General features: G+C 70.4%; 56 protein-coding genes and 1 tRNA gene (2 of these 57 running past the window's edge). 39 read left to right on the top strand and 18 right to left on the bottom strand.

Annotation, left to right across the window (positions count from 1 at the left end; all coding sequences use genetic code 11):
* Positions 1-291 carry the end of an MIP/aquaporin family protein gene (locus KVS71_RS03350; protein ID WP_144881757.1) on the top strand. 363 nt of this gene lie to the left of the window's left edge, so the window shows 291 of its 654 coding nt (coding positions 364-654); the start codon falls outside the window, past its left edge; its stop codon occupies positions 289-291.
* A 56-nt stretch (positions 292-347) separates the two neighbouring features.
* Here KVS71_RS03350 and KVS71_RS03355 read toward each other — a convergent pair whose 3' ends face one another.
* Positions 348-1,373 carry an FUSC family protein gene (locus KVS71_RS03355; protein ID WP_217583785.1) on the bottom strand — a complete coding sequence of 342 codons (1,026 nt, stop codon included), beginning with the start codon at positions 1,371-1,373 and terminating at the stop codon, positions 348-350.
* Positions 1,374-1,423: 50 nt separating this feature from the next.
* Between KVS71_RS03355 and KVS71_RS03360 the strand changes: the two genes are divergently transcribed.
* The 3 genes from KVS71_RS03360 to KVS71_RS03370 are packed head-to-tail and all read left to right on the top strand — an operon-like array spanning position 1,424 to position 3,445.
* A complete protein-coding gene (locus KVS71_RS03360) occupies positions 1,424-2,233 on the top strand; it encodes a sugar nucleotide-binding protein (protein WP_144881759.1) in 810 nt (269 codons plus the stop codon).
* Positions 2,234-2,273: 40 nt separating this feature from the next.
* A complete protein-coding gene (locus KVS71_RS03365; protein WP_144881761.1) occupies positions 2,274-2,888 on the top strand; it encodes a DUF1684 domain-containing protein in 615 nt (204 codons plus the stop codon).
* Positions 2,885-3,445, top strand: a complete 561-nt coding sequence (locus KVS71_RS03370) for a dihydrofolate reductase family protein (RefSeq protein WP_217583787.1) — start codon at positions 2,885-2,887, stop codon at positions 3,443-3,445. The genes KVS71_RS03365 and KVS71_RS03370 overlap by 4 nt, the downstream gene beginning before the upstream one ends.
* Positions 3,446-3,469: 24 nt before the next feature.
* Here KVS71_RS03370 and KVS71_RS03375 read toward each other — a convergent pair whose 3' ends face one another.
* The gene (locus KVS71_RS03375) at positions 3,470-5,449 is read right to left on the bottom strand and encodes an MMPL family transporter (protein WP_234024171.1); all 1,980 of its coding nucleotides are present in this window, start codon (positions 5,447-5,449) and stop codon (positions 3,470-3,472) included.
* A 225-nt stretch (positions 5,450-5,674) separates the two neighbouring features.
* Positions 5,675-5,748: transfer RNA gene (locus KVS71_RS03380), tRNA-Gly, on the bottom strand.
* Positions 5,749-5,834: 86 nt separating this feature from the next.
* On the opposite strand from KVS71_RS03380, the gene dcd reads away from it, so the two are divergent.
* On the top strand, positions 5,835-6,440 hold the full coding sequence (gene dcd / locus KVS71_RS03385) for a dCTP deaminase (protein ID WP_025102697.1): 606 nt from the start codon (positions 5,835-5,837) through the stop codon (positions 6,438-6,440).
* A 1-nt stretch (position 6,441) separates the two neighbouring features.
* Complete coding sequence (locus tag KVS71_RS03390; RefSeq protein ID WP_105950623.1) at positions 6,442-6,915, top strand: hypothetical protein; 474 nt, start codon at positions 6,442-6,444, stop codon at positions 6,913-6,915.
* Here the strand turns inward: KVS71_RS03390 and KVS71_RS03395 are convergent.
* Positions 6,848-7,849 (bottom strand): alpha/beta fold hydrolase, encoded by a 1,002-nt coding sequence (locus KVS71_RS03395; protein WP_217583789.1) that lies wholly within the window; start codon positions 7,847-7,849, stop codon positions 6,848-6,850. The two genes, KVS71_RS03390 and KVS71_RS03395, sit on opposite strands and share 68 nt — an antisense overlap.
* A gap of 72 nt (positions 7,850-7,921) precedes the next feature.
* On the opposite strand from KVS71_RS03395, the gene KVS71_RS03400 reads away from it, so the two are divergent.
* Positions 7,922-8,569 (top strand): TetR/AcrR family transcriptional regulator, encoded by a 648-nt coding sequence (locus KVS71_RS03400; protein WP_217583791.1) that lies wholly within the window; start codon positions 7,922-7,924, stop codon positions 8,567-8,569.
* Between the two features lie 587 nt (positions 8,570-9,156).
* Here the strand turns inward: KVS71_RS03400 and KVS71_RS03405 are convergent.
* Positions 9,157-9,924 (bottom strand): hypothetical protein, encoded by a 768-nt coding sequence (locus tag KVS71_RS03405; protein WP_217583793.1) that lies wholly within the window; start codon positions 9,922-9,924, stop codon positions 9,157-9,159.
* A gap of 125 nt (positions 9,925-10,049) precedes the next feature.
* Between KVS71_RS03405 and KVS71_RS03410 the strand changes: the two genes are divergently transcribed.
* A complete protein-coding gene (locus tag KVS71_RS03410; protein ID WP_254635357.1) occupies positions 10,050-10,607 on the top strand; it encodes a MarR family winged helix-turn-helix transcriptional regulator in 558 nt (185 codons plus the stop codon).
* 6 nt (positions 10,608-10,613) lie between these two features.
* Here KVS71_RS03410 and KVS71_RS03415 read toward each other — a convergent pair whose 3' ends face one another.
* From KVS71_RS03415 to KVS71_RS19945, 5 genes are all read right to left on the bottom strand, one after another.
* Positions 10,614-11,531: a cation diffusion facilitator family transporter gene (locus KVS71_RS03415; RefSeq protein ID WP_217583795.1), complete on the bottom strand. Its 918-nt coding sequence runs from the start codon at positions 11,529-11,531 to the stop codon at positions 10,614-10,616.
* 46 nt (positions 11,532-11,577) lie between these two features.
* The gene (locus KVS71_RS03420) at positions 11,578-12,984 is read right to left on the bottom strand and encodes an MFS transporter (protein ID WP_217583797.1); all 1,407 of its coding nucleotides are present in this window, start codon (positions 12,982-12,984) and stop codon (positions 11,578-11,580) included.
* A gap of 70 nt (positions 12,985-13,054) precedes the next feature.
* Entirely contained in the window at positions 13,055-13,543 is a 489-nt protein-coding gene (locus tag KVS71_RS03425; protein WP_254635358.1) for a DUF3253 domain-containing protein, read from the bottom strand.
* Positions 13,544-13,606: 63 nt separating this feature from the next.
* On the bottom strand, positions 13,607-14,782 hold the full coding sequence (locus KVS71_RS03430; protein WP_217583801.1) for a DUF1343 domain-containing protein: 1,176 nt from the start codon (positions 14,780-14,782) through the stop codon (positions 13,607-13,609).
* 2 nt (positions 14,783-14,784) lie between these two features.
* The gene (locus KVS71_RS19945; RefSeq protein WP_060921606.1) at positions 14,785-15,651 is read right to left on the bottom strand and encodes a MurR/RpiR family transcriptional regulator; all 867 of its coding nucleotides are present in this window, start codon (positions 15,649-15,651) and stop codon (positions 14,785-14,787) included.
* A gap of 137 nt (positions 15,652-15,788) precedes the next feature.
* Between KVS71_RS19945 and KVS71_RS03440 the strand changes: the two genes are divergently transcribed.
* From KVS71_RS03440 to KVS71_RS03455, 4 genes are read left to right on the top strand one after another with little or no spacing between them, the layout of a single operon-like run.
* On the top strand, positions 15,789-17,072 hold the full coding sequence (locus KVS71_RS03440; protein ID WP_217583803.1) for an extracellular solute-binding protein: 1,284 nt from the start codon (positions 15,789-15,791) through the stop codon (positions 17,070-17,072).
* 55 nt (positions 17,073-17,127) lie between these two features.
* Positions 17,128-18,084, top strand: a complete 957-nt coding sequence (locus KVS71_RS03445; protein ID WP_025102684.1) for a carbohydrate ABC transporter permease — start codon at positions 17,128-17,130, stop codon at positions 18,082-18,084.
* Positions 18,084-19,001 carry a carbohydrate ABC transporter permease gene (locus tag KVS71_RS03450; RefSeq protein WP_062765614.1) on the top strand — a complete coding sequence of 306 codons (918 nt, stop codon included), beginning with the start codon at positions 18,084-18,086 and terminating at the stop codon, positions 18,999-19,001. Before KVS71_RS03445 ends, KVS71_RS03450 begins: the two co-directional genes overlap by 1 nt.
* Positions 19,002-19,017: 16 nt before the next feature.
* Complete coding sequence (locus KVS71_RS03455) at positions 19,018-19,998, top strand: serine hydrolase (RefSeq protein WP_060921580.1); 981 nt, start codon at positions 19,018-19,020, stop codon at positions 19,996-19,998.
* A gap of 340 nt (positions 19,999-20,338) precedes the next feature.
* Here KVS71_RS03455 and KVS71_RS03460 read toward each other — a convergent pair whose 3' ends face one another.
* Positions 20,339-21,235 carry an Lrp/AsnC family transcriptional regulator gene (locus KVS71_RS03460; RefSeq protein ID WP_060921581.1) on the bottom strand — a complete coding sequence of 299 codons (897 nt, stop codon included), beginning with the start codon at positions 21,233-21,235 and terminating at the stop codon, positions 20,339-20,341.
* Between the two features lie 218 nt (positions 21,236-21,453).
* Between KVS71_RS03460 and KVS71_RS03465 the strand changes: the two genes are divergently transcribed.
* Genes KVS71_RS03465 through speB form a run of 4 tightly spaced genes read left to right on the top strand, consistent with a single transcriptional unit; the run spans position 21,454 to position 27,114 of the window.
* Positions 21,454-22,797 carry an MFS transporter gene (locus KVS71_RS03465; RefSeq protein WP_217583805.1) on the top strand — a complete coding sequence of 448 codons (1,344 nt, stop codon included), beginning with the start codon at positions 21,454-21,456 and terminating at the stop codon, positions 22,795-22,797.
* Between the two features lie 42 nt (positions 22,798-22,839).
* Entirely contained in the window at positions 22,840-24,507 is a 1,668-nt protein-coding gene (locus tag KVS71_RS03470; RefSeq protein WP_217583808.1) for an amidohydrolase, read from the top strand.
* A 10-nt stretch (positions 24,508-24,517) separates the two neighbouring features.
* On the top strand, positions 24,518-26,134 hold the full coding sequence (locus tag KVS71_RS03475; RefSeq protein WP_217583810.1) for a thiamine pyrophosphate-dependent enzyme: 1,617 nt from the start codon (positions 24,518-24,520) through the stop codon (positions 26,132-26,134).
* A 32-nt stretch (positions 26,135-26,166) separates the two neighbouring features.
* Positions 26,167-27,114, top strand: a complete 948-nt coding sequence (gene speB / locus KVS71_RS03480) for an agmatinase (protein ID WP_025102677.1) — start codon at positions 26,167-26,169, stop codon at positions 27,112-27,114.
* Between the two features lie 9 nt (positions 27,115-27,123).
* Here speB and KVS71_RS03485 read toward each other — a convergent pair whose 3' ends face one another.
* On the bottom strand, positions 27,124-27,828 hold the full coding sequence (locus KVS71_RS03485) for an RIO1 family regulatory kinase/ATPase (protein ID WP_368874545.1): 705 nt from the start codon (positions 27,826-27,828) through the stop codon (positions 27,124-27,126).
* Positions 27,829-28,244: 416 nt separating this feature from the next.
* Here KVS71_RS03485 and KVS71_RS03490 point away from each other — a divergent pair, with 416 nt between their 5' ends.
* A complete protein-coding gene (locus KVS71_RS03490; protein WP_217583812.1) occupies positions 28,245-29,441 on the top strand; it encodes an MFS transporter in 1,197 nt (398 codons plus the stop codon).
* A 127-nt stretch (positions 29,442-29,568) separates the two neighbouring features.
* Here KVS71_RS03490 and KVS71_RS03495 read toward each other — a convergent pair whose 3' ends face one another.
* Positions 29,569-30,483 (bottom strand): helix-turn-helix transcriptional regulator, encoded by a 915-nt coding sequence (locus tag KVS71_RS03495; protein WP_105950610.1) that lies wholly within the window; start codon positions 30,481-30,483, stop codon positions 29,569-29,571.
* A gap of 135 nt (positions 30,484-30,618) precedes the next feature.
* Between KVS71_RS03495 and KVS71_RS03500 the strand changes: the two genes are divergently transcribed.
* Entirely contained in the window at positions 30,619-31,080 is a 462-nt protein-coding gene (locus tag KVS71_RS03500) for a DUF3817 domain-containing protein (protein WP_060921588.1), read from the top strand.
* A gap of 33 nt (positions 31,081-31,113) precedes the next feature.
* Here KVS71_RS03500 and KVS71_RS03505 read toward each other — a convergent pair whose 3' ends face one another.
* Entirely contained in the window at positions 31,114-31,917 is an 804-nt protein-coding gene (locus KVS71_RS03505) for a MerR family transcriptional regulator (RefSeq protein ID WP_217583814.1), read from the bottom strand.
* A gap of 211 nt (positions 31,918-32,128) precedes the next feature.
* Here KVS71_RS03505 and dnaK point away from each other — a divergent pair, with 211 nt between their 5' ends.
* The 6 genes from dnaK (at position 32,129) to KVS71_RS03535 (ending at position 37,414) form a co-directional block, all read left to right on the top strand.
* A complete protein-coding gene (gene dnaK / locus KVS71_RS03510) occupies positions 32,129-33,991 on the top strand; it encodes a molecular chaperone DnaK (protein ID WP_060921590.1) in 1,863 nt (620 codons plus the stop codon).
* A 2-nt stretch (positions 33,992-33,993) separates the two neighbouring features.
* The gene (gene grpE / locus KVS71_RS03515; protein ID WP_060921591.1) at positions 33,994-34,638 is read left to right on the top strand and encodes a nucleotide exchange factor GrpE; all 645 of its coding nucleotides are present in this window, start codon (positions 33,994-33,996) and stop codon (positions 34,636-34,638) included.
* A gap of 7 nt (positions 34,639-34,645) precedes the next feature.
* The gene (locus KVS71_RS03520) at positions 34,646-35,629 is read left to right on the top strand and encodes a DnaJ C-terminal domain-containing protein (RefSeq protein WP_060921592.1); all 984 of its coding nucleotides are present in this window, start codon (positions 34,646-34,648) and stop codon (positions 35,627-35,629) included.
* Between the two features lie 94 nt (positions 35,630-35,723).
* Positions 35,724-36,137, top strand: coding sequence for a heat shock protein transcriptional repressor HspR (locus KVS71_RS03525; RefSeq protein ID WP_217583816.1), 414 nt, complete (start codon positions 35,724-35,726; stop codon positions 36,135-36,137).
* A 47-nt stretch (positions 36,138-36,184) separates the two neighbouring features.
* Positions 36,185-36,844, top strand: a complete 660-nt coding sequence (locus KVS71_RS03530; protein WP_025102667.1) for a GntR family transcriptional regulator — start codon at positions 36,185-36,187, stop codon at positions 36,842-36,844.
* Positions 36,845-36,970: 126 nt separating this feature from the next.
* The gene (locus tag KVS71_RS03535) at positions 36,971-37,414 is read left to right on the top strand and encodes a DoxX family protein (RefSeq protein ID WP_105950606.1); all 444 of its coding nucleotides are present in this window, start codon (positions 36,971-36,973) and stop codon (positions 37,412-37,414) included.
* A gap of 4 nt (positions 37,415-37,418) precedes the next feature.
* On the opposite strand, the gene KVS71_RS03540 is transcribed toward KVS71_RS03535, so the two are convergent.
* From KVS71_RS03540 to KVS71_RS03555, 4 genes are read right to left on the bottom strand one after another with little or no spacing between them, the layout of a single operon-like run.
* A complete protein-coding gene (locus KVS71_RS03540; RefSeq protein WP_060921595.1) occupies positions 37,419-37,850 on the bottom strand; it encodes an ATP-binding protein in 432 nt (143 codons plus the stop codon).
* A complete protein-coding gene (locus KVS71_RS03545) occupies positions 37,840-38,172 on the bottom strand; it encodes an STAS domain-containing protein (protein WP_025102664.1) in 333 nt (110 codons plus the stop codon). The genes KVS71_RS03540 and KVS71_RS03545 overlap by 11 nt, the downstream gene beginning before the upstream one ends.
* A complete protein-coding gene (locus KVS71_RS03550) occupies positions 38,156-40,120 on the bottom strand; it encodes a glycosyltransferase family 2 protein (protein ID WP_060921596.1) in 1,965 nt (654 codons plus the stop codon). The genes KVS71_RS03545 and KVS71_RS03550 overlap by 17 nt, the downstream gene beginning before the upstream one ends.
* Entirely contained in the window at positions 40,117-41,271 is a 1,155-nt protein-coding gene (locus KVS71_RS03555; RefSeq protein WP_082749981.1) for a PP2C family protein-serine/threonine phosphatase, read from the bottom strand. Before KVS71_RS03555 ends, KVS71_RS03550 begins: the two co-directional genes overlap by 4 nt.
* Before the next feature lie 199 nt (positions 41,272-41,470).
* Here KVS71_RS03555 and KVS71_RS03560 point away from each other — a divergent pair, with 199 nt between their 5' ends.
* From KVS71_RS03560 to KVS71_RS03630, 15 genes are all read left to right on the top strand, one after another.
* Positions 41,471-42,391, top strand: coding sequence for a carbohydrate ABC transporter permease (locus KVS71_RS03560; protein ID WP_085605109.1), 921 nt, complete (start codon positions 41,471-41,473; stop codon positions 42,389-42,391).
* Positions 42,391-43,344, top strand: coding sequence for a carbohydrate ABC transporter permease (locus KVS71_RS03565; protein WP_060921598.1), 954 nt, complete (start codon positions 42,391-42,393; stop codon positions 43,342-43,344). Before KVS71_RS03560 ends, KVS71_RS03565 begins: the two co-directional genes overlap by 1 nt.
* 26 nt (positions 43,345-43,370) lie before the next feature.
* Complete coding sequence (locus tag KVS71_RS03570; protein WP_217583818.1) at positions 43,371-44,735, top strand: extracellular solute-binding protein; 1,365 nt, start codon at positions 43,371-43,373, stop codon at positions 44,733-44,735.
* Between the two features lie 61 nt (positions 44,736-44,796).
* On the top strand, positions 44,797-45,582 hold the full coding sequence (locus KVS71_RS03575; protein ID WP_217583820.1) for a class I SAM-dependent methyltransferase: 786 nt from the start codon (positions 44,797-44,799) through the stop codon (positions 45,580-45,582).
* A gap of 94 nt (positions 45,583-45,676) precedes the next feature.
* A complete protein-coding gene (locus tag KVS71_RS03580) occupies positions 45,677-46,636 on the top strand; it encodes a tripartite tricarboxylate transporter substrate binding protein (protein ID WP_231729519.1) in 960 nt (319 codons plus the stop codon).
* 59 nt (positions 46,637-46,695) lie between these two features.
* Positions 46,696-47,235 carry a tripartite tricarboxylate transporter TctB family protein gene (locus KVS71_RS03585; protein ID WP_217583822.1) on the top strand — a complete coding sequence of 180 codons (540 nt, stop codon included), beginning with the start codon at positions 46,696-46,698 and terminating at the stop codon, positions 47,233-47,235.
* A complete protein-coding gene (locus tag KVS71_RS03590; RefSeq protein WP_217583824.1) occupies positions 47,232-48,902 on the top strand; it encodes a tripartite tricarboxylate transporter permease in 1,671 nt (556 codons plus the stop codon). Before KVS71_RS03585 ends, KVS71_RS03590 begins: the two co-directional genes overlap by 4 nt.
* Positions 48,899-49,768 carry a dihydrodipicolinate synthase family protein gene (locus KVS71_RS03595; protein WP_144881810.1) on the top strand — a complete coding sequence of 290 codons (870 nt, stop codon included), beginning with the start codon at positions 48,899-48,901 and terminating at the stop codon, positions 49,766-49,768. Before KVS71_RS03590 ends, KVS71_RS03595 begins: the two co-directional genes overlap by 4 nt.
* Positions 49,769-49,952: 184 nt before the next feature.
* Positions 49,953-50,669 carry a FadR/GntR family transcriptional regulator gene (locus KVS71_RS03600; RefSeq protein WP_186326365.1) on the top strand — a complete coding sequence of 239 codons (717 nt, stop codon included), beginning with the start codon at positions 49,953-49,955 and terminating at the stop codon, positions 50,667-50,669.
* Between the two features lie 86 nt (positions 50,670-50,755).
* Positions 50,756-52,003 (top strand): sugar ABC transporter substrate-binding protein, encoded by a 1,248-nt coding sequence (locus tag KVS71_RS03605; protein ID WP_144881814.1) that lies wholly within the window; start codon positions 50,756-50,758, stop codon positions 52,001-52,003.
* Positions 52,004-52,011: 8 nt separating this feature from the next.
* Positions 52,012-52,965: a carbohydrate ABC transporter permease gene (locus KVS71_RS03610; protein ID WP_217583826.1), complete on the top strand. Its 954-nt coding sequence runs from the start codon at positions 52,012-52,014 to the stop codon at positions 52,963-52,965.
* The gene (locus tag KVS71_RS03615) at positions 52,962-53,816 is read left to right on the top strand and encodes a carbohydrate ABC transporter permease (protein ID WP_217583828.1); all 855 of its coding nucleotides are present in this window, start codon (positions 52,962-52,964) and stop codon (positions 53,814-53,816) included. Before KVS71_RS03610 ends, KVS71_RS03615 begins: the two co-directional genes overlap by 4 nt.
* 39 nt (positions 53,817-53,855) lie before the next feature.
* Positions 53,856-54,941 (top strand): mandelate racemase/muconate lactonizing enzyme family protein, encoded by a 1,086-nt coding sequence (locus KVS71_RS03620; protein WP_105950595.1) that lies wholly within the window; start codon positions 53,856-53,858, stop codon positions 54,939-54,941.
* 14 nt (positions 54,942-54,955) lie between these two features.
* Positions 54,956-55,783 carry an SDR family oxidoreductase gene (locus KVS71_RS03625; RefSeq protein ID WP_217583830.1) on the top strand — a complete coding sequence of 276 codons (828 nt, stop codon included), beginning with the start codon at positions 54,956-54,958 and terminating at the stop codon, positions 55,781-55,783.
* Positions 55,777-55,833: the start of a dihydrodipicolinate synthase family protein gene (locus KVS71_RS03630; protein WP_105950854.1), read on the top strand. The gene runs 855 nt beyond the window's last position; the window shows 57 of its 912 coding nt (coding positions 1-57); the start codon lies at positions 55,777-55,779; its stop codon lies beyond the right edge, outside the window. Before KVS71_RS03625 ends, KVS71_RS03630 begins: the two co-directional genes overlap by 7 nt.

Here is a 55,833-nt window from a genome sequence, read left to right on the forward strand (position 1 = left end):
CTCGTCTGGGTCGTGCTGAACTCCGCCACCTCGAAGGACACGGCGGGCAACTCGTTCTACGGGCTCGCGATCGGTGCGACCGTCTTCGTCGGTGCGGCGACGGTCGGCTCCATCTCGGGCGGCGGATTCAACCCGGCGGTGGCCCTCGGCCTCTCGGTCAGCGGGCACTTCGCGTGGGGCTCGCTCTGGCTGTACATCGTGGCTCCCGCGGTCGGTGCCGTCATCGCCGCTTTGCTGTTCCGGGTGCTCAACACCGACGATGCGCGGAAGATCGCCGCGGACGCCGAGTAGAAGCCTCGCCTCGGAGCGCCGCATCGCTCAACGGGGTGCGGCGCTTCGTCGTCTCGTCAGCGGCGTCGGCTCCGTCGGCGCAGCGCCGCGGACGTGACAGCCACCACCGTTCCGACGACCACGCCGATGATCGTCTCCAGCACGCGGTCGGTCAGCAGGTCGGCGACCGGAGTCGGCGCGGCCAGGTGCACCATCAGGAGCGCGAGCGGGGTGACGAACACCATCGCGATGCCGTAGTTGCGGCCGATGAACAGTTCGGCCGTCCCCTGCAGGACCACCACGACGGCGATCACGGCGAGTGGCGGCATGTCGAGGGCGAGGATCCCGGCGGCGACCAGCACGCCGAGCAGCGTGCCGACGAGGCGCTGGATGCCGCGGATCACGCGGGCGTTGAGCTGCGCGCCGCTGACCGCCGCCACCGCGCCGACCGCCGCCCAGTACCAGTGGGTGCCGCCGAGGAGCAGGCCGACGACGCCCGCTCCGACGATCGCGGCGGCGACCGAGGCGGCCATCTCGGCGGCGACCGGCCCGACGGACGGGCGCGCCTTCGGCGCCGCCTCCGCCGTGGTCCGGGTGACGACGGCGACCAGGGCGGTGAGGGCGAGGCCGAAGAGCACGCTCGCCCCGCCGACGAGCAGGACCGCGCCGAAGGAGGCGCCGGTGGCGGGGATCGTCGCGCACGCCCCGGTCGCGAAGACCGTGAACAGCGGACCGGGCGGGTGCCACTGCAGGACGTAGGCCAGCAGCGTCACGGCCGCGGCGACGAGGGCGACGACGACGATGCTCAGCACGGCGGGTGCAGCGAGGACCGACAGGGCCGTGCCGACCAGCATCGCGCCGAGCAGCACGCCGCCGGCACTCGCCTGCATGCGGATCCGGTCGCGGAAGACGTCGTGCCGACCGTAGAGCGCGGCGAAGGCACCGAAGCTCGCATAGATGCTGAGGTCGAGCCGGCCGGCGGCCCACAGCACGAGGAGCGGGACGGCGACACTGACCGCGGCGCGCAGGGCGACCCGGTGATCCCCGCGGTGCGGGCCGACGCGGAGGACCCCCGTCCACACCCGTCCCTGCGATTCCGTCACCGATCAAGCCTACGTCCGTCGCCCGGCGGCGATGTGCGAGGGTGGGAGGGATGACCACTCCGCCTCCGCCGCGCCGCACCCTCCTGGTCGGCTTCGGGAAGCTCGGCACCCGGCTCGCTCCGCTGCTCCTCGCGGACGGCGGTGAGGTCCTGGCGCTCCGCCGCACGGACGGACCCGTGCCGGACGGGGTGACGGCGCTCGCGGCCGATCTGACCGTTCCGCTCACCGCGCCGCTGCCCGAGGTCGACGCCGTCGTGGTGACGCTGCCACCCGGGCCCGACGTGTCGTCCTATCGCACGGCGCTCTCGCACCTCGCGGCGGCATTGCCGGCCCCGCCGACGCGGACGGTCTTCGTCTCGTCCACCGGGGTGTTCGACGGCGCCGGGAACTCCGAGCCCGTGACCGAGCGGGTCGAGCCGGCGCCCACCACCGAGCGGGGCCGCGGTCTGCGGGACGGAGAGAAGGCGGCCGTCGAGCTCTTCGACGCGGTGGTCGTGCGCCCCGCGGGCATCTACGGTCCCGGGCGCGAGTTCCTCCTCCGGAAGGTCAGGGAGGGGGCTCCCGTCACGCATCGCCGCCGCACGAACCGGATCCACGAGACCGATCTCGTCCGCATTCTCGACCTGCTGCTACGGATGCCGGAGCCCCCGGCGCTCGTGCACGCCGTCGACCAGGCGCCCGCTCCGCTGGGAGACGTCGTGACCTTCCTCGCCGACCGTCTCGGCCTGCCCGTGCCGCAGGACGACGGCGGTGCGCCGAGCGGCTTCGTCTACGACGGCTCGCTTGCGCGTGCGGTCCTCGGCGGGCTCGACTATCCGACGTACGAAGACGGCTACGCGGACATGATCGACCGGGACTGAGGGCATTCCAGGCGTCCGTCGTCCGGCGTACCGTGGGCGCATGACGAATGCGCAGACGGCCGTCGAGGTCGTCGACTGGCGACGGCGGGTGTTCGCCCTGTACGAAGCGGTGCGACGGGCCGACTCCCCGGAGGAGGCGCACGAGCTGTGGCGGATCGAGCGCGACGAGCTGGTGCTGCGGCACCCGGCCACGCCCCTCCTTCCGGAGGACAGGGCACCGTTCGAGGGACTCCCGATCGCCTCGTACGACCCCGCCTGGCGGTTCGAGCTCCCGATCCTCGACGCGGAGCCGGCCACCTTCGAGTTCGCCACGGGGACGGACGGCATCGTGCCGTTCGAGCGCGTCGGCGTCGTGGAGATCCCTGACGTCGGGTCTCTCGACGTGTGGCGGCTCGCCTCGTACGGCGGCGGCCTGTTCGTGCCGGTGCGCGATGCCTCCGCCGGGCAGAGCGGGGGGACATACGGCGGCGGGCGGTACCTCATCGACACGATCAAGGGTGCCGACCTCGGGGCCGACCCGCGCCGCGGCACGCTCGTGCTCGACTTCAACTTCGCGTACAACCCGTCCTGCGCCTACGACCCGGCGTGGGCGTGCCCGCTGGCGCCACCCGGCAACGTGCTGACGGTGCCGATTCCGGTCGGAGAGCTCCGATGAGACCGCTGCGTTACGCGATCAACGTGACGCTCGACGGCTGCTGCCATCACGAAGCGGGACTCCCGCCCGACGAGGAGTCGATGCGCTTCTGGACCGCGGAGCTGCAGCGCGCCGACGCCCTGCTCTACGGTCGGGTGACGTACGACATGATGCGGGCCGCGTGGCGGCGTCCGGAATCCGGGGTCTGGCCGGACTGGATGGAGGAGTGGGCGACGCCCTTCGCCGAGACCATCGATCGCCTGCCGAAGCACGTGGTGTCGGCGACGCTCGATGCCGTCGACTGGAACGCGGACCTCGTGCGCGGCGATCTCTCGGAGAGGGTCCGGGGGCTGAAGGATCAGCCGGGGGAGGGCCTGTCGGTCGGCGGAGTGGCGCTGCCCGCGGCGCTCGCCGACCTCGGGTTGATCGACGAGTACCTGTTCGTCGTCCATCCGGTCGTCGCCGGGCATGGTCCCCGGCTGCTCGACGGCGTGCACGAACGTCTCCGGCTCGAACTCGTGGAGCGGCGGGAGTTCCGCTCCGGCGCCGTCGCGCAGCGGTACCGTCCGGTGGCGTGAGCGACGCACAGCGGCCCCGATGAATCAGCCGGCGTCAGCGACGCGCCGGGAGGCCGGTCGCCCCGGCCACCAGATGCGGTCGCCGACGAGAGCGAACAGCGCAGGGACGATCACGGTCCTGACCACCAGGGTGTCGACGATCACTCCGACCCCGACGATCAGCCCGAGCTGCCCGAGGGTGACCAGTGGCAGGACGCCGAGGGCCGCGAACACGGCGGCGAGGACGATCCCGGCGCTCGTGATGACCCCGCCGGTGTGGGCGACCGCTTCCACCATGCCGTCCCGAGTGCCCCGCAGCGCCGCCTCGGTCCGGGCGCGGTGGACGAGGAAGATCGTGTAGTCGATGCCGAGGGCGACCAGGAACAGGAAAGCCAGCAGCGGTACCGGGAGATCGAGCGCGTGCTGCCCGAACAGCACGCGACTGAGCCAGGCCCCGGCACCGATGGCGGCCACGGCGCTCGCCACGTTGACGGCGAGCAGCAGCAGCGGCGCGACCAGAGACCGCAGCAGGAACGCCAGTACCAGGAAGCTCACCGCCAGCACCAGCGGCACCACGACGCCGAGGTCCGCGAGGTTCCCGGCGCGGGCGTCGAGATCCGTCGCCACCGCGCCGCCGACGACCGCCCCCGCCCCCGGCACATCGTGCACGGCGTCCCGAAGCTCCGTGATCTGAGCCAGGCTCTCGTCGGTGCTGGGCGCATACTCGCTGGTCACCAGGATCTTCGTGAGCCTCTCATCGTGCGTGGTCCCGACCGGAGTGGCGCGGACGATGCCCTCCACTCCACGCGCCGCGGTGAGGACGGCGTCGGCTTCGCCGCTGTCCGTGACGATGAGGATCGGCTGCGCCTCTCCTGCCGGGAAGTGGTTCGAGAGCACCTCGAGACCCGTCGCGGACTCGGACGGGACCCGGAACTTGTCGACCTGGTCGAGCCCGACGGTCGTCCCGACGAGGCCGACCGTCATCACGGCCAGCAGAGCCGCGCCCCCGAGGAGGCTCACGACCGGCCGGCTCACGACGCGCGTCGCGATCGACCGCCACACCCCGCCGCGCCGTGCGGCAGCTCCGGGACGAGGGACGAACGGCCAGAACACCTTCCGTCCGCATACCGCCAGCAGGGGAGGCAGCAGGAAGAGGACGGATGCGAGGGCGACCAGCAGCCCGATGGCGGACGAGACGCCGAGTCCGTGCGTGCCGGGGATCACCGCCAGGGCGAGTGTCAGGAGGGCGAGGACGACCGTGAGGTTCGAGGCGAGGATCGCCGGAGCGGTCCCGCGCCAGGCCGTGCTGAGCGCGCGGCGGTGGTCCGTCGTGGTGGTAAGTTCCTCCCGATATCTCGAGATCAGGAGCAGGGCGTAGTTGGTCCCGGCGCCGAAGACGAGGACGCTGATGATCCCGGCGTCGAACTGCAGGTCCCAGGCGGAACCGGCAGCCGCGGTCAATCGTCCGGCGAGTCCGTCGGCCAGGCCGACGGCGGCGAGCGGCAGCAGCCACAGCACCGGTGACCGGTACGTGACGATGAGGAGCACGGCGACGATCAGGACGGTCACGAGGAGCAGAGTGAAGTCGGCGCCTTCGAAGGAGGCGGCGATATCGGCGCCGAAGGCCGGTCCGCCGGTCACGAGCAGGGTCATCCCGTCCGGTGCGTGCTCGTCGATGTCGGCGCGGAGCGCCGCGATCACCGCGGCGGTGTCGGTGCTCGTCTGGCCGACCGCGATCGGCGTCACCAGAACCGCGGCCTTCTCGTCCTCGCTCACGAGAGGCCCGGTCGGATCCGCGTCCGCGTGCGTGCCGAGCACCGGGAGGAGACTTTCGAGGGCGTCGACGTCCGGTGCCGAGAGCGTCGCGCCGTCGTCGCGCGACGCGACCACGATCACGGACTGCCGATCCGCGTTCGGGAACTCCGCCAACAGGGCGCTCGTGCGCGCCGACTCCGACCCCGCGGGGGCCTGCTCGTTGGCGGCGGGTGCCTTCGCCGACCCGAACAGGCCGAAGAGAGTCGTCATGATCAGGAGGACCGCGCCGAGTGTGATCCAAGCGCCGCCACGGGAGGTCATCCACTCGGGAAAGCGCCGAAGAGCGCGAGAATCTGCCATACCTGTCACTCCACCAGGAGCGTCGTGCGGCGACATCGTCAAGACGATGGAGGGAAGTCTCCCTCTTTCGATGGATCCCGGTCGGGCGGGGTCGGGCACGCCGAACCGGTCGCATCGAGGCGAGGATCAGAGAAGTGGAGGGGCTGACGGGAATCGAACCCGCGCTGTCTGCTTGGGAAGCAGAAGTTCTACCATTGAACTACAGCCCCGCACCCGCCCGAGAGCAGGTGGAGCAAGCCTACCTGTCGAGGGCCGGATGGCCAAAGCGCGGGGTGCTCATGACTAGGCTTGTGCCGTGCTTCTCAGCGATCGCGACATCAGAGCAGAACTCGCCTCCGGCCGCGTCGGCCTGGAACCGCATGCGCCGGAGATGATCCAGCCGTCGAGCATCGACGTGCGACTGGACCGCTACTTCCGCCTCTTCGACAATCACAAGTACCCGTTCATCGATCCCTCGGTCGACCAGCCCGAGCTCACGCGGCTGATCGAGGTCGACCCGGACGAGCCCTTCATCCTCCACCCCGGCGAGTTCGCGCTGGGGGCCACGTTCGAGCAGGTCACCCTGCCGGACGACATCGCCGCGCGGCTGGAGGGGAAATCGTCGCTCGGTCGCCTCGGGCTCATCACCCACTCGACCGCCGGCTTCATCGACCCGGGCTTCTCCGGGCATGTGACGCTGGAGCTCGCGAACGTGGCGACGCTGCCGATCAAGCTGTGGCCCGGCATGAAGATCGGCCAGCTCTGCTTCTTCCGGCTCACCTCGCCGGCGGAGAACCCGTACGGCTCCGGCCCCTACGGCAACCGCTACCAGGGTCAGCGGGGCCCGACGGCGTCCCGTTCGTTCCAGAACTTCCACCGCACCGACGTGGGAGTGACCGACATCGGAGCCGTCGGAGGCTGACATGAGCGACGCGAGCGGGACGGGTTCCGACGAGTCCGCGCTGCCCGGTGGGGCGGCACTGCCGGAGGATCCGGGGCTGGAGATCGCTCCCGCCGACGCGGTGATCCCGCCGGCCGACGCCGTGATCCCGCCTCCGCCGCCGGAGACGCCGATCCCGGAGGGGCTGCTGACGGCACCGGACGCCGCAGGCGATGCGCTTCCGGCACCGACCCGTCGCTCGGAGCGATCCCGTCCGACGCCCGCGATCCTCCAGGGCGAGCAGCCCGCGGCGGCTGCGGACGACTGGGCGCAGCGATCGATCGCCCCGGAGGTCGCCGACACCGGCAGCTACCGGATGCTTGCGGTGGTCGTGTTCGTCGTGCTCTTCCTCCTGCTCGCGGCGGCCGTGGTGACGCTCGTCGTGCTGATCACCACTGTCGGACTGCCGTTCGCGGCCGCCGACCCGAGCGCGGGCTTCCTGTCGACCCGGGTGTAGGGCTCCGAAGGGCCGCGGACGGGTCGGCCGGTGCGGCATCGATGGCGGCTCGTCCCGACGCGGTGCCGAGCGCATCCACGGCCTCGAGACCCCCGGTCACGAGCGCGACCACGGCATCAAGGGTCGGATCGGCCGACAGCACTCTCGTGTGACCGAGACCCACCGTACGGACGAGACGGGAGTGGCCGGGATGGGCGGCGTGCAGCCGGAGGGCGTCGTGATCGGGCATCCGGCGGTCGCCCCGGTCGTGCACGATGAGCAGCGCGGTGCCGGCGGGGAGTGGATGGGCGGCCGCGTCGTACTGTTCGGCGGCGCTTGCGGGATCGAGCCGGAGGCGGCGGTGGAAGCGGGTGCGGAGTCGGTCCGCGGTGGCGGCGTCGAGCCGGAGGTCACGGACGAACTGGGCGAGGAAGGCCTCGGGCGCGGCGGCCCCGGCGACGACGGCGACGGCGGGCACCGAGCCGGACGACCGGGCGACGGTCAGCGCCGCGAGCCCGCCGAAGGAGTGTCCGATGAGAGCGGAGAAGGGGCCGTGGGTGCGGTCCAGCTGCTCCGCGGCGTCGACCCAGTCGCGGATATCGGTGTGCCGCCCGCCGGAGGAGCCATGCGCCGGGGCATCGAAGGCGACGACGCGGAACCCCTCGGCGACGAGCTCCCGCACGAGCGGGGCGAACTGCGAGGCGCGGCCCCGCCAGCCGTGCAGGAGCAGCACGGTGCGCGGACCCGTGCCCCACGTGTAGGTCGTGACGGGGATGCCGCGCGCGAGGAGGCTCCCGCGGCGGGCGTCGTCGTGGGTGGCGGCGTCGGCGGCACGCACGGCCATCCGTGGGCGGGTGGAGAAGAACAGTCGGTAGGCGAGATCGCCGGCGAGGCGAGGGGAGAGGCGTCCCACAGTCGGGAGGGCGCGGACGAGGAGAGGGGACGCGGACGGCATGGAGGCTCCTTCACCGAACTATACGAACGATCATCCGTATACTAGGCGAACGATCGTTCGTATACTAGGGGCATGATGGATGCCGTGATGCAGGACGGCCGGCGGGCGCGCGGCGACGCCTCCCGCCGCATCGTGCTGGAGAGTGCGACCGACCTCGCCTCCGTCGAGGGTCTGGACGGCGTGACGATCGGACGCCTCGCCACCGCCTCGGGGTCGAGCAAGAGCAGCATCGCCACGCTGTTCCAGAGCAAAGAGGGCCTGCAGCTCGCGACGGTCGCCGCCGCTCGGGACATCTTCGTCGAGCGGATCATCGAGCCCGCCCGCGTCCAGCCGAGGGGAGCGCACCGCCTGGCCGCGCTCCTCCACAACGCCTTGGTCTACTCGAAGGACCGCGTCTTCACCGGCGGCTGCTTCTTCGCGGCGACCGCAGCGGACGTCGACTCCAAGCCCGGTCCCGTGAGCGATGCCGTGCGGGCAGCCCTCGTCGACTGGTACGGATACATCGAGGCCCAGCTGCGGTTCGCTGCCGCGGAGGGAGAGGTCGGCGCGGCCGACGTCGAGGTGCTGGCGTTCGAGCTCGTCGCCCTCAATGAGCAGGCCAACGCGCGGTCGCTCCTCCTGCGGAGCGACCGGCCGTATGCCCTCGCGGCGGCCGCGATGCGCTCACGCCTCCGTGACGCGGGCGCTCCCGACACCGCCCTCGCCCTCCTCGCCCTCTAGCTCCGTGCCGCGTCCCGGCCTCGCGGCCGCGTTCGCCTGCGAGCTCAGAAACGCACCGCAATCCCGCTTCGAAGGCCCGTTCCTGATCCCGCCCGGCGGTCGGTCCCTGGCCTTCTTGTGTGCGGGATGAAAGAGGGGCCGCGGGGTCCGTCGGAAGGGTCGTTTTCGATCCTGCGCGATGGAAGGGTCGTGCTTGATCCGCGCACCCGCCTTCCCGTCGCCTGCTACCTCGGGCGCTTGTGTTCCCACCGGGCGCCGCCCCCCGCCTGGATGACCGTGCGGGATCGAGAACGTGCCGCTGGGGCGCTCAGGAGGGGCGATTCTGATCCCGTTCGGAGAGTGGTGTGCGCGTCGCCGCGGTGGGGGATCGAGAACGTGCCTTGGAACGGCTGGGGAGGCGCGACTCTGATCCTGCCTCGACTCGGGACGCTTCGCCCCGACCTCACCTCGGGTCGGGCTGGGGTGCGGGTGGCGGATCGGGAATGTGCCGCGGGGGCGCTCGGGAGGTGCGGAAGTGATCCCGGCTCGGGTTTCGCGAAGAGCAAAGCGCCTCACCCGGGATTCGGGCGAGGCGCTCGAGGGGACGATCAGGCGGCGTGGCCGTGGCGGAATCCGGCGTCGAAGCCACGCTCGAATGCGCGCTCCGCCATCCGCTGCGCGCGGTGGCCGTGCCCGTGGCCGCGGTGTGCGTGACCGTGGTCGCGGTGGGGGTGGCCGTCGTGGTGACCGCGCCCGCGGTATCCGCCTTCCTCGTCTCCGTTGTGACGGTCGAAGCCGTGTCCGCGGTCGAAGCCGTGTTCGTGCCCGAAGCCGTGTCCGGGTCCGAAGCCGTGTCCGCGGTCGAAGCCGTGTCCGGGACCGAAGCCGTGTCCGGGACCGAAGCCGTGCCCGCGTCCGAAGCCGTGCCGGGGGCCGAAGCCGAACCCGGGGCGCCGCTTCCGGGGGAGAGGTGTCTCCTCGTCCCACCCGAAGGCGCGGGCGATCTTCTCGAGCGCCGCGAGGGTCGTCGCCATCTCCTCGTAGGAGACCGCGCCGGCGACCTTCGCGCGGATGCCGTCGACGGCGGCGCCGAGACGCTCCTTCGCCGCGCGGCCCTCGTCGGTCAGCGCCCATCCGTCGCCGTCCGCTTCGACCCAGCCGCGGTCGACGAGGTCGTGCAGCTTGTGCGGGTGCAGCGGGCGGCGCGCGGGGACCGTCCCGTCGACGACCTTCAGCAGCCGCCAGTCGCGGCGGGTCGCGCCCTCCGCGGCGAAAGCGGTGGCGAAGTCGTGTGCCATCAGACGGTCGACGGCCTTGAGCCAGAAACCGAACGGGCGGGAGGTGTTGTCAGAAGTGCTGTCTGCAGTGGTGTTCATGGTGATCCTTCGTGTCTGTGGTGCACCGATGACGGATGTCATCCGACATATCAATGTCACTGTGCATGTACATGCAGTGTGACATGGAAAGCAAACGCATGTCAAACTGCATGTAAAATCGGGACATGGCCACCGATCCGATCGACCCCGCGTCCCCCGACGCCGCCGAAGCGATCGCGCAGGCGCTCTCCCGGCTGCGCGGACGCCGACCCGGACCCGGCGGCCGCGAGCACGGCGGGCCACGCGGTGCGCACGGGCACGGGCCCCACGGCGACCCGCGCGAGCACTTCGCCCACCACCGCGGCCACCCGGGGATGCCGCCCTGGATGGTCGACGGCGGTCGCCTCGGCGGACCGGCCCGTCTCCGCATGCTCGAAGCCCTTGCCGCCGCGCCGGAACCCCTCAGCGTGAGTGCGCTCGGGCAGGCGATCGGCGTGGATCAGCCGCGGGCGTCCCGGCTCGTGCAGCAGGGTGTGCAGGCCGGATTCGTGCGGCGCGAGGCCGACCCGGACGACGCCCGCCGCACCCGCATCGCGCTGACCGACGAGGGTCGGCGACTGGCCCGCGGGATGCGGGGCGAACGCCGCGAGCTGCTCGGCCGCGCGCTCGAGTCGTTCACCGTGGAGGAGCGCACGGAGCTCGCGCGACTGCTCACCAAGCTCGCCGACAACTGGCGCGCCTGACCGGCCTCACACGCGGGCGAAGTCGAGCGAGGGCTCGTCGTCCACCGAGAGGGACAGCACGACGGTCTCCACCGCGTCGTGCGCCTCGATCCGCCGCTCCACCTCCCGCAGCCGCCGGGCCACGTCGTGCTCGCGCGCATCGCCCGCGAGGTCGACCTCGGCGACGAGGAACAGCCGGTTCGGCCCGACGTACTCGATGTGCAGGTAGGTGACCCGCTCGATGTCGTGCATCTCGAGGAGGGCCGTGCCGACCCGGGAGCGCAGCGCAGGGGACACCGACGTGCCGACGAGGAACGCGATGTTCCGTCCGATCAGGATCACGGCGACGACGCCCAGCAGGATCCCGACGAGGATCGACCCGATCGCATCCCACGCGGCGACACCGGTGAGCTGATGCAGGAGGATCGATCCGCCCGCCAGCACGAGCCCGATGAGGGCGGCGGAGTCCTCGAAGAACACCGCCCGGAGCGTGGTGTCGCTCGTCTCGAGCACGAAGTCCCACGTGGAGGATCCGCGCTCCCGGGCCAGCCGACGGGAGCGGACCATCGCCTGCGTGAACGACGCCCCCTCCAGGACGAAGGCGATGCCGAGCACGATGTAGGCGACGACCGGGCTCTCCACGGGGCCGGTGTCGGACAGCTCCTGAATGCCGTGCATGATCGACACGATCGAGCCGGCGGTGAAGATGCCGAACGCCGCGATGAGAGACCAGACGAACGCGTTGCGGCCGTAGCCGAGCGGATGCCGGGCGTCCTTGGTCTTCGCGCCCCGGCGGTCGGCGATGAGCAGGAAGACCTCGTTCCCCGCGTCCGCCCAGGAGTGCGCGGCCTCGGCCACCATCGACGCGGACGAGGTGATGACGGCGGCGACCGTCTTCGCGATCGCGACGAGGATGTTGGCGAGGAAGGCGAGGACGACGGTCACCGGGTCAGGCTACTCCCGCCCGATCCGTCCGGCGCCCGGAGCGGGTTCAGCGCGGCGCCTTCACCGGGAGCAGGAGGAGGAACCCGATGATGAGGACGATGACGATGCCGAGGATCCCGTAGGCGGTCTGGCTCGTCGCGACGATGAGCACGGTCCAGGCGGCCGAGGCCATCCAGCTCGCGGCCCTGCCTGTCGTGGCGTAGAGACCGAAGATCTCGCCCTCCCGGCCGACCGGGGTGACGCGGGCGAGGAAGGAGCGCGCCGCCGCCTGAGCCGGACCGACGAAGGCGCAGAGCACGAGGCCGCCGATCCAGAACACGAGCGACCCCGCATCCCGCAGCAGGAACACGGCGAGGCCGGCGACGATCATCGATCCGATCGAGCCGAGGATGATCCGCTTGGGGCCGAGGCGGTCGTCGAGGCGGCCCGCGATGATGGTCGAGACGCCGGCGACGAGGTTCGCGGCGATGCCGAAGACGATGATGTCCTGGGTGCCGAACCGGAACACCGCGGTGCCGATGATGGCGCCGAACGCGAAGACCCCGCCGAGGCCGTCGCGGAACACGGCACTGGCGAGCAGGTACCAGAACGTCGATCGGGTCTGCGGGTCGCGGTAGAGGCCGATCACGTCCTGCACGAGGAGGACGTAGGAGCGGAAGAACCGCACCTTGCGCTCCGGCCGACCGAGCGACGGCTCCGGCACGTTGAGGAAGATCGGGATGCTGAAGACGATCGCCCAGACCGCGCACCCCACGGCGATGAGCCGGTACGCGAGGCCGTTGTCGGTGGACATGCCGAACCAGTCGAAGGTGTCGAGCAGGACGACGATGACGAGGGCGATGATGCCCCCGAGGTAGCCGAAGCCCCAGCCGAGTCCGGAGATGCGGCCGACGTTCTTCGGGTTCGCGATCCCGATGAGCATGGCGTTGGAATTCACCGCGGCGATCTCGCCGAACACGGAACCGGCGGAGATCAGCGCGACGCCGAGCCAGAACAGGGCCGGCTGCGGCTCCACGAACCACAGTCCGAGCATGCAGAGGATGAGAGCGCCGGTGCCGATGCCCAGCCAGAGCTTCTGTCGTCCGGCGGCGTCGGCGCGCTGACCGAGGACGGGGGCGAGCAGCAGGATGCCCAGGGCGGCGATCGTGGAACCCAGTCCGAGACCGGAGGCGAGGTCGGCCTCGGCGGCGACGCGGACCGGGTCGCTCGGGTCGAGGGCAGCGATCTCCGGCGGCAGGAACGAGGCGCTGACGAGGTACAGCGCGGTGAAGACGAACGTGAGGATGACGGTGTTGAACGGCTGCGTCGCCCAATCCCACAGCGCCCAGGAGTACACCTGCTTCCGAGGCGCGGGGGTGTCTCCGCGCAGATCGAGGCCGACGACGGCCACGGCGCCGCTGTTCGCTGTCGCCACGGGCTCGGGGGCGCCCGCCGCGGGATCGGGTGAGGTCATGGTCGAAGTCTGGCCGCGGACGGTGAACGCCCGGTGACGGCGCGCCGTCGGTGTCGGGCGACCGAGGCGCTCAGAGGGCGGGGCCGCGGCGGATGCGGACGGGTCCGCGGGCCTCGGTGATGCTCACCTGCTCGCCCTTCTGCGTGACCACGACCACCTCGCGGGACGCCAGGTCCGCGGCGACGCGGCGCACGTCGGGCATCCGGTCGCGCCACTCCGCGCCGCCGACCGCGCGGGCGACGTCGCTCGGGCAGATCGACGAGTCCGCGCGTTTCCGGGTGAGGGCGCGCATCGTCGCAGCGATCCGCTCCTCGGCCTGCGCCGCGGAGGGCTCCTCCCACCACGGGGCACCCCGCTCGCCGAGGGCGGTCTTCGCATCCTGCACGCGACGGCGGGCGTCGGGCTCCGCCGCCTTGACCGCGCGCCGTGCGGCCATGAGCTCGTCGACGAGCTCCTGCCGCAGGTTCTCGGGGATCGACGGATCGGTGGCGCGCCACCGACGGCCGTTCACGACGATGTGGTGTCCGTCCGCGGTCTGCGCGGGGCCGTCGTCCGTCATACCGGCCATCCTGCGCGGCGGCCGCGCGCCCCGCCATCCCCTTGACGTCCGCGCGGCAGCCGGTCAGCGGTAGAGGAGGTCGGCGTCGACGAGCCCCGGCCAGTCCGGCACCGCGAGCGACTCCGGTTCGTCCCACTCGCCCGCCGTGATCCGGCGGAAGGCGCCCTCCACCCCGAACAGCTTCTCCAGAGGGGACCAGTCGGACTCCCCGGGCATCGGCACCAGCGCCCGCTCGGCCAGGGCCTCGGGGTAGAGGGTGGCGAGCAGGGACAGCAGGCGGACTCCGGTGTGCACCGGCTGGAAGGCGGCCGGGTCTGTCACGTGCAGGAGGAGCCCCTGGCAGGCCTCGCCCGCGTGATCCCGCACCAGGGGGGTGAAGCCGTAGGGGGAGGCGGTGACGCCGGGAAGGGCGAGCTCGACGAACGCGGTCGTGTACTCCTCGGCGTCGATGAACGGGGCGCCGACGACGCGGAAGGGCACGGCCGTGCTGCGCCCCTCGGAGACGTTCACGCCCTCGGCCAGACACGTGCCGGGGTACAGGAGGGTGGTCGCGGCGCTGGGAAGGTTCGGCGAGGGCGGCATCCAGGTCAGCTCCTGCCGGCCGAGGGCGGTCTGATCGCGCGTCCATCCCTGCACCTCGACGACGTGGAGCTCCACGTCGATCCCGCGCGTGCGCACCCAGTGCCGCGCGAGCTCGCCGATCGTCAGACCATGGCGGACGGGCATCGTCCACCGTCCGACGAGCGAGTTCGCCGCCTCGTCGAGCATCGGCCCCTCGGCCTGCTCCAGGCGTCCGCCGAGCGGATTCGGGCGGTCGAGCACCATCACGGCGACGCCCGCGTCGGCGCACGCCTCGAGCACATGGCTCATCGTCCAGATGTACGTGTAGAAACGCGCACCCACGTCGGGAAGGTCGACGAGCACGACGTCGAGGTCGGCGAGGTCGGCGGCCGCGGGACGCACGTCCGCGCCGTAGAGGCTGCGCACCGGGAGCCCGGTCAGCGTGTCGCGCAGATCCCCGATCAGCTTTCCCTCCCTGGCCCGGCCGTCCAGGCCGTGCTCGGGGCCGAAGAGGAGCGTGAGCGGGAAGCCGGCGTCGGCGAGGCCGGCGCGTCCACGGGCGAGGGTCGAGGTGAGGGCCAGGTCGCTCGTGACCATCCCGAGGCGGGCGCCCCGGAGGCGGTCCCGCTGCGGCTGCGTCAGGTCGTCGTGGAGGAGGCGGTCGATTCCGAGCTGCATGATCAATCGATTCTGTGAGCGGTGACGGCGTCGTGCGTGCGCTGGAGGTTCGCGGAGATCCGGTCGTAGTCGGCCTGGGCGATGCGCGTGTAGAGGAAGTCGAGGACGGCGAGCTGGGCGATGCGGCTGGCCATCGCGCCGGAGCGGAAGGTCGACTCCGACACCGCCGTGACGAGGGTGTGCGCGCACGCGCGGGCGAGCGGCGAGCGCGGGTTGTTGGTGATGGCGATGGTGGTGGCGCCGGCGGCGGCGGCCACCTCGGCCGCCTGCACGATCTCCAGGGTGCGGCCGGAGTGCGAGATGGCGATCGCGGCGTCCCGATCGTCCAGGAGCGCGGCGCCGGTGAGAGCGAGGTGGTGGTCGGTCCGCGCCTGGGCGACGAGGCCGGCGCGATGGAGCTTCTGCTCGAGGTCCTGCGCGGCGAGTCCGCTGGAGGCCGCGCCGTAGATGTCGATGCGACGCGCGCCGCGGACCGCGGCGACGCACCGCTCCAGCTCGGCGATGTCGAGCTGGCGGGCGGTGCGCTCGATGGCCTCGGCCTCCGCGAAGGCGATCTTGCGCACCGTGGTCGCGGCGTCGTCGTGACGGCTCACATCGCCCGCGGACACCTGGAAGCGCTCGCGCTCGGACGCGCTCCGCGTGAGCTCTCCGGCCAGGGCGATCCGCAGGTCGGGGTACCCGGGGAACCCCAGGCTGCGGGTGAAGCGCGCGACGCTGGCGACCGACACTCCGCACTCCTCGGCGAGGCGGGTGATGGAGTTCTCCAGGACCGCCTGCGGTTCGGCGAGCACGCGTTCGGCGATGCGGCGTTCCGTGGGGGTGAGCGCGGAGAGGCGCTGATGGATGGCTGTCACGACACTGTTCGGCACGAGCCCATGATGGCAGGTCGGGTGCACACTCGGTAGGAATTTTCAGAAACGCTTGCATTTTTGTAAGAGATTGCCCACAGTGGCAGTGTCGGCATCGTCCCCGTGCCGCGACGAAGACGTCACCCGAGAGGAACACCATGCGAAACCGCCCCGTCCGCCTCGCTCTCACCGGAGGGATCCTGGTCGCCGGACTCGCCGTCGCCGGCTGCGCGCCCGCAGCCTCGAGCGGCGATGGTCAGGATGATGTCACCCTGACCATCTGGTCCTGGCAGGCCTCCTCGTCCCCGAAGTGGGAGGCCGTGTTCGACACCTACGAAGAGTCCCACCCCGGCGTCACCATCGAGTTCGAGGGCTTCCAGCCCACCGAGTACAACCAGATCCTCGCCACCGGCCTCGAGGGCAGCGACGGTCCGGACATCGCGATGCTGCGCGCCTATGGCGGCGTGCAGTCGGCGATCCAGTCGGAGCAGATCGTGCCGATCGACGACATCGTCGACGGTCTCGACCAGTTCGACCCCACGGTCCTGCGGGCGGCCCAGGGCAAGGACGACGGCAAGACCTACGGCGTCCCCTTCGCGTACCAGACCATGCAGATGTTCTACAACAAGACCATGTTCGACGAGATGGGCCTCGAGGAGCCCACCGACTGGGACGAGTTCATCGAGTTGCAGGAGACCCTCCTCAAGGAGGGCGTCACCCCCATGGCGCTCGGCGCCCGCGAGGACTGGGTCCTGCCGATGTTCCACGACATCGTCGGTTCGGCCCACTACGGCGGTGCGGCCTTCGAGGAGAAGGTGCTCGCCGGCGACGTCGACTTCACCGACCCCGCCTACGTGTCCTCTCTGCAGATCGTGCAGGACATGCAGAAGTACCTCGACAAGAACGTCAACGCGATCGCCGTCGCCGACGCCGTCCTGCAGTTCACCTCGGGCCAGGCCGCGCAGTGGCCCGGCGGCTCGTTCGACCTGCCCACGTTCCAGAGCTCCGCGCCCGACACCGAGTGGGGCGTCTACGAGGTCCCGCCGTCCCCCGACAGCGCGCTCGACCACGCGGTCACCCCGGGCTACGCGGACGGCAGCTTCGGCATCAACGCGGCCAGCGAGAACCAGGAGGCGGCCACCGAGCTGCTCAACTGGATGACCACGAAGGAGTTCGGCCAGCTCGTCGCCGACGAGGTCGACCAGTTCTCCGCGCTCCCCGGGGTGGAGTACTCCGACCCGCTCATGCAGGAGATGAACGAGCAGTACACCGCCAACCCGGCTCCGTACCTGCTGCTCGTCGACTTCCGTTACGGCGACCCGACCGGCACCGCGGTGCTCGGCCCGGACATCCAGGCCATGTTCCTCGGTCAGAAGACCCCGGAGCAGCTGGGCGCCGACCTGCAGTCGGGCATCTCCACCTGGTTCACCCCCTCCTCCTGATCCGAGCGTGGTGGGGCGCCGCATCCGGCGCCCCACCACGAGCGAAGGACCCCCCATGGCTCTGACCCTCCCCGTGCGCCCGCCGAAGAGCCGGCGCCCCCGCACCGGCATCGCGCTGTCGACGCCGACGGCCGCGCTGTTCGTGCTCCCTGCCGCCGTGCTCTTCGCGGTGCTGATCCTCTACCCGATGCTCGCCGCGCTCAGCTACTCGTTCTTCGACTGGCAGGGCACCAAGCAGGGTGGATTCGCCGGTATCGGCAACTACCTCACGCTCCTCACCAAGGAGCCCTACGCCTCCGAGCTGTGGAACGCGTTCGGCCACAACCTGCTGCTCTTCGCCGGCGCCCTGGTCTTCCAGAACTCGCTCGGCCTCGGCATCGCCACCCTGCTGCACCGCCGCAAGCGCACCAAGCGGTTCTTCCAGACGATCTTCGCCCTGCCCTACCTCGTGAGCCCGATGGTCATCGGCTACCTGTGGTCGCTGATGCTGTCTCCGCTGTTCGGGCCGGTGAACGCGATCCTCCGCGGCGTCGGCCTCGAGAGCCTCGCGCTGCCGTGGCTCGGCGATCCGCAGCTCGCGATCTGGGTCATCGTGCTGGTCAGCGCCTGGCAGTGGATCGGATTCCCGATCCTGCTGTACGGCGCCGCCCTCGGCGGCATCCCCGAGGAGATCGAGGAGGCGGCGTCGCTCGACGGCGCCACGGCCGCGAAGCGCTTCCGCTACATCACGCTCCCCATGCTCACGCCGACGATCGGCATCATCACCGTGCTCACCTTCATCGGCAGCATGGAGGCGATGGCCATCCCGTTCGCGCTCGCCGGGTCGAACGGCGCTCCCGCCGGCTCCACCGACGTGATGATGCTGCTCTTCTACCGCACCGCGTTCGAGTCCGGGAACCCGAATTCCATCGGGGTCTCGTCGGCCCTCGCGACCGTCCTGTTCATCTTCATCATGGTCATCTCCGTCGTCATCACAACGACGATGCGCCGCGCCGAACGAAAGCTGTTCTGATGAGCACCGCCCTCGACACCCGTCAGGAACCGACCACGGAGGCGATCGTCTCCGGCCGGCCATCCGCCCCGCGGCGCCGCTCCCGTCGCACGAACGACACCCCGTTCGTGGGCCGCCTCCTCGCCAACGTGTTCCTGTGGGGATACGCGCTGGTCGCGATCGGTCCGTTGCTGCTCATGGTCAACAACTCCCTGCGCACGCAGCAGCAGATCGCCACCGAGCCGCTCGGACTCCCCGTCCCCCCGACGTTCACGAGCTTCCAGAACGCGTGGATCACCGCCTCGTTCGACACGTACTTCGTCAACTCGATCACCGTCACGGTCGGGTCGGTCATCGTCACGACTGTCGTGTCGGTGCTGGCCGCCTACGCCTTCGCGCGGGCCAGGGCGAAGTTCTTCCGCGGGATCGAGGCCGTGTTCCTCTCGGGCCTCATGCTGCCGGTGCACCTGGCGATCCTGCCGCTGTTCTATCTGCTCGACGCGCTCAAGATGACGAGCAACGTCTTCAGCCTCATCCTCGTCTACGGCGCCCTCGGCATCCCGTTCACCACGTTCGTGCTGACGGTGTTCTTCCGGGCGCTGCCGATCGAGCTGGAGGAGGCCGCGCGCATCGACGGCGCCGGACCGCTGCGCACGTTCCTGCAGATCCTGCTGCCGCTCGTGCGCCCGGCGCTCGCGACCGTGATCGTCTTCCGGTTCGTGCCGGTCTGGAACGACTTCTTCTACCCGCTGATCCTGCTGCGCGACCGCGACTCGTACACGCTCCCCGTGGGCCTGACCCGGTTCTTCGGGGAGTACTCGACCGATTGGCCGCAGCTGTTCGCCGGACTCACGATCGCCACCATCCCGCTCGTGGTGCTGTTCCTGCTGGCGACGAAGCAGATCATCAACGGCCTCACCTCCGGCATGAGTAAGTGACGGCCGCGGGCGGATCATGGTGAACGGAGCCCCGGGTTCGGCGTGGGCGTCGGTGCGGGCGGTCGCCGGGGGCGCGGAAGAGCTGCAACTCCTCGGGTCGCCGGCGCACGACGATCCCGCTCCGCTCACCGCCGCGCACCTCTTCGATCTCGCATCGCTGACGAAGGTCTTCACCGCCATCGCCGCCCTGCGGCTCGTCGACGCGGGGGTGATCGACCTCGATGAGCCCGTCGAGCGCGTCCTCACGGTGGGCAGCGGCACCGGAGCGGAGCGGATCACCCTCCGGCACCTCCTCACCCACACCTCCGGGCTGCCGGCGGAGGGGCGCGAGTGGCGGGAGGGCGTGCGCGGGGACGAACTGCGTGCCCGCGTCCAGCGTCGGGCGCTCGGTGCCGAGCCGGGCGCTCGCCATCTGTATTCCGACGTCGGGTACATCGCGGCCGGAGACTGTCTGGAACGGGTCTCCGGGCGGCCGCTCGCGGCGCTCTGGGCGGAGGTGGCCACGGGGATCGGCGCCGCGTCGCTGACCATGGCTCCGGAGCGGGAGCGTGCGGTCGCCACGGAGACGCAGCCGCACCGCGGGAACGTGCGCGGTGAGGTGCACGACGAGCTCGCCCATGCGCTCGGCCGTCCCGCCGGCCACGCGGGACTGTTCGGCACGGTGGCGGATGTCGCCGCTCTCGCCCGTCTCCTCCGCGATGAGGGCGAGGGGCCGCACGGGCGCGTGCTGTCACGGGAGTCCTTCCGCGGGATGACGACCCCCTCGATCCAGGCCGACGCCGGCTACGGCCAGGCGATCGGTCTGCGCGTGCGCGATGCCGCGTGGATGGGTGACCTCGATGCGGTCGGCCACACCGGCTTCACCGGCACGTGCTTCGCGGTCGTCCCCGAGACGGGCGCCTACGGCGTGCTGCTCCTCAACCGCGTGCACCCCACGCGCGAGGACGCCGACGTCGCCGCCATCCGCCGCGCCTTCCTCGCCCCCCTCACCCCCTGACCCCCCGCCCCTTCCCGATCCCGCCCCGATCCCGGGATCGATAAGGCCCCTCCCCGCGCCTCCCGAAGCTCCGTTTTCATCCCGCGTGGGGAACCCCTCCCGGCGGAAATGCGGAGGGCGCCGGATCAAAGAGGGTCCTCCACGCGCCTCCCGAAGCGCCGTATTCATCCCGCGTGGGGGACACCCCGCGGTAGGTGTGCAGAAACGTGCGGGGGATGGGTGAAAGAGGCGCGGTTTTGATCCCGGGCGGGACCGGAGGGGGCGCGGACGGGATGGGACGGGACGGGACGGGACGGGACCGGGCGGGAGGGGGCCGGACGGGGCGGGGGACGGGGCGGACTCAGTCGGTGCGGAGGGGGCGGAGCGTGCGGGCGTAGTCCTCCTTGAGCACCGCGAGATGCAGCCACGCCTCGATCCGGGTCACTCCGGGGAGCGCGCGCAGCCGCTCGAGACTCGCGTACAGGGCTCCGGCGGAGGGCTCCACGAGGGTCGCGACGGCGTCGAACCGCCCGAGGGTCCGCGCCGCGAAGTCGACGCCGCGCCCCCGCCGCAGCTCGTCGATCACGGCCTCGTCGTCGTCTCCGAGCGTCATGCCCACGCCCATCGAGAGCTGCCGGTGCGCGAGCCCTCGGGCCTCCACGGCGCTGATCTTGATGACCCCGGCGTCGATGAGCCGCTGCACCCGGGTCGCGACCGCGCTGGGGGAGAGCCGCACCTGCTCGCCGAGGGCACGGAAGCTCATCCGCCCGTCGGACTGCAGGTGCTCGATGAGGGCTTCGTCGATGCCGTCGAGGGTCACGCCGCCGTGATACTCCGAGACGAAGAAGCCCTTGATCACGGTCGAGTAGATGATCGTGTTGATGTCGAGCACGCCGGCGCTGCCGCGGATGCGCGCGAGCAGGTCGTGGAGCTCCGACATCGAGCCCACCCGCACCTCCGTCACGATGTCGTGGGCGCCGCCGACCGCCGACACCAGCACGGTCTCGGACATGTCGCGCAGGTGCTCGGCGACCACCTCGACAGCGCCGTCGGTCCGGATCGACACGTGGGCGAGCACGTGCTGGCCGAGGAACACGGGGTCGACGGCCGCGACCACCCGCACCGTGCGGTCGCTGAGCAGCGCGCGCAGACGGGCCGCCACGACGGCGCGGGACTGGCCGACGCGCTCGGCGAGGGAGAGGATGCTGGCGCGGCCGTCCTCCTGCAGCGCCCGGATGAGTTCCGCGTCGAAGTCCATGTGCCGTCCGATTCCGTCGATTTCCCCGCAGTGCACGCTCGTCCCCGCAGAAAAGCAGTGTAGAGCGCTGTTCGACCGAGCGGAAGGCCTGGAGTGCGCGGTGCGTCCGACACAAATCCAGTGAATGACGCGTATCGCTGGAGTTCTGCCCTTGCCCGCGGCGCTCCACGTCCGTAGCATCCTTCGCTATCCGACACCATCCGCGAAGGAGCGGGTCCATGACCACTACCCCCACCCCCCGAAGCGGCGTCCACAGCCGCGCGCGCCGCGCCGGCTTCGCCGCCTTCGTCGGCACCACCATCGAGTGGTACGACTTCTACGTCTACGCCACGGCCGCCGCCCTCGTGTTCGGCCCGCTGTTCTTCCCGAGCGGCGACCGTCTGGCCGAGACCGCCGCCGCCTTCGCGACGTTCGCGGTGGCCTTCCTCGTCCGCCCCCTCGGTGGCATCGTCTTCGGCCACATCGGCGACAAGCTCGGCCGGCGGGTCTCGCTCGTCATCACGCTGCTGCTGATGGGGGCCGCGACCGTCCTCGTCGGCTGCCTCCCGACCTACGAGAACATCGGCATCCTCGCGCCGATCCTCCTCATCCTGCTCCGCGCCGTCCAGGGCCTCGCGGTCGGCGGCGAATGGGGCGGCGCGGTGCTCATGAGCGTGGAGCATGCTCCCGAGAAGTCGAAGACGTTCTACGGCGGCTTCACCCAGCTCGGCAACCCGGCCGGCGCCCTCCTCGCCTCCGGCATCTTCGCGATCATGTCCCGCGGCGGCGACACGTTCATCATGGACGGCGGCTGGCGCATCCCGTTCCTGCTGTCGATCGTGCTGATCGGTGTGGGGCTGTGGGTCCGGTATCGCGTCGAGGAGTCGCCGGTCTTCGAGGAGAAGATCGAGGGCCGCAAGCAGTCCATGCCGCTCGCCTTCGCCCTCCGTGTCAACTGGAAGCCGATCCTCCTCGGCATCGGGATCCTGCCCATCTCCACCGGCGGCTACTACCTGGCCACCACCTTCGCCACCGCGTACGCGACCGGCGAGCCCATCGCGATCAGCGAGCAGGTGATCCTCGACGCGATGACCCTGGCGTCGTTCGTGGAGTTCGTCGTGACGCTGCCGGTCGCCTGGCTCGGTGACAAGTGGGGCCGGAAGAACGTGATGTACATCGGCCTGATCACCTCGGTGCTGACCTTCGCGCCCTTCCTCCTGTTGATGCCGGGCCGTGTCGAGCCGCTGATCTTCCTCTTCGCCTCGCTCGTGCGCATCGCGATGAGCGCCACGTACGCCCCGATCGCGGCGATCCTCGCCCAGATGTTCCGTCCGCAGGCGCGCTACACATCCATCGCCCTGTCGTACGGCGTCGGCGCCGCCATCTGGGCCGGATTCTCGCCCTGGTTCGCGACGCAGCTCATCGCCTGGACCGGCAGTGTCTGGTCGGTCATCGCGATGTTCGTGGGCATGGCCGTCATCGCCGGGATCTGCACGCGTCTCGCGCCGCAGCACTCCGACGAGGCCCCGGTCACGGCGTCGTTCACCGCCCGGACCGACACCACGGCGAACCGCCTGCCCTGACCGGCACTATTCCCCCGCACGACACCACCGCGAACAGGCATCATGAGAAAGCTCACCCCCTTCGACCGCTCGGCCCAGGCCGCTCCCGTCCTCGTCACCGCGCGAGCCATCCACACGGCAGACGCCTCCGGCACGACCGTCACGGCGATGCTGATCGACCGGGGGCGCATCGTCGCCCTCGGCACGGCGGCGGAGTGCGAGGACGTGGCGGCGCGGGCCGGACTCACCCCTGAGCGCGTCGATCTGGGGGATGCGGTGGTCGTGCCCGGCTTCGTGGACGCGCATGCGCATCCGCTGATGTTCGGGCAGATGATGACCTGGGTGGACTGCGGTCCGGAGAAGGCGGGGAGCATCCCGGAGATCGTGGCGCTGCTGAAGGCCGCCGCCGCGGATCTCCCCGCCGGACGCCCGGTGCGCGGCTACGGCTACGAGCAGCGGAACCTCGTCGAGAAGCGGCACCCCACGCGGTTCGAGCTCGACGAGGTGGCCGCCGACCGAGAGGTGTACCTCATGAACGCCTCCGGTCACGGCGGGGTGGTGAACTCGTACACGCTCGACCTGAACGGCGTGGACCGGGACACCCCGAACCCGGACGGCGGCGAGTTCTTCCGCGACGCCGACGGCGAGCTCACCGGCGAGCTGTCCGACGCCGCGTGCAACATCCTCACCGGCGTCCACGGGGTGAAGATCGGCCACCACGGTCCGAACTTCCACCTCGCGGACGAGCCGGAGGAGCACCTGCGTCAGCTCGACGCGGCCACGCAGCGGTTCCTCGCGGGCGGGGTCACCTCCATCGGCGACTGCCAGGTCACGCGGCGCGAGTTCGACATGTACCTGCGGCTGGCCGAGGCCGGGCGGCTGGAGCTGCGCGTGTCGATGTACCTGCTGTCGCACCTGCTAGACGAGGCGCTGGAGATGGGGCTCGTCGGGCAGTTCGGCAACGCCCACCTGAGCTTCGCCGGCATCAAGTTCTACGCCGACGGCACCCTGGGCGGCTGGACCGCGTACTTCCCGGACGGCTACGTCGGCGACCCCTGCCGCACCGGCCAGCTCTACCACGAGCCCGCCGACTACGCGGAGCTCATCCGCAAGGCCCACGCGGCCGGCCTCCAGACCGCGACCCACGCCCAGTCGCCCACCGCGATCGAGATGGTCGTGTCGGCGATCGAGGCCGCGCTCGCGGAGCGTCCGGACGCGGATGCCCGGCACCGCATCGAGCACTGCGGACTGCCGACGCCCGCGCAGATCGAGCGGATGGCGGCCGCCGGCATCCGTCCCGTGAACCAGACGCAGCACTACTTCAACTGGGGCGAAGGCGTGGAGGAGGCCATCGGCACGCCCGGTGAGCGCTTCAACCCGCTGGGGGAGTTCGAGCGTGCGGGCGTACCCATCACGATCTCCTCGGACGCCCCGGTCGCCGAGCCCATCCCGCTGGAGGCGATCCAGACCGCGGTCACCCGGGTCACCCGGCGCGGGCACAAGCTCGGCCCGGACGATCTGCGCATCTCCGCGACCGCGGCGCTGCGGGCGCACACGATCGAGGGCGCGGTCTCGATCGGCCGCGAGGACGACCTCGGCTCCCTGGAGCCGGGCAAGTACGCCGACTTCGCGGTGCTCTCGGACGACCCGCTCGCGGTGCCGGCCGAGGAGATCGCGGCGATCGAGGTCCGTGAGACCTGGGTCGACGGCGTCCGTCGGCACGCGATGTGAGGATGACACGATGAGCACCGACACCATCGGAGACGACCGGTACGCCGACACCGCGGGCCGTGCGGTCCTGGAGACCATCCGCGCCTACGGGGTGACCGCGATCTTCGGCATCCCCGGCACCCACAACCTGGAGTTCTACCGGCCCCTCGCCGACCTCGGCATCCGTGCCGTGACCAACCGCCACGAGCAGGGGTCGGGGTACGGTGCCGACGGCTGGGCGCAGCAGACCGGGCTCCCCGGCGTGGTGATCACGACCTCCGGCCCCGGGCTGCAGAACGCGATGAGCGCGATCGGCACGGCCTTCTGCGAGTCGCGACCCCTCATCGTGCTCTCGCCCGGGGTGCCGCTCGGGGCGGAGTTCGCCGACGTCGGCACGCTGCACGAGACCAAGGACGCGACGGCCATGGTCGCCGCGATCGCGGAGTGGTCGCGGCGGGTGTCGACCGCGGCGGAGGCGGTGCAGGCCGTGCACGACGCGTTCCACCTCTTCCGCACCGGCCGCCCCCGTCCCGTGCACATCGAGATCCCGCTGGACGTGCTGGAGGCGCCCGCCGCCGTGCCCGCGGAGGACCGGAAGCCGCGCCCGATGCCCGACCGCGTCTCCGGGGATCCGATCGCGCTCGCCGAGGCCGCCCGGCTGCTGTCCGCCGCCCGCCGCCCGGTGATCGTGGCCGGTGGGGGTGCGGTGGACGCCGCGCACCAGATCGCCGCGGTGGCGGAGCGGCTCGGAGCCCCCGTGCTCACGACCCTGAACGGCAAGGCGGTGCTCGACGAACGGCACCCGCTCTCGCTCGGCTCGAACCTGCGCCTCGCCGCCGCACGGGCCGTGGCCGAAGACGCCGACGTGCTGCTCGTGGTCGGCTCGAAGCTGGGCGAGGCGGAGCTCTGGGCTCCGCGGCTCGAGGCGCGCGGCGCCGTGATCCGCGTCGACATCTCTCCGGAGCAGCGGGACAAGAACCTCACCGCGACGGTCGGTCTCACGGGGGACGCCGCCGCGGTGACCGACGCCCTCCTGCCCCTGCTGCCGGACCCCGCCCGTCCCGCCCGCGACCTCACGGCCGAGCGGGCCGCGATCGAGGCCGAGTCCCGAGAGACGGCGCCGGACACCGTCGAGCTCGCCGAGATCATCGCCGCCGCCCTCCCTGCCGACGCGATCGTCGCCGGCGACTCCTCCCAGATCGTGTACATGGCGCTCGGCAGCGTGCTGCGGCAGGAGCAGCCGCATTCCCTCCTCTACACGCCGACCTACGCCACGCTCGGCTATGGCCTCCCCGCCGCGATCGGTGCGGCCGTCGCGCAGACCGAACGCCCGGTCGTCACCGTCATCGGCGACGGCGCTCTGATGTTCTGCGTGAACGAGCTCGTCTCCGCCGTCGAGCAGCGCCTCGACGTCACCGTGGTGTGCGTCGACAACGGCGGGTACGCGGAGATCCGCCAGAACGAGCTCGACCGGGGCATGACCCCGGTGGGCGTCGACCTCGTGCAGCCGGACTGGGCCGCGCTCGCCACCGCCTTCGGGGCGGCGGGGCGACGGGTGGCATCGCGCGCCGACATCGCCCCGAGCATCCGCGCGGCCATCGCCGACGGCGGGGTGCAGCTCGTGCACATCTTGCAGCACGCCCTCTGAGACCCACACTTCCCGACGAACAGGAACGAGAAATGACCGACAACATCGGCCCCGTCGACGCCTCCGTGAACCCGCGGTACTCCGGCATCGCCACCTTCGCCCGCCTGCCCCGCATCGAGGACGTGCCGCGCGCCGACATCGCGGTGGTCGGCATCCCGTTCGACTCCGGCGTGAGCTACCGCCCCGGCACCCGCTTCGGCCCGTCGCACGTGCGCGAGTCGTCCCGGCTGCTGCGGCCCTACAACCCCGCGCAGGACGTGTCGCCGTTCCAGCTCGCCCAGGTGGTGGATGCCGGCGACATCCCGGTGAACCCGTTCGACCTCACCGAGGCCGTGACCGAGGTCGAGCGCGCGGCGCTGGCGCTCGGCGAGCAGGTGCAGCGCCTCGTCACGATCGGCGGCGACCACACCGTGGCCCTTCCCCTGCTGCGGGCGGTGGCCGCGAAGCACGGTCCCGTCGCCGTCCTCCACTTCGATGCGCACCTGGACACGTGGGACACCTACTTCGGCGCCCCCATCACGCACGGCACCCCCTTCCGCCGCGCGAGCGAGGAGGGGCTGATCGACCTCACCGCGAGCTGCCACGTCGGCACCCGCGGACCCCTGTACTCGAAGCAGGACCTCGAGGACGACGAGCGCCTCGGCTTCTCCATCGTCTCCAGCGAGTACATCGAGGAGCACGGGGTGGAGGCGGCGATCGACCGCATCCTCACCCGCATCGGCGACAAGCCGCTGTACGTCTCGATCGACATCGACGTGCTCGACCCCGCGCACGCGCCCGGCACCGGGACCCCCGAGGCCGGAGGGCTCACGAGCCGCGAGCTGCTGCGCATCCTCCGGGCGCTGCGCGACCGGGACATCGTCGGCGCCGACGTCGTGGAGGTGTCGCCCGCGTACGATCACGCCCAGATGACCGGGATCGCCGCGAGCCACGTCGTGTACGAGCTGGTGACCCTTCTCGCCGCCCGACTCGCCTCCTGACACCGGGAGTCAGAACAGCGTCCCGAGGAGGTCGGCGAACAGGGCCTCGGCGTCGCACTCCACCCGTCGCCGTGCGAACCAGTCGCATACGTTGACGCAGTCGCGGTGCAGCAGGTCGAGGCCCTGCGGATTCGCGATCACGTCGACGATCTGCGGCAGATCGATCACCCGGACCCGCCCGTCGTGCACGAGGAGGTTGTAGGCGGAGAGGTCGCCGTGCGCGAAGCCCGCGGCGGCGAAGACCCGCATGAGGTCGGCCACCTGCGTGAAGTACTCCTGCATCTCGGCGTTCGACCCGCGCACCTGGGCGAGCCGCGGTGCCGCGATGCCCCGGTCGTCGCCGAGGAACTCCATGAGCACCTCGGTGCCGCTGACCTGCACGGGATAGGGGACCGGGGCGCCGCGCTCCCACATCCGGCACAGGGCCTCGAACTCCGCGAGCGACCACTGGGCTGCGGCGACCTCCCGTCCGTGGGCGGTCTTCTTGGCGAGGGCGCGCGTATCGCGGTGTTCCGCGTGCTGCGTCCCTCGGTGTAGACGGCGGAGCGCTGGAAGCTCCGGTTCTCGATGCCCCGGTAGCGCTTGGCGGCGAGGAGGGTGCGCTGCGTCGTGTCGTCGGGCACGGCGCGCTCCAGCAGGAACACGTCGGCCTCCTTGCCGGTCTTCAGGATGCCGAGCTCGGTGTCCAGGGCGCCGGCGGAGGTCACGACCCACGCGGGGCGCGGTTCCGGCCCGCGTTCGGTGGGGGTGGATGACGGCCAGGTCGTCCAGCGCTGGTTAGGGCCGGGCTCGACCTCGGCGAAGGAGAGGGCGGTCTCGAGGGAGTCGAAGGAGGTGGCGTCGAAGGACGCGGCTTCCGAGGAAGCGGGGGATTCGGTCACGGTGTGGCTCCGGGAAGGGAGGCCACGCGGCGATCAGGAGCGGGTGGCCTCGAAGGGAAGGTGGTCGGCGAAAGGCGCGACGACGACAGCGTTCATCTCATCGCCTCCTTCGCTCGAGCTTCCCGGGCGGATCCCGGTGCGTCGTCGAGCCTAGGGGCCCGGACGGAGGTTGTCCAGGGGCGGACGATCGGTCGGGTGCGGCGGACGACCGGTCGGGCGCAGACCCGTCCTCGTCGCGAGTCTGGAAGCATGACCACGACCGCCCCCGTCCCGACCCTGCCGACCACCCGCGGCGACCGCATCCGCTACGGAGGGCTCATCGCCCTCATGGTGATGGGGTTCCTGCTGGTGACCGCCGAGTTCCTCCCCAACGGAGTGCTCACCGAGATGGCGGACGGCCTCGGGGTGACCCCGGGCCAGGCCGGGCAGACCGTCACGGTCACGGCCCTCGTCGGGCTCTTCGTCGCCCCGACCGTCGGCCTCGTGTTCCCCCGTCTGGACCGCCGGTCGCTGCTGGTGTGGATGGCGCTCGCCGCCGCTGTGTCGAACCTCGTGGTCGCCATCGCGCCGAACCTCGTGGTCGTGCTGCTGGCGCGGTTCCTGCTGGGTGCCGCGATCAGCGCCTACTGGACGATGTCGATCACGGTCGCCGCGCGGCTCGCTGGGCCGGAGCACCTCGGTCGCGGGGTGATGTTCACCTCCGCCGGCGTCTCGCTCGCCACTGTCGCCGGCGTCCCGCTCGGAGTCATGCTGAGCGAGGTCGTCGACTGGCGCGCCGTGTTCGCGATCGCGGGAGTGCTCATGGTGGTGCTGGCCGTGGCCCTGCGATGGGCGCTGCCGACCGTCCCGGCCGAGCGGGCGTCGAGCCTGCGTCTGCTCGTCGACACGGTGCGGCGTCCGGGCATCGGCCTCGGGATGGTCGGACACGTGCTCGTCGTGCTCGGGCACTTCCTCGCCTACACCTACGTCCGCCTCGCGCTGGAGCGCATCCCGGACGTGGATGCGTCGACGATCGTCGTGCTGCTGGCGCTGTTCGGCGTGGGCGGCCTCCTCGGCAACCTCTCCATCGGCCTGGTGATCGACCGCTCCTTCGCCTTCTTCGCGGTGTTCGCCCCGCTGGTGATCTCGGCCGCCGTGCTGTCGATGGTGCTCTTCTCCGGATCGATCATCGGCATCGGCGCGGTCGTGCTCCTCTGGGGCTTCTTCTTCTCGTCGTGGCTGATCGTCGTGAACACCTGGGTGGGCCACCGCATGCCGGATCGGCTGGAGGCCGGGGGGAGTCTGGTGGTCGTCGGGTTCCAGGGCGCGATCACGCTCGCGGCCGGCGTGGGCGGACTCCTCGTCGACACCCTGAGCGTCGAGCTCGTCTACATCATCGGTGCGGTCTCGCTCCTCGCCGGTGCCGTGCTCTTCGGCCTCTCGAACCGCCGCAGCTCCCGCCCCTGACTCCCGGGCTCGCCCGGGCACGATTTCGGAGCAGGCCGAAGACACGCCGTCCCCGCGGGCCCGGGGCCGGCGTGTCGTCCTGTGGCTCCGAAGCCATGCCCGCCCAGGCTGGGGCGAGGTCGTGGGATCAGGCGGGGACGAGGGAGTGCGAGGCGCGCCAGGAGGACGGGGTCATGCCCGTCCGGCGGCGGAAGGCACGACTGAAGCCCTCGTCCGAGGCATAGCCGAGCTCGCGCGAGACGCTCGAGACGGACTGCCCCGCCTGGAGCATCCGCTTCGCGGCGTCGATCCGCACCTCGGTCACATAGTCGGCCGGGGAGCGACCCACGGTGAGACGGAACCGCTCCGCGAAGGCCGAGCGCGACATGGCCCCGACGGCGGCCAGGCGCTCGACGGTCCAGTCCCGTCCCGGCTGCTCGTGGATGGCGTCCACCACGCGGTCGAGGAAGGGGTCCTTCGACAACGAGGGCCACCCCGCGGGTGCACACCCGTTCGCCGCCCAGGCCCTGATGACCGAGAGCAGCACGGTGGTCGCCATCATCCGGCAGATCAGCGGGTCGCCCTGGCGCACCGGGCACGCGGCCTCGTCGACAACGCCCATGTTCTCGGCCAGGGCGGCGGCGGCCGGCTCCAGCGCGTCGAATCCGGTCACCGTGAGGAAGGGTGGCAGGAGCGCGGGGAGGGGAGAGGCGGTGTCCGCGAGCTCGATGTCGACGACGAGGAGCGTGGTGTCGGCATCGGCCTCCAGTGCGAAGGTGTCACCGCGGAGCAGCAGGAAGGCGTCGCCGGACACGAGTCGATCGCGGTGTCCTGGCTCTTCGACCGTGAGCTGCTGCGAGGCACGGTCCACGTCGAGGCGGCACCCCGTGCCCAGAGGCGGATGCCCGTGCACGGCGCCGTCGGCGATGTAGACGAGGGTGATGCGACCGGGCGGCAGCGGGAGGAGTCCTCCCGAGGTCAGCCGCACCCGGCGGGCGATCCCCACGCGCAGGTCCACCGTGCCGAGCACAGCGGACAGCGCATCCGCGTCCACCGTCACCATGCCTTCGGCAACGTCGGCTGCCGTCCCCCTATTCCCCTTCGAATCGCTCACCTTGCTCCATTTCGGCGGCGGATGGGGCAAAGTGGGCGATTCGAAGCGGGATACGCTGGAGGGGTACCCCACCCGAGGAGTTCCGTGTTCCGCACCCCTGGCCGCCTGTACCGTGTCCTCGCGATCGCGGAGGCGATCACCTGGACCCTCCTCATCGCCGCGATCATCGCCCGCGCCGTCGGTGCCCCGGGAGTCGTGGTGACGGTCGGCGGCGGTATCCACGGGTTCGTATTCCTCGCCTACGCCGCGACCGCCGTCCTCGTCGCGCTCAACCAGCGGTGGCATCCGGGCGTCGGTGTGCTGGCGGTCCTCAGCGCCGTCGTGCCGTACGCGACCATCCCGATGGAGATCTGGCTGCACCGCACGGGTCGTCTCCAGGGCGACTGGCGCCTCGACGCGACCGACGACCCGCGTGACCGCCGCTGGTACGACCGCCTGATGCGCTGGTTCCTCCGCCGCCCCTGGGTGCTCGCGGTGCTGCTGGTCGTGGGCATCGTCGCGCTGTACGTGATCCTGCTGCTGGTCGGCCCGCCCGGGGGCAAGTGATCGCCGCGTCGCCCCGTCTGCGCGGCCTCCGCGTCAGCGCCGCGCGACGGGCTGCTGGAGTTCGGTGACCCAGTCCGACTGGTCGTCCCCGACGGCGCGGACGTAGAGCTCCCGACACGGCCCGGCGTGCACGAGGCCGCGCGCGACCACCTCGGTGTGGATGGCGTGCCAGCTCTCCGCGATCCGCTCCATCGAGCCGAGGTGCACCCCGCAGACGGCGTCCTCCTCGGCGGGGAGTTCGATGATCTCGATCCCGTCGGCGGCGGGGCCGGAGTAGGAGTATCCGGCGACGACCTCCATCCCGTCCGGCAGCGTCCGGTACTGGGCGATCGGGGTGGTGAGGGCGCCGCATTCGTCTCCGATGACCTCGGCCACGGCGTCGAAGGAGGGGCCGACGGCCTCGGCGACGGCCGGCTGCTCGGCGACGACGGTGCGCACGGCCGCCAGGCGCACGGCGGGGAGGGGCTTCTGGACGATCTCGATCTGCGACATGTGCTTCTCCTTCTCGATGAGGTGGAGGCGCCGCTCCACGTCGACGAGTCGCGCGGCGGCGAGCCGGTGCTCCTGCTCCACCTCGGCGCGCCGGATGCGCAGCAGCGCCGCCATCCGGTCGGCGTCGACGCCCTGGGCGAGGATCGCCGAGATGTCGTCGAGGCCGAAGCCGAGCTGACGCAGGGCGACGATCCGGTGCAGGCGCTCGAGCTGCGACGGATCGTACGACCGGTAGCCGGTGAACTCGTCCACGTGGGCGGGGACGAGCAGCCCGGCCGTGTCCCAGTGCCGGAGCATCCGGTGGGTCACCTGGCCGATCTGCGCGAACGCTCCGATGGACAACATGTCTCTGTTCTCCCGTCTGACACCGTGTGAGAGTCAAGCATGGCGGCTCGCGGACATCTGACCGCCCGGCCGGAAAACTTGAGCCTGTTCATATCAAGTTCATTTGACAGCCTTCGGGGCTCGGCGTACACTTGAGCCATCGCGACTCAGGTTTCCCTGATCGCCGCAGGTTTCCAGACCACTACAGACTTCCCAACAAAGGAGAGAACACATGGCACGTGCTGTCGGTATCGACCTCGGAACCACCAACTCCGTCGTCAGCGTCCTCGAGGGTGGCGAGCCCAAGGTCATCGCCAACGCCGAGGGCTTCCGCACGACCCCTTCGGTCGTCGCCTTCACCAAGGACGGGGAGGTGCTCGTCGGTGAGACCGCGAAGCGCCAGGCCGTCACCAACGTCGACCGGACGATCGCCTCGGTCAAGCGCCACATGGGCACCGACTGGAGCTTCGACGTCGACGGCAAGAAGTGGACGCCGCAGGAGATCTCCGCGCGCATCCTCCAGAAGCTCAAGCGCGACGCCGAGTCCTACCTCGGAGACACCGTGACCGACGCCGTCATCACGGTTCCGGCGTACTTCAACGACGCCGAGCGTCAGGCCACCAAGGAGGCCGGTGAGATCGCGGGCCTCAACGTGCTCCGCATCATCAACGAGCCGACCGCGGCTGCCCTGGCCTACGGCCTCGACAAGGGCAAGGAGGACGAGCTCATCCTCGTCTTCGACCTCGGTGGCGGAACGTTCGACGTCTCCCTCCTCGAGGTGGGCAAGGACGACGACTTCTCCACGATCCAGGTGCGCGCCACCGCCGGTGACAACCGTCTCGGTGGAGACGACTGGGACCAGCGTCTCGTCGACTACCTGATCAAGCAGTTCAAGGAGACCACGGGCGTCGACGTCTCGGGTGACAAGATCGCCCTGCAGCGCCTGAAGGAGGCTGCGGAGCAGGCGAAGAAGGAGCTCTCCAGCTCCACGTCCACGAGCATCAACCTGCCGTACCTGTCGCTGACCGACTCGGGCCCCGTCTCGCTCTCCGAGACCGTGACCCGCGCCAAGTTCGAGGACCTCACGAAGGACCTGCTCGACCGCACCAAGAAGCCCTTCGAGGACGTCATCCGCGAGGCCGGCATCAAGGTGTCCGACATCGACCACATCGTCCTCGTGGGTGGTTCGACCCGTATGCCCGCCGTCGCCGAGCTCGTCAAGCGCGAGACCGGCAAGGAAGCCAACAAGGGTGTGAACCCGGACGAGGTCGTCGCCGTCGGCGCCGCGCTGCAGGCCGGTGTCCTCAAGGGCGAGCGCAAGGACGTCCTGCTGATCGACGTCACCCCGCTCTCCCTGGGCATCGAGACCAAGGGCGGCATGATGACCAAGCTCATCGAGCGCAACACGGCCATCCCGACCAAGCGGAGCGAGACCTTCACCACGGCCGACGACAACCAGCCGTCCGTCGCGATCCAGGTCTTCCAGGGCGAGCGTGACTTCACGCGCGACAACAAGCCGCTCGGCACGTTCGAGCTGACCGGCATCGCGCCGGCGCCCCGTGGCATCCCGCAGATCGAGGTCACCTTCGACATCGACGCCAACGGCATCGTCCACGTGTCCGCGAAGGACAAGGGCACCGGCACCGAGAAGTCGATCGTCATCTCCGGCGGTTCGTCGCTGTCGAAGGAGGACATCGAGCGCATGGTGCGCGAGGCCGAGGAGCACGCCGCCGAGGACAAGGCGCGCCGTGAGGCTGCGGAGACCCGCAACCAGGCCGAGACCCTCGCCTACTCCATCGAGAAGCTCATCTCCGAGAACGAGGACAAGCTCCCTGACGACGTGAAGACCGAGGTCAAGGCCGACGTCGATGCGCTCAAGACGGCACTGGCCGGCGACGACGACGAGGCCGTGAAGACCGCGTTCGAGAAGCTCAACCAGTCCCAGTCGAAGCTCGGCGAGGCGATCTACGCCTCCTCGCAGGCGGACGCCGCCGGCGCTTCGGCAGAGGGCGAGACCCCGACCGGTGACGCCCCCTCCTCCGACGAGGACGTCATCGACGCCGAGGTCGTCGACGACGAGGACGAGAAGAAGTAATCATGACGGACAAGAACTTCGACGAGAACGAGGTTCCGGAGGGGTCGGATGCTCAGGCATCCGGCCCCGTGCCGCAGAACCAGGACTCCCGCGAGGCGAAGGCCGCCGAGGGCTCCGACGAGACCCCGGTCGACGCGGCTGCCGAGGCGGAGGAAGGGCTGACGGTCGAGGACATCCTCGGTGCCGCGCAGACGGCGGATGCCGCCGCGGGCGACGCCGCGATCGCCGACGCCGAGAACGCCCTGCTGACCGACCTCAAGCGCCTGCAGGCCGAGTACGCGAACTACCGCCGCCGCACCGAGGAGCAGCGCCAGATCGAGATCGAGCGCGCGAAGGGCGAGGCCGCCAAGGGCCTCATCCCCGTGCTCGACGACCTGGCCCGCGCCGAGCAGCACGGTGATCTGGTCGAGGGCAGCCCCTTCGCCGTGATCGCCGAGAAGGTGCGCGCGGTCGTGGAGCGCCTCGGCGTGGTCGCCTACGGCGAGAAGGGCGAGGAGTTCGACCCCCAGCGTCACGAGGCGATCTTCCAGCAGCCGACCCCCGGCACCTCGAAGACCACGGTGCTCGAGGTCGTCGAGGTGGGCTACCGCCTCGGCGAGGTCGAGCTGCGTCCTGCGAAGGTCGTCGTCGCCGTCCCTGCGGAGTAGGTGATCGATGGCCAGCCAGGATTGGTTCGACAAGGACTTCTACAAGACCCTCGGGGTCTCGAAGGACGTCAGCGACGCTGACCTGAAGAAGACGTACCGCAAGCTCGCGCGCAAGTATCACCCCGACTCCAATCAGGGCGATGCGAAGGCCGAGGCCAAGTTCAAGGAGATCAGCGAGGCCTACTCGGTGCTCTCCGACGCCGAGCAGCGCAAGGAGTACGACGAGATCCGCGCCATGGGTTCGGGCGCTCGCTTCACGGCGAGCGGCTCGGGCGCCGGCGGGTTCGAAGACGTCTTCAGCCGGTTCGGACAGCAGGGGCGCGGCCAGACCGCCGACTTCGAGGACATCTTCGCGATGTTCAACCAGGGCCAGGGCAGCTCGTTCGGCGGTGGCCGGTTCGGGCAGCCGAGCGGCGGCTTCCGTGGCTTCGGTGGTCCGCAGCGCGGCGCCGACGTCACGGCCCGCACCACGCTGGACTTCAGCACCGCCGTGCAGGGCGAGACCATCACCCTGCAGGGAGAGGACGGCAAGCCGTTCAAGGTGAAGATCCCCGCGGGCGTCGCCGACGGACAGAAGATCCGGCTGCGCGGCCGTGGTCGCCCCTCGCCGGACGGTGGGGAGAGTGGGGACATCGTGGTGCAGATCACGGTGCGTCCGCACCCCGTCTTCACGCGGGACGGCCTCAACCTCCGCCTCGTGGTCCCGGTGACCTTCACCGAGGCGACGCTGGGCGCGACCATCGAGGTTCCGACGCTCGGCGGCGACGTGGTGAAGCTGCGTGTGGCTCCCGGGACCCCGTCGGGCCGCGTGCTCCGCGTCAAGGGTCGGGGTGTCGCGACCGCGAAGGGGACCGGTGACCTGCTCGCCGAGCTCCAGGTCGCGGTTCCGACGCACCTCGACGACGCGGCGCGCGAGGCTCTCGAGAGGTTCCAGGAGCTGGAGCCGCAGGAGAACCCGCGGGCCGAGCTCATGGCGAAAGCCCGCCGTTGACGAGCACAGGCTTTCGCGTCGGGTCAGGCGCTTCCGGAAGGGAGTCGCCTGACCTGGCGCGGCGGCCTGACGTGAAATCAGGAAGGAAGGCGTGATGGACGCGGACACCCCGGTCTTCGCGATCGCCGCAGCCGCCAAGCTCTCCGGCCTGCACCCCCAGACCCTCCGTCAGTACGACCGGATCGGCCTCGTGGTGCCGGGACGGACGCCCGGCGGCTCCCGTCGTTATTCTCACCGCAACATCGAGCAGCTGCGCGAGGTCGCCCAGCTCTCCTCCGAAGGGGTCAGTCTCCCCGCGATCGCCCGGCTCCTCGACCTGGAGGACGAGAACCGGATGCTGCGCGACCGTGTCATCACGCTCGAGAGCGCTCTCCGCGCCGAGCGCGAGAACCGTCCCGGCGTGCGGGTGTTCGCCGCCGGAGCTGCGGGGGTCGTGCCCATGCCCACCGGTCGCCGCATCCGCCGTTCGACCGAGCTCGTGCTCTGGAGTCCGCGCTCCGGAGCCTGACCGCGTACCCCGGTGTGTATCCTGTCAACTGTTAACAGGAGGTCACCATGACGCAGACCGTCACGCGCGGGGAGTCGCTCGGAGCGCAGGTCGCGCGCGTGCTGCGCCAGCGCATCGTCCGAGGGGAGCTCGCACCGGGGGCTCGCCTCACCGAAGAGGCCCTCGCCGAGGAGTTCGCCGTCAGCCGCGGTCCCGTGCGCGATGCCCTGACTCAGCTCAGCTTCGAGAAGCTCGTCGAGGTGCAGCGCCCGCGCGGGGTCTACATCGTGGGCCTCACGAGCGACGACGTCGACCAGCTCTACAGCCTCCGCGGCGCATTGGAGCAACTCGCCCTCTCGCGGGCGATGCGGGTCGACGACGACGACCGGTGGCAGCCGATGGCCGACGCCGTCCAGCGCATGGCCGAGGCCGCGGACGCCGGTGACCATGCGGCCTTCGTCACGGCCGACCTCGACTTCCACTCCCAGATCTACGCCCTCGCCGATCACCCGCGGCTGGAGGGCGCCTGGAACCAGTACCTCCCCACGTTCACGGCGCTGCTCGAGGTCACGATCAACCACGACGAAGACCTGCACGAGTCGTCGGACGACCACGTGAAACTGCTCGACGTCATGCGCACAGGAGCCCCGGAGGACGCCGCCGCGGTGCTCTCGGCTCACCTCGACGGCGCCAGGGAGCGGATGCTCCACGAGGTCGGCTCCCGCTGAGGTCGCCGCGTCCGCGAACCCGAGGCGTTCAGCGGACGGAAAAGAACGGTTCCTACCGTGGGGGCCAGGGCAAGAGCCCTGGTCCGCGCCCGCGCGGGTGTCCTGCCACGAAGGAAGAACCTCCTCATGACGAACACCACAGCCTCCGCCTCCTCCGCCTCGTCGCTCGGACTCCTCGTCCTGCGCATCGTCGTCGGCGCGATCTTCGCCGCCCACGGCGCCCAGAAGATCTTCGAGTTCACGATCCCCGGGACCATCGGCAGCTTCGCCGGGATGGGGGTCCCGCTCGCCGAGATCGCCGCGCCCGTCGTGGCCTTCCTCGAGCTCGTCGGCGGGATCCTGCTGATCCTCGGACTGCTGACGCGTCCGGTCGGAATCCTCCTCGCCGTCGACATGCTGGTCGCCCTCGTGCTCGTGCACCTGCCCGCGGGCCTGTGGGTGACGGCCGGCGGCTACGAGTTCGTCGCCGTGCTCGGCGCCGCGGCTCTCGCGCTCGCCCTCACGGGGGCGGGGCGCTACTCCATCGACGCCGCCGCGCTCCGGGGACGCGCGCCGGCCTGGCTCGCCTGACGGGTCAGCCGCCCGCCTCGCGCGCGGGATCCACGCGCCGGACGAGCACCCAGGTGTTGCCGAGATCGGTGACCGTGTGGGTGAACTCGTCGAGCGCCGCCTGCGACAGCGCGAGTCCGCGTCCGCTCTCCGCCTCCTCGCCCGGCATCGTCACCGCGTCCCAGTCGATCGGTGCCGGCGGGGCGGTGTCGCGGATGTAGGCGCGCAGCTCCTCCGCCGTCACGCGGACGTCGATGCTCAGGACGACGTCCGCGTGCTCGTTGTGCTGCGCGACGTTGGTCGTGACCTCGCTCAACGCCAGGGTGAACAGCACCTGGTCCTGCGCCGGTACCTCCGGAGCCTGAGTCCAGAGTCGGTCGAGCTCGTCGAGGGCGCGGTCGACGAGGGCGAGCCCGGCGGGCCCGTCGATGTGGAAGGCCCGGGTGTCAGCGTCCATCGAACGCCGATTCCGGCGTCGGGTAGTCGCGGAGCACGCGATCCAGGTTGGTGAGGTGGAGGACGGTGCGCACGGCCTCGGGGACCGCGGCGATGCGCAGATCGCCCCCGGCCACCCGGGCGCTCTTGAGGCCGCCCACCAGGGCGCCGAGGCCCGAGGAGTCGACGAACTCGGTGCCGCTGAGGTCGATCGCGATGCGCGGCTGCCCGGCGGCGACGAGGTCGCTCACCGCGTTGCGCAGCAACGGCGCGCCCGAGGCGGTCAGGCGCCCCGTGATCGCGACGACGGCGTAGCCGTCCCTGGTGTCAGTGCTGACGTTCATTCGACTCCTTCTCGAGGACCTGTGCGGCGGGACCGCGATAGCGCGCCGCCTGGATGATGACGCTGAGGACGACCAGGTCGTACAGGACCCAGGCGGTGTTGACGAGGGTGCCGGTGCCGTCGCCGGTGCCGACGATGACCCGGGCGACCCCGATGACGAGAGCGATCACGAGCACGACCATCGCGGTCAGCTGCGGCCAGATCTCGCGCCACGGGACGCCGCGCGGGTCTCGGCCGTCCTTCCGCGTCACGGCGAAGGACAGCGGCCGGCCGAGCACCACGTTGGCGAAGGCCGTCCAGCACGCGCGGATCCACACGGGGAACAGTGCGAGCGAGTATTGCTGACCTCGCCAGGTCTTCACCCCCTTCGCGACCACGAGGAACAGCGCCTGGTTGACGAGGAAGTACGGCAGGAACCGCACGAAGAAGTCGACCGACCAGGCGGTGACGGGAAGCACCCCGAACACGAGATAGATCACCGGGGCGGCGAGGTAGACGATGGCCGCGAAGCCGGACAGGTAGCTCCACATCGTCGCGAAGTACATGAGGCGCTGCCCCACCGAGAGTCCGCGCTTGGCCAGGGGGTTGTCGCGCAGCATCACCTGCAGCGTCCCCTGCGCCCACCGCAGCCGCTGCGTGAGCATCGTCCGGAGGTCTTCCGGGGCGAGGCCGTGCGCCAGGATCTCGTGGTGGTAGACGCTCTTCCAGCCGAGGGCGTGCAGCTGCATCGCCGTCGCCATGTCCTCCGTCACCGAGATCGTGGCGAGCGGGAGGATGGGCTGCGCCTCATCGGCCCGGTCGAGGCGGAGCGCGTCGAGCAGTCCGCGGACGGCCTCGACGGCGGTGAGGGGGGAGAGGTCGGAGGCGGCCAGAGCGTCGAGCCCGGCCTCGTCCACGATCACCTGCCCGAGTTCCGCGTCGTGCTGCACCGGCAGGGACTCGATCACCGCGAGGTCGGCACGGATGCCCTCCAAGTCGTGCGCCACGAGGATCCGGGAGGCGTTGTCGACAGCTTCCCCCACGCGCGCGGCGACCTCGGCGACGGAGTCGCCGCCGGCGAGCTCCTTCCGCCCGCGGGCGATCGCGATGCGGAGCGCCCCGAGCTCGGTGGCGAGCGCGGGGTCGGTGGCCGCCTCGGCCTCGCGAGCGATCAGCGCCTCGGAGGTCTTGAGCGCCCGCGCGGCGGAGTCCGTCACGTTCCGCACGTAGCCCACGATGCCGAGCTGCATGAGCGCCTCGCGGCGGAGCACGGCGTTCGACCCGCAGAAGAAGGCCGCATTCCAGCCGTCCTTCCCCTGCTGGATCGGCCCGTAGAACAGCGGCGCCTGGCTGCCGAGCGGATCGGCCTCGTCGACGTTCACGAACCACTGCGGCGTCTGCACGAGGGCGACCTCCGGGTCATCCGCGAAGTAGCCGAGCGTGCGGTGCAGGATCAGCGGGTCCGGCACCTGGTCGGCGTCGAGGATGAGGAGGAACTCGCCGTCGGTCTGGAAGAGCGCGCTGTTGAGGTTGCCCGCCTTGGCATGCCGGGGCTTGCCGGTCCAGTCCTCGGAGCGGGTGAGGTAGCCGACGCCCGCGGCCCGGGCCTCGGCCTCGAGCTCGGGGCGGGAGCCGTCGTCGAGGATCCAGGTGGAGTGCGGATAGGCGATCCGCTTCGCCGCCCTGGCCGTCGTCATGACGAGCTCGATCGGCTCGTCGTAGGTCGTGATGAACACGTCGACGGTGCCCTGTGGCGGCGATACCGGCGCCGGACGCTCCTTCGCGCGCCACATCGTGAGGCAGAACAGGAAGGTGTCGATGAGGCTGTAGGTCTCGGCGATCACGAGCGGCACCGCGATCCACCAGGCCGACCAGTTCACCGACTCCAGCCATCGCCAGGCGACATAGTTCACGCCCAGCAGGACCGAGAGGAGGGCGAGGACGCGGATCGTCGCGAACCGCGCGGTCATGCGTCCCTCCGCACCACCACGACGGTGATGTCGTCGGTGGCGCGGTCATCGTTCGCGAGCCGCAGCGCCTCGCCGACAGCGCCACCGGGGCCCATCTCCGCGAGGACGCGCTCGACGTGGCCGAACGGGTCGTCCGGGTCGAGCACGTCGAGGAGTCCATCGCTGCAGCAGATGAACGCGTCGCCCGGTTCCAGACGGGTGGTCACCGGGACGCGGGGGTCGGCCAGGCCCATCCCCATGCCCAGCGGCAGGTTCGTGGAGCGCAGCGGCGTCCACGACCCGTCCGCCCGGACGACGAAAGCGAGGCTGTGACCGGCGTCGATGACCTCGAGGTCTCCCGTCTCCGGCCGCAGCTCGGCGACGACGGCCGTGACGAACATCGACGTGTCAGCGAGATCGTCCTCGAGCAGGCGGTCCACCTCGATCACGGCGTCGGACAGCGAGCGCTCCGGCGCCGTCCGCAGGGAGGCGCGCACCGTGGCCGCGACCAGCGCCGGTCCCGTGCCCTTGCCCATCGCGTCAGCCAGCGTCACGCGCAGGGCGTCGCCGTGTCGCGAGAAGTCGTAGTAGTCGCCGGCGAGCATGCCGCGTGGGGCGGCGCCGGCGGCGATCGTGTAGCCCTCGATCTCCGGATGCACCCGCGGGCGCAGCGCTCGCTGCACCACGGCGGCATGGTCGATGTCCGCGTCCTGTGCCAGCTCCGTCTGCACCCAGAACGCGAGGTCGCGCAGGAGGTCCTGCTGGGCGTCGGTGAAGGTGTGCGGCTCCGTGTCGAGCACGCACAGCGTCCCGACCGGCTCGCCGCCCGGCGCGTGCAGCGGATGGGCCGCATAGAAGCGGAGGTGCGGATCGCCGGTCACGAACGGGTTCTCGGCGAAGAGGTCGGTGGTGCTCGCGTCCTCCACCACCACGGTCCGGTCCTGCGACACGGTGTAGTCGCAGAACGAGTCCTGGCGCGGTGCCTCGTTCCCCCCGAGGCCGATCTGCGATTTGCGCCACTGTCGGTCGCGGTCGATCAGCGAGACGCTGACCATCGGCACGCCGAACATCTCCTTCGCCAGTCGTGCCACCCGATCCACCCGCTCATCGGGTGGTGTGTCAAGGATCCCCAGTTCCTCGAGCGCTGCCTGTCGCCGTCGCTCGTCGAACATTCCCCCGGCCCTCCTCCGTGTTTATTCCCCTCATCCTAGGGAGGAACCGCAGCCGGGGCACCAGGGCGTCCACGCGGCATTCAGGTGAACCACAGGAATCGGTTCTGCGCAAGCCCCGCGGAGAACCGCTTCTCCGGATCTAGCATCGCGCCAGGACGGGAGTGTCGTGTCTGCACGTCCTCGGAAAGGAGGCAGGTGGATGCCGCTCAAGACCCGCCAGCGGGACCGGTACAACCGCCGGGAGGCCCTCGCCGGCTATCTCTTCATCTCGCCCTGGCTCATCGGATTCCTCATCTTCACGGCCGGCGCGATGGTCTACAGCCTGTACATCTCGTTCAGCAGCTACAACCTCGCCACGAACAGCGCTCGCCCGGTCGGCATCGACAACTACGCCAACCTCTTCGAGGACCCGCGGGTGGGCGTCTCGCTCGCGAACACGCTGTTCTACGTGGTGATGGCGGTGCCGCTGGAGATCGTGTTCGCGCTGATCCTCGCCCTGCTGCTCAACCGCGTCGGACGGGGTGCGGGTGCCTTCCGGGTGCTCTACTACCTGCCGAAGATGACGCCGGCCGTCGCGACCGCGGCGGTGTTCTTCCTCCTCCTGAACGGCAACTCCGGGGCGATCAACCAGTTCCTCCGGGTGTTCGGCATCCAGGGGCCGCAGTGGCTCGTCGACCCCGCATGGGTCAAGCCGAGCATCGTGATCATGACGCTGTGGACCGTCGCGGGGACCATGGTGATCTTCCTCGCGGCGCTGAAGAACGTGCCCGTCGAGCTGTACGAGGTGGCCTCGCTCGACGGGGCGGGACCGATCAGGAAGTTCTTCTCGATCACCCTCCCGATGATCTCGGGGGCCATGTTCTTCAACGTCATCGTGCTGTCGATCGCCGCGTTCCAGATCTTCGACCAGGCGTACCTGCTGTTCTGGCGGGATCAGAGCAATTCGTCACCGGAGGCATCCCTCTTCTACGCGATCTACCTGTTTCAGCAGGCCTTCCGGCAGTTCAACTTCGGCTTCGCCGCGGCGATGGCGTGGCTGCTCTTCGTCATCATCATGATCATCACGCTCATCCAGGTGAAGGTCGGCAACCGCTTCGTCTACTACGAGGGAGACCGCTGATGTCCCAGACCCTGCGTCAGGTCCCCGTCGAGGCGGAGCCCGAGAAGTCCCCTGGCACGTTCACGACCACCGTCGCCACCCGTTCGCGCTGGCGACGGCAGCTGCGGCAGCCGAAGAGCCTCATCGCCCGCATCGTGCTGAACGTCATCCTCGTGCTGTTCGCGCTGCTGTTCCTGTACCCCTTCGCGTGGCTCCTCGCGGCGAGCTTCAAGCCACGAGGGGAGGTGTTCGACAACGCCCTCATCCCGAAGACCTTCGTGCCGGAGAACTACGTGGAGGTGTGGAATCAGCTCCCGTTGCTGAACTGGATGGGCAACAGCATCGCCATCGCGCTGCTCGCCGCCGGTGCTGTCGCGATCTCCAGCTCGATCGTGGCGTTCGGGTTCGCCTACTTCCGCTTCCCGGGGCGCGGCCTGCTGTTCGGCCTCGTGCTCGCGACGATGATGCTTCCCGGCGCGGTGACGATGATCCCGATCTACCTCATCTGGAAGGAGACCGGACTCCTCGGCACCTGGGTGCCGCTGTGGGGGATGAACCTCTTCGGATCGGCCTTCTACATCTTCTTGCAGCGGCAGTTCTTCCTCGGCCTGCCGCGGGAGCTGTTCGAGGCGGCGCGGCTCGACGGGGCCAGCGCCTGGGGCCTCTTCTGGCGGATCGCGATGCCGCTGTCGATCCCGTCGTTCGTCATCGTGTTCCTGTTCGAGTTCCAGGCGAGCTGGAACAACCTCCAGGCCGCCCTCATCTACCTCAACGCCGGGTCGGTGGACGAGTTCACCGCGCCGCTCGGCATCGCGTACGCCATGACCAAGTACAGCCCCACGGCGGGCGGTCATGGCGACTACCAGTACGTCATGGTCGCCTCCCTCCTGGTGACCCTCCCGATGCTCATCCTCTTCGCCTTCGGGCAGCGCGCCTTCATCGAGGGCGTCGCGACCCAGGGGCGTAAGGGATGACGAACCACAGATCGAAAGGAGCAGTCATGCGCACACGCATGCTGGGAATCACCGCGGTCGCCGCGGCATCCGTCCTCGTCCTCGCCGGGTGCGGCGGGGGAGGGGGAGACGACCAGGCGGCCGACGCCGACTTCGGGGCGGAGCCGAGCGGCACGCTGAAGGCGTGGGGCTTCGAGAACGCCGACGACGTCGGCACCTCGCGCATGGACTACGCCGCCGAGCAGCTGAAGGACGTCGAGGTCGACCTCGATGCGACGGCCTTCGACGCGCAGAAGTTCACCACCCGCATCGCGAGCGGCGACGTGCCCGACGTCGTGCAGATGGACCGCCGGTACGTGACCACGTATGCCGCGCAGGACCTCATCATGCCGCTCGACGAATGCTTCGCGGCCCAGGACGTCTCGCCGCGCGACCACTGGTACCCCTTCGTCGTCGACGACGTCACCTACGACGACGCGGTGTGGGCGGTGCCGCAGTTCTACCAGCCGCCGGCGATCCTGCTGAACAAGGCCGTGCTCGACGAGGCGGGGGTGACGGCGGACGAGATCAACACCTCGAAGCCCGACGTGCTGCTCGGCGCGATCGAGAAGATGTACCAGGAGTCCGGCGGCGTACCCACGCGGCTCGGGTTCGATCCGGTCGCGACCGGTCAGGCCGGGCTGTGGATCCTCGGCATGGGCGGCCAGCTCAACGATGAGAAGGGGGCGCCCACCCTGGACGACCCCAGCAACGTCGCCGGCATCGAGATGCTCAAGCAGATCACCGACGCGCAGGGCGGCTTCGCGGCCGTCAAGAGCTTCACCGACTCGTTCGACGCCTTCGGCGACCAGAACCAGTTCGTCGCCCAGCAGGTGGGCGCGCAGGTGAACGCGCAGTGGTATCCGAACGTGCTGAGCCCCTACGCCGACCAGATCGACCTCGAGGCCGTGCCGTTCCGGAACGCCGACGGCGAGCCGTTCTCTGTCGCCTCCGGCACCGCGTTCGTGATCCCGGCCGGAGCGGAGAACCCCGCGGCGGCGTGCGCGTGGATGGTGAACCTCACCTCCGACGACGCGTGGAATGCGGCGGGCGAGGCACGTGCCGAGACCCTGAAGACCGACGGCGGGATCAACACCGGGCTGTTCACCGGGTCGCCCTCCGCCGACCAGTCGATCCGCGAGACCTTCGTCACCGACAGCGGCAACGCCGGCTTCGATCAGGTCATCTCCACCTACTACGACGTGGTGGACTACGGGCAGTCGTTCGGCTCTTCGCCGGCGGGTCAGGAGATCCAGAACGAGCTCAACAACGCCATCACGGCGGCGCTGCTCGGGGACAAGTCGCCGGAGGACGCGCTGAAGGAGGCGCAGGAGGCCGCGATGCGGGCGTACGAGAACGCTACGGCCGGCTAGAGCCGGTCAGACGCGGAGGGACGGGCGTGGATGATGGAGGCCTACCGATCGGAGGCCGACCATGGACCAGCGCGAGCTCGACGAGCGGATCCGCGACTACTACGAGGAGCGGTTCGACGAATCGGTGCGGTTGACGACCCGGTCGGCGCAGGGACCGCTCGAGCACCAGCGCATCCAGGAGCTGATCGCGGATCACCTCACCGAGGGTCGCGTGATCGATGTCGGAGGTGGGGCGGGTGTCCATGCGCGCTCGCTCCTGGACCGCGGGCATCGGGTCACCCTCGTCGACCCGGTGCCGGGTCATGTCCGGAGTGCGGCGCAGCTCGGGGTGGACGCACAGGTAGGCGACGCGCGCTCGCTGCGGTTCGCCGCGGACAGCTTCGATGCTGCGCTTCTCCTCGGTCCGCTGTACCACCTGGCCGATCGCACGGACCGCGTCCAGGCCCTCAGCGAGGCCGCACGGGTGGTGGGATCCGGCGGGTGGGTGTTCGCGGCAGGGCTCTCGCGCTTCGTCGGATTCGGTCAGCTCGCGCTGGGCGTGACCGACCTCCATCTCGACGAGGAACACGGCGCCCTGCTGGAACGCGGGACTCCCTCCTCGCGGGGTCGCTTCCCGGCGGGCCACTTCCATACGGCGGAGTCGCTCACCGAGGAGGCCGTCGCCGCCGGACTCGACGTTCTGGAGGTCCATGGGGTCGAAGGGCCCGGCGGGCTGCTGCTGGAGGGGATGCCCGTGGAGGAGACGGCGCTCACGCAGGCGGCTCTCCAGCTGGCGCGCGCCGGGAGCACCGTTCCCGGAATCCGGGAGCTGAGCCCGCACCTCCTGGCCGTGTGTCGCGTGCGGTGACCCGCTACCAGTGTTGACTGTTAACAGTCAACACTGGTAGCCTCGCGGTGTCGACAACACGGTCGACCCACGTAGAGGAGCAAAGATGCCCCGCATGCGCATCACTCGGGCGGCCGCTGCCTTCGCCGCCCTCGCCGCCACCGCTCTGGTGCTGTCGGCCTGCACGAAGGTCGACGAGAGCGAGGGGGCCGCCTCGACCTATCCCGAGGACGACATCCGGCTGATCATCCAGGCCAACCCCGGTGGCGGCTCCGACCTGTCGTCCCGCGCGCTCGCGACCGAGCTCGAGAAGATCCTCGGCGTCAGCGTGATCCCGGAGAACATGCCCGGAGCCGCGGGAGCGCTCGCGATGGAGTACGTCGGCTCGCAGGACCCGGACGGCTACGTCATCGGGTTCGCCCCGGTCGAGATCGCGATGCTCAACACGACCCAGAGCGCCGACGTGCTGCCCGACGACTTCGACCTGCTCGGACAGATCATGCTCGCCCCCGGCGTCATCACGGTGGGCGCCAATAGCGGCATCGAGACCCTCGACGACCTCGTGACCCAGGCGAAGTCCGGCGCGGTCACGGTCGCGAACTCCGGCGCCGGCTCGATCTGGGAGGCCGCCACCCTCGGCCTCGGCAAGGCCACGGACGCCGACTTCACCCCGGTCCCCTACGACGGTGGCGCCACGGCGGTCGCGGCCGCCGCGTCCGGTGAGACCGTCGCCGCCGTCTCCGGACTCGGCGAGGCCCTCGCGCAGGGCGAGGCCGTCCGCATCCTCGCGGTCATGAACGACGAGCGTCACCCGGACGCGGAGGACGTCGAGACGGTCGAGGAGGCCATCGGCGAAGAGGTCGTCTTCGGCGGCTGGGGCGGCATCTACGCGCCGGCCGGCCTGCCCGACGACGTGCACGACGCCCTCGAGGCCGCCGTCAAGGAGGCTGTGGAGTCCGAGAGCTACCAGAAGTTCCAGGCGGACGCCGGCAACCTCGTGGTCTACCGCGACTCCGCGGAGTGGACCGGGTTCGTCGACGACCAGTTCGCCCTGTTCCAGGATCTCCTGGGCTGAACACCTCCGGTGGGGTCGGTACGCGCCGACCCCACCGCGTCCTCCGACGAAGGAGCACCATGACCAGCCCCGACACCGCGGCCGAGCCGGCCGCTCCGGCCGGTTACGAGGGGGCGACCTCCTCGCGACCCCTCGAGATCGCGTTCGCCGCCGTCGCCCTCGCGATCACCGCCGGCTACCTCTTCCTCGCCACGCAGATCCCACTGCGCCGCGAGGCCGCCCCCGGACAGATCGACGCCCGCTTCTGGCCGCTCGTCATCGGCGTGACCGGCGTCGTCGTCGCGATCGCCCTCCTCGCCGTGGCGATCACGAGACCGGCTCCGACCCGCGAAGACATCGAGCGCATCCAGCCGGGAGGCGTCCTCCGGGTGATCGCGACGATCGCGATCGCCGGCGCCTTCATCGCGCTCTGGTCCCTCGGGGCGGTCATCCTCTTCGGCTACCGGATCGAGGTCTTCCCGATCGCCTGCGCCCTGCTCATGGCCGCACTGATGCTCCTCTACGGCCACCGCCGCTGGCTGAGCCTCGTCATCTACTCCGCCGCCGTCACGGCGTTCGTCTACGTCGTCTTCGGCATGCTCCTGAGGATCCCCCTGTGAACGCGCTCCTGGAGGGGCTGAACTCGCTCCTCGACATCTCGATCCTGCTCTACATGGGCGTCGGTCTCATCCTCGGCTTCATGGTCGGCGCCTTCCCCGGCATCACCGCGACCATGGCCGTCGCGCTCGCGGCCGGCTTCACCATGACCCTCGAACCCGTGCAGGGCCTCGCGGTGCTGCTGACGATCTACGTCGCGGCGAACTTCGGCGACCGGGTGCCGTCCATCCTCATCAACACCCCGGGGACTCCCGCCTCCATCGCCACCACCCTCGACGGCTATCCGATGGCGAAACAGGGCAGGGCCGGTCTCGCGCTGACGATCTCCGCGATCGTGTCGGCCGTCGGCATCCTCGCCTCGCTCGTGCTCTTCTCGGTCGCCGCCGTGCCGATCGCCAGCTTCGCCCGGGACTACTTCAAATCGCCCGAGCTGTTCGCGCTCGTCGTCTTCGGCATCGCGATCATGATCGGCATCTCGTCCAAGTCGATGCTCAAGGGCATCCTCGCGGGCCTCTTCGGACTCATGCTCGGCAGTGTCGGAACCTACGCGGCCACCGCCGACCAGCGCTTCACGTTCGGGGTGCTGGAACTCGTCGAGGGCGTGAACTTCATCGCCGTCATCATCGGGCTCTTCGGTATCGCCGAGCTGTTCGACCAGCTCCTCACGCACCGGAAGTCGCACGTCCGACCGATCTCCAGCCTCGGGCGCTGGTGGCCGAACCGCGCGGAGCTGAAGCAGAGCGGCCGGGCCACCGCGGTCGGCGGCGCGGTCGGCCTCGGCGTCGGCCTCATCCCCGCGGCCGGCGGCGACATCGCCGGGCTCATCGGCTGGGAGCGGGCGCGCAAGGCGTCGAAGCACCCGGAGATGTTCGGCAAGGGATCGATCGAGGGCGTCGCCGCGTCCGACACCGCCTCCAGCGCCACGCTCGGCGGCTCGCTGACCACCACGATGGCACTCGGTATCCCCGGGGACTCCGTGATGGCGGTGATGATCGGCTCGATGATCATCTGGGGCATCACCCCCGGGCCCACGCTGTTCACCAACCGCCCCGACCTCGTCGTCTCGATCGTCGGGATCATGCTCGTCGCGACCCTCCTATCGCTCGCGCTGAGCCTCGTGCGGATGAAGGGCATGGTCAAGCTGCTCGACGTGCCGCAGCCGTATCTGTGGAGCGGCATCCTCATCTTCTGCATCATCGGCACGTACGCCACCTCGAACAGCCTGTCGACGGTCGTCACGATGCTCGTCTTCGGTGTGGTCGGCGTGCTGCTCAAGCGCATGCAGGTCCCGGCAGGACCCGTGGTGCTCGGTCTCCTGCTCGGTCCGCTCGCCGAGGAGAACCTCGCCCGCACGCTGGCGATCCTGCCGACGCGGCCGTTCTTCGAGGTCGTCAGCCCGATCGCCCTCGTCCTGCTCGCGCTCGCGGTGCTGTCGATCGTGATGCCCGCGATCCGCGCCGCCCGCACGCCCCGGGCAGAGCGGGCCTCGGTGGAGGACTCGATCCTCCACACCGACAGCATCGTGCAGATCGAGAAGGCGCACGACGAGCTCGCGGCGCAACCCGACCTGCTCACCTCCACCGTCCGCAACGTCGACGCCGGTGCGCGCCGGGGACGCGCCGACCGCAAGAACCGCAAGAGCACGACCCCCGAGGAGACCGAGAAGTGACCCGCTACGACATCCTGACCGCCGTCCCGACCGCGTTCCACCGCGACGGGACCCTCGACCTCGACGGGTCGCGTGCGATCTTCCGGTTCGTGGCCGACTCGGGGAACGAGGGCGCCTTCGTCCTCGGCACCACGGGTGAGTTCCCGGCTGTGGATGCGGACGAGTTCCGGGCGCTCGTGGGTGCCGCGCTGGCGGAGCTGGCCGACCGGATGCGCGTCATCGTGCACGTCGGACAGCCGAGCACCTTCGAGGCCGTGCGCCTGGTCGGCATCGCGAAGGAGCTGGGGGCCACGGAGTTCGCGGCCCTCACCCCCTACTACCTGCGTGCCACGGACGACGCGATCCTCGACTACTACCGCGCGGTCTCGGCAGCCGTGGGGGAGGGGCGCCTCTACGTCTACATCTATCCCGCGCGCAGCGGGAACCCCGTCTCGCCGGAGCTGCTCGTACGCATCGCCGCCCTGCCGAACGTGGTCGGGGCCAAGGTGAGCGAGCTCTCCCTCGACGACATCGCGGCGTACCGCGCGGTGGTGCCGGCCGACTTCGAGCTCTACACCGGCGCCGACCGCGACCTCATCGCGGCCGTCGAAGCGGGCGCGCAGGGCGTCGTCTCGGGTGTCTCCTCCGTGACGCCGAAGCCCTTCCGCGCCCTGGCCGACGCCGGACGCTCCGGCGACACGGACGCCATCGCCGCGGCACAGGCCGCCGTGGACGACGTCGTCGCGCTCATCGGCGGCGACATGGCGCGGATGAAGGAGGCGTACCGCGTGCTCGATGTCGTGGACACGCACTGCCGTATGGCCATCGCCGAACCCTCCGCCGATGAGCGGGCGGCCGTCGCGCAGGTGGTGGCCGCGCACCGCTGACGCGAATCCGGGGACACGCACGCGACGGGATGCCGCGGCCTTCGGGTCGCGGCATCTCTGCGTGTGCCCGCGCTCGCTTGTCGGACAAGTGAACGTGGGTGAGAGGGCACTTGACGACAAGCGCAACGACTGTCTAGGCTCAGAACCAGGAATTCCGCCGATATCGCGAAGGGGCGAACGGAACATGTCAGACAAGATCGAGGTCACCGGGTCCGACTTGTCGGACGCGCTCGCCCGGCGTCTGGCTCAGCACTTGCAGCGTTCCGGCCTGGAGATCGGCGACCCGCTGCCCACCGAGGCGGAGCTCGGCGCCGTGCTGGAGGTGGGACGGCAGCGCATCCGCGAGGCCCTCAGCGTCCTCGAGGCGTTCGGCATCGTGGTGTCCCGGCAAGGGGCGCGTCGGGTCTGGCGAGGATTCCGCGCCGCCGATCTCGCCACCCGCTGGATCGGCTTCGTCGACGACCCCGAAGCCGCCACCCGCGAGCTCCTGGAGGTGCGTCACGCGCTGGAGACGTCTCTGCTGCCTCTGGTCATCCCGCGCCTGCAGCCGAGCGACCTGGCCCGTCTGCGGCTGCTCTCGGAGGAGATGGTGGAGCGCGCCCTGCGCAACGAGAGCTTCGCCGAGCTCGACCAGCAGTTCCACCGCGGGTTGCTCGCGCCGATGGGCAATGCGTTCGTGGATCAGTTCCTGCAGTCCTTCTGGGTCGTCTTCGCTGCCGCACGACGCGAGGAGCCCGTCGAGGAGGATCCCGCCATCGCCGCGATGCACGGTCGCATCGTCGATGCGATCGAGGCCGGCGACACCCGCCGGGCCGTCCACGAGCTGGACGCCCACTTCTACGGTGTCCGCAACCGCTACCCGGACATCGACTTCGGCACCACGGCCCCGCTGCCGGTCTGACAATCCGCGCACCGGCGCGTTCTGTCGCACCCGTCTTGAAATCGATTTCGCACGACCCTCATCTGATCGACGAAGGAGTACGCATCATGAGATCCACCCGAATCCTCCCCGCCCTGGCCGCCCTCGGCGTCGTCGCCCTCGCCACCGGCTGTGCCGGCAGCGCCCCGTCCGGGGAGGGCGACGGCCCCGTCGAGATCACCTACTGGCTCTGGCAGGACGACGCGACCGACCCCACCTGGACGGAGCTCGCGGACGAGTTCAACGGCGCACAGGACGACGTGAAGGTCGTGCTGGAGACGATCCCGCTCGACCAGTACCAGAACCAGCTCGTGTCCTCCGCGATGAACGGCACCGGCCCGGACGCCGCCCGCAGCAAGGACTGGTGGCTCGGGCAGTTCGCGCCGCAGGGTGCCATCGCCGACCTCACCGCGTACGTCGACGGCTGGGACGCCTCGGACGACGTCGTCGACTCGCTCTGGGCGACGGGTCAGCTGCCCGGCGAGGACGCGGTGTACATGCTGCCGCACCAGTACACGACGCTCTACCTCTACTACCGCACGGACTACTTCGAGGAACTCGGACTCGACGCGCCGCGCACCCAGCAGGACCTTCTCGACGCGGCGGCCGCCCTCACCGGTGACGGCCGGTACGGCATCGACGTCCGCGGCGGTGCGGGCGGACAGGACCAGTGGCTCGCGTGGATGTACGCCGGCGGCGCGTCGGTCGTCGACGACTCCGGCGAGGTCGTCCTGGACGACGCGAAGGGCGTCGCGGTGAACGAGGACTACCTCCGCATCGTCACCGACCTGCAGGCGGCGCCCCCCGGATCGATCACGGCCGCCTTCGCCGACGTCAAGACGAACTTCGTCGAGGGCCTCACCGGCATGATGATCCACCACCCGGGTTCCCTGAAGGAGCTGCAGGGGGTCTTCGGCGACAAGCTCGGCGTCGTCCCGATCCCCACGGCCGACGGCAAGCCCGGCGCGACACTCGGCAGCATGAGCGGCAACGTCATCCTCGAGGGCTCCGACAAGAAGGACGCCGCCTGGGAGTGGATCTCCTGGCTGAGCGAGGAGGCGCAGATGGAGAAGATCTCCGCCTCGCCGCAGGGTCAGCTTCCGGTGCTCGAGTCGGTGATCGACACCGAGGCGTACTCGTCCGACCCGCAGCTCGCGGTCGCGGTCGACGCCATTCCCACCGCCAAGACGTGGCCGGCGCTGGAGGGGGTGGCCGAGCTCGCCGCGAAGGAGTGGAACCCGCTCATCCAGCAGGCGTTCCAGGGTGAGATCAGCAGCCAGGACGTGCTGACGAAGATGTCCGACGTGCTGCGCTGAGGACCGACATGGCAAGTTCCACCCTCACGGAAGCGGTCGTCACCGGCCGGCCGGCCCCGCGCCGGCCGGTGACCCGGCCCCGGCGACGCGCGCGCCGCGGCTCGGTCGCCCCCCTCGTCCTGCTCGCGCCGGCGATCGTGCTCGTCGCGGTCTTCGCCGGGTACCCGCTCGTCCGCTCGATCTGGTTCTCGTTCAACGACGTGAGCGTCTTCACCGGTGTGCTCGAGTTCGTCGGGTTCCAGAACTTCGCCAGTGTCATCGGCACGGCGGAGTTCCTGCCCACGCTCGGCCGCACGGCGTTCTGGACCTTCGGGGCGGTCTCCCTCCAGCTGATCGGCGGGCTGTCGCTCGCGCTCATGCTGAACAACCGCTTCCCCCTGCGGGGCGTGTACCGCGGCCTGATCATGATCCCGTGGGCGACGCCGAGCGTCCTGGTCGCGCTGATGTGGAAGTGGATCCTCGACCCCAACAACGGCGTCCTCAACCAGTGGCTGCTGAACGCGGGGATCATCGACGCGCCGATCGAGTTCCTCTCGCAGAACAGCACCGCGCTGCCGACGCTCGTGATGATCGACGTCTGGCAGGGCATCCCGCTCTTCGCCATCATGATCCTCGCGGCACTGCAGAGCGTGTCCGGCGAGCTCAAGGAATCGGCGCAGATCGACGGGTGCGGCCCGGTCGGCGTGTTCCGCCACGTCGTGCTGCCCGCCATCCTCCCGACGATCCTCATCACGACGCTCCTGCGCCTGATCTGGACCTCGAACTACGTCGACCTCATCTTCATCCTCACCGGCGGCGGGCCGGGCACCTCCTCGACGACCCTGGCGCTGGAGTCCTATCTGACGACCTACAAGGCCAGCGACTTCGGTGCCGGCGCGGCGTACGCCGTCATCCAGGCCCTGTTCCTCGCCGTCTTCATCGCGCTCTACGTGCGCCTCACCCGAAAGGACACCACGCGATGAGCACGACGACCGCCCCCGTCCGCTTCGGCCGCCTCGCGGGAAGGACCGGCTTCGCGATCGCCCTCCTCGGCGTGCTCGCGATGGTGCTCGGGCCGTACATCGTCATGCTGCTGACGTCGCTCACGCCCCGGGATCAGCTCGCCGGCGCCGGAGCGAACCTCATCCCCTCGGAGTTCACGACCGCCTCCTACGCCGAGCTGCTGTCGACGACGCCGTTCCTGACCTATCTGCGGAACAGCCTCACCGTGGCCGCGATCGCCGTCCCGGTGACCCTCGTGGTCTCCACCGGCGCCGCGATCGCGATGTCCCGGTTCGACTTCCGCGGTCGCGGGGCCGTCATGATCGGGCTGCTGCTCGCGCAGATGTTCCCCGCGGTGCTGCTCGTGATCTCGCTGCAGGGGCAGCTGCGCGGGATGGGGCTGATGGACACGACGCTCGGTCTCGCCCTCGTGCACGCCGCGTTCGCCACGCCGTTCGCCACCTGGCTGCTCAAGGGGTTCGCGGACTCCATCCCCCGGGAGATCGAGGAGGCGGGTCAGATCGACGGGGCCTCGTCCGCGCAGATCGTCCGCATCCTGCTGCTGCCCCTGCTGCGGCCCGGGATGGTGGCGGCGGGAACCTACGCGTTCATCCTCACCTGGAACGAGTTCCTCTACGCCCTCACCTTCACCTCGCAGACGGCGACCCGCACCCTGCCGGTCGGCCTGCACCTGTTCATCGGCGAGTACCAGATCCGTTGGGACCTCCTCACCGCCGGCGGCGTGCTCTCGGTGCTCCCCGTCGTCGTCGGCTTCCTCCTCGTGCAGAAGCGCCTTGTCGCCGGTCTCGCTGCCGGCGCCGTCAAGGGCTGAAGCTCCCGTCCCCTCCTCGTCGTCCCGGAAGGACCACGCATGAAAATCGAATCGATCGACCTCCAGCTCTCCCGCATCCCCCTCCCCAAGGGGCCGTGGGGAGACCAGATCCATCGGGTGACCCACATCGAGATCATCCTCGCCGACATCACCACCGACACCGGGCTGGTCGGCACCGGCTTCAGCCACACGTCCGGTGTCGGCGGCCAGATGATGGTGGCGGCGCTGCGCGAGCTCATCCCCACGCTCATCGGCCGCGAGGTCAATCCGCGGGCCGTCTGGCAGCACTCCTGGCAGCACCTGCGCGACAACGGCCCCGGCGGGACCACGACGCTCGCCCTCGCCGCGATCGACGTGGCGCTGTGGGACCTGCTCGGGCTGCACTACCAGCAGCCGCTCGCGAAGCTCCTCGGCCAGGTGCGCGACCGGGTCGCGCTGTACGGCAGCGGCATCAACCTGAACCTCTCCGCCGAGGAGGTCGTCGAGCAGGTCAAGGAGTGGAAGACCGACGGGTACGCCGCCGGGAAGGTCAAGGTCGGCAAGCCGGACCTCGAGGAGGACGTCTACCGGCTCACCAAGATCCGCGAGGCGGTCGGCGAGTATCCGCTCATGGTCGACGCCAACCAGGGATGGACCTACGGGGAGGCGGTCCGGGCGGTCACCCGGTTCCGCGACCTCAACCTCTACTGGGTGGAGGAGCCGCTGCGCGTGGACGACGTCGCCTCGCACGCCCGCCTCCGGGCCCGCTCGCCGATCCCGATCGGGCTGGGCGAGAACGTCTACACGCTCCAGCAATTCAACCAGTACCTCCTCGCCGACGCGTGCGACTTCATCCAGGCCGACGTCGGTCGCGTGGGCGGCATCACGCCCTACATGGACATCGCTGCCCTGGGCCGGGCGTACAACGCTCCGATGACGCCGCACTTCGTGATGGAGCTCACGGCCAACGTGCTCTGCGCGGTGCCCAACGCCCTGTTCGGCGAGATGACGGACGGCGGCACGCTCAGCGACCTCGGCGTCATCGTGCCGCAGCGGCCGCAGAACGGGTTCTTCGTGCCGACCGGAGCGCCGGGGAACGGCCTGGAGTACGACCGCGAGAACCTCGCGCGGCACGCGGTGAGCTGAGGGAGACGAACGACATGGCGGACATCTTCGACCTCACCGACCGCATCATCCTGGTCACCGGCGGCCTCGGCCAGATCGGATCGGCCTTCGTCCGGGAGCTCCACGGACGCGGCGCCCGGGTGGCCGTGGCATCGCGCACCGTCGACGCCGCGCGCCTGCAGGAGACGTTCCCCGAGATCGCCGACAGCCCGCGCCTCTTCGGCGTCTCCATGGACATCGTCTCGAAGGACAGCGTCGAGGCCGGCCTCGACGCGATCTTCGATGTGTGGGGTGCGGCGCCCGACGGCGTGATCAACAACGCCGGTCTGGACACCCAGCCGAGCGCGCCACCCGAGGTCTCCGGTCCCTTCGAGGACTTCCCCCTCGACGTGTTCCGGGAGGTGGTCGACGTGAACCTCGTCGGCACCTTCCTCGTCACGCAGGCGACCGGTGCCCGGATGCGCTCCGCCGGAAAGCCGGGCTCGATCATCAACGTCGGCTCGATCTACGGGATGGTGTCGCCGGTGCAGGACATCTACGCCTACAAGGAGGAGCAGACCGGGGTGCCGTTCGTGAAGCCGGTGGCGTACTCGGCGGCGAAGTCGGGGCTGTACAACCTCACGCGCTACTGCGCGACGTACTGGGGTCGGCAGGGCATCAGGGTCAACACCCTCACGCCCTCCGGCGTCGGTCGGGACTCGCAGGACGCGACCTTCCGGCAGAACTACACGGCGCGCATCCCGATCGGACGCATGGCGGAGGCGACCGACTTCAACGGGGCCGCGGTCTTCCTGCTCTCGGACGCCTCGCGCTACATGACCGGAGCGAACCTCGTCGTGGACGGGGGGTGGACCGCATGGTGACAACGGCGGCGGACCTCGGGGTGCTGATGGCCGCGATCGCCACCCCGTAC

This window comes from Microbacterium sp. GbtcB4 (assembly GCF_019091465.1).
GTDB lineage: Bacteria > Actinomycetota > Actinomycetes > Actinomycetales > Microbacteriaceae > Microbacterium > Microbacterium paraoxydans.

Coding starts and splice junctions, on each gene's coding strand:
- KVS71_RS03425 (WP_254635358.1), bottom strand. CDS start 13,543: ATGACGGACGACGGCCCCGCGCAGACCGCGGACGGACACCACATCGTC.
- KVS71_RS03585 (WP_217583822.1), top strand. CDS start 46,696: ATGACCAGCCCCGACACCGCGGCCGAGCCGGCCGCTCCGGCCGGTTAC.
- KVS71_RS03560 (WP_085605109.1), top strand. CDS start 41,471: ATGCCGCTCAAGACCCGCCAGCGGGACCGGTACAACCGCCGGGAGGCC.
- KVS71_RS03625 (WP_217583830.1), top strand. CDS start 54,956: ATGGCGGACATCTTCGACCTCACCGACCGCATCATCCTGGTCACCGGC.
- KVS71_RS03465 (WP_217583805.1), top strand. CDS start 21,454: ATGACCACTACCCCCACCCCCCGAAGCGGCGTCCACAGCCGCGCGCGC.
- KVS71_RS03440 (WP_217583803.1), top strand. CDS start 15,789: ATGCGAAACCGCCCCGTCCGCCTCGCTCTCACCGGAGGGATCCTGGTC.
- KVS71_RS03550 (WP_060921596.1), bottom strand. CDS start 40,120: ATGACCGCGCGGTTCGCGACGATCCGCGTCCTCGCCCTCCTCTCGGTC.
- KVS71_RS03615 (WP_217583828.1), top strand. CDS start 52,962: ATGAGCACGACGACCGCCCCCGTCCGCTTCGGCCGCCTCGCGGGAAGG.
- KVS71_RS03360 (WP_144881759.1), top strand. CDS start 1,424: ATGACCACTCCGCCTCCGCCGCGCCGCACCCTCCTGGTCGGCTTCGGG.
- KVS71_RS03545 (WP_025102664.1), bottom strand. CDS start 38,172: ATGAACGTCAGCACTGACACCAGGGACGGCTACGCCGTCGTCGCGATC.
- KVS71_RS03475 (WP_217583810.1), top strand. CDS start 24,518: ATGAGCACCGACACCATCGGAGACGACCGGTACGCCGACACCGCGGGC.
- KVS71_RS03365 (WP_144881761.1), top strand. CDS start 2,274: ATGACGAATGCGCAGACGGCCGTCGAGGTCGTCGACTGGCGACGGCGG.
- KVS71_RS03580 (WP_231729519.1), top strand. CDS start 45,677: ATGCGCATCACTCGGGCGGCCGCTGCCTTCGCCGCCCTCGCCGCCACC.
- KVS71_RS03610 (WP_217583826.1), top strand. CDS start 52,012: ATGGCAAGTTCCACCCTCACGGAAGCGGTCGTCACCGGCCGGCCGGCC.
- KVS71_RS03410 (WP_254635357.1), top strand. CDS start 10,050: ATGGCCACCGATCCGATCGACCCCGCGTCCCCCGACGCCGCCGAAGCG.
- KVS71_RS03575 (WP_217583820.1), top strand. CDS start 44,797: ATGGACCAGCGCGAGCTCGACGAGCGGATCCGCGACTACTACGAGGAG.
- KVS71_RS03375 (WP_234024171.1), bottom strand. CDS start 5,449: ATGACGACTCTCTTCGGCCTGTTCGGGTCGGCGAAGGCACCCGCCGCC.
- dnaK (WP_060921590.1), top strand. CDS start 32,129: ATGGCACGTGCTGTCGGTATCGACCTCGGAACCACCAACTCCGTCGTC.
- KVS71_RS03450 (WP_062765614.1), top strand. CDS start 18,084: ATGAGCACCGCCCTCGACACCCGTCAGGAACCGACCACGGAGGCGATC.
- KVS71_RS03405 (WP_217583793.1), bottom strand. CDS start 9,924: ATGAACACCACTGCAGACAGCACTTCTGACAACACCTCCCGCCCGTTC.
- KVS71_RS03520 (WP_060921592.1), top strand. CDS start 34,646: ATGGCCAGCCAGGATTGGTTCGACAAGGACTTCTACAAGACCCTCGGG.
- speB (WP_025102677.1), top strand. CDS start 26,167: ATGACCGACAACATCGGCCCCGTCGACGCCTCCGTGAACCCGCGGTAC.
- KVS71_RS03555 (WP_082749981.1), bottom strand. CDS start 41,271: ATGTTCGACGAGCGACGGCGACAGGCAGCGCTCGAGGAACTGGGGATC.
- KVS71_RS03535 (WP_105950606.1), top strand. CDS start 36,971: ATGACGAACACCACAGCCTCCGCCTCCTCCGCCTCGTCGCTCGGACTC.
- KVS71_RS03445 (WP_025102684.1), top strand. CDS start 17,128: ATGGCTCTGACCCTCCCCGTGCGCCCGCCGAAGAGCCGGCGCCCCCGC.
- KVS71_RS03540 (WP_060921595.1), bottom strand. CDS start 37,850: ATGGACGCTGACACCCGGGCCTTCCACATCGACGGGCCCGCCGGGCTC.
- KVS71_RS03490 (WP_217583812.1), top strand. CDS start 28,245: ATGACCACGACCGCCCCCGTCCCGACCCTGCCGACCACCCGCGGCGAC.
- KVS71_RS03400 (WP_217583791.1), top strand. CDS start 7,922: ATGATGGATGCCGTGATGCAGGACGGCCGGCGGGCGCGCGGCGACGCC.
- KVS71_RS03455 (WP_060921580.1), top strand. CDS start 19,018: ATGGTGAACGGAGCCCCGGGTTCGGCGTGGGCGTCGGTGCGGGCGGTC.
- KVS71_RS03390 (WP_105950623.1), top strand. CDS start 6,442: ATGAGCGACGCGAGCGGGACGGGTTCCGACGAGTCCGCGCTGCCCGGT.
- KVS71_RS03370 (WP_217583787.1), top strand. CDS start 2,885: ATGAGACCGCTGCGTTACGCGATCAACGTGACGCTCGACGGCTGCTGC.
- KVS71_RS03605 (WP_144881814.1), top strand. CDS start 50,756: ATGAGATCCACCCGAATCCTCCCCGCCCTGGCCGCCCTCGGCGTCGTC.
- KVS71_RS03565 (WP_060921598.1), top strand. CDS start 42,391: ATGTCCCAGACCCTGCGTCAGGTCCCCGTCGAGGCGGAGCCCGAGAAG.
- KVS71_RS03505 (WP_217583814.1), bottom strand. CDS start 31,917: ATGTTGTCCATCGGAGCGTTCGCGCAGATCGGCCAGGTGACCCACCGG.
- grpE (WP_060921591.1), top strand. CDS start 33,994: ATGACGGACAAGAACTTCGACGAGAACGAGGTTCCGGAGGGGTCGGAT.
- KVS71_RS03570 (WP_217583818.1), top strand. CDS start 43,371: ATGCGCACACGCATGCTGGGAATCACCGCGGTCGCCGCGGCATCCGTC.
- KVS71_RS03395 (WP_217583789.1), bottom strand. CDS start 7,849: ATGCCGTCCGCGTCCCCTCTCCTCGTCCGCGCCCTCCCGACTGTGGGA.
- KVS71_RS03530 (WP_025102667.1), top strand. CDS start 36,185: ATGACGCAGACCGTCACGCGCGGGGAGTCGCTCGGAGCGCAGGTCGCG.
- KVS71_RS03420 (WP_217583797.1), bottom strand. CDS start 12,984: ATGACCTCACCCGATCCCGCGGCGGGCGCCCCCGAGCCCGTGGCGACA.
- KVS71_RS03620 (WP_105950595.1), top strand. CDS start 53,856: ATGAAAATCGAATCGATCGACCTCCAGCTCTCCCGCATCCCCCTCCCC.
- KVS71_RS03525 (WP_217583816.1), top strand. CDS start 35,724: ATGGACGCGGACACCCCGGTCTTCGCGATCGCCGCAGCCGCCAAGCTC.
- KVS71_RS03470 (WP_217583808.1), top strand. CDS start 22,840: ATGAGAAAGCTCACCCCCTTCGACCGCTCGGCCCAGGCCGCTCCCGTC.
- KVS71_RS03430 (WP_217583801.1), bottom strand. CDS start 14,782: ATGCAGCTCGGAATCGACCGCCTCCTCCACGACGACCTGACGCAGCCG.
- KVS71_RS03495 (WP_105950610.1), bottom strand. CDS start 30,483: ATGGTGACGGTGGACGCGGATGCGCTGTCCGCTGTGCTCGGCACGGTG.
- KVS71_RS03460 (WP_060921581.1), bottom strand. CDS start 21,235: ATGGACTTCGACGCGGAACTCATCCGGGCGCTGCAGGAGGACGGCCGC.
- KVS71_RS03600 (WP_186326365.1), top strand. CDS start 49,953: ATGTCAGACAAGATCGAGGTCACCGGGTCCGACTTGTCGGACGCGCTC.